The sequence below is a fragment of the Phaeodactylibacter sp. genome (genome assembly GCF_040219495.1).
In the GTDB taxonomy this organism is placed as follows: Bacteria; Bacteroidota; Bacteroidia; order Chitinophagales; family Saprospiraceae; genus Phaeodactylibacter.
This window is the reverse complement of sequence record NZ_JAVJSK010000048.1, coordinates 1-57,671: the sequence shown is the minus strand read 5'-3', so window position 1 is coordinate 57,671 and position 57,671 is coordinate 1. Positions and strand designations below refer to the sequence as shown.

General features: G+C 51.2%; 35 protein-coding genes (1 of these 35 running past the window's edge). 17 read left to right on the top strand and 18 right to left on the bottom strand.

Annotated elements, in window-relative coordinates; all coding sequences use genetic code 11:
- Positions 1-266, top strand: partial view of a tetratricopeptide repeat protein gene (locus tag RIC19_RS06950; RefSeq protein WP_350177576.1) — the 3' portion only. The gene continues 490 nt to the left of window position 1, outside the view; the window shows 266 of its 756 coding nt (coding positions 491-756); its start codon lies beyond the left edge, outside the window; the stop codon is at positions 264-266.
- A 79-nt stretch (positions 267-345) separates the two neighbouring features.
- Here the strand turns inward: RIC19_RS06950 and RIC19_RS06945 are convergent, their stop codons facing one another.
- Entirely contained in the window at positions 346-3,291 is a 2,946-nt protein-coding gene (locus tag RIC19_RS06945; protein ID WP_350177575.1) for a CHAT domain-containing protein, read from the bottom strand.
- Between the two features lie 171 nt (positions 3,292-3,462).
- Between RIC19_RS06945 and RIC19_RS06940 the strand changes: the two genes are divergently transcribed.
- The 4 genes from RIC19_RS06940 to xseB all read left to right on the top strand — a co-directional run bounded on the left by RIC19_RS06940 (position 3,463) and on the right by xseB (position 7,854).
- Positions 3,463-4,359 carry an alpha/beta hydrolase gene (locus RIC19_RS06940; RefSeq protein WP_350177574.1) on the top strand — a complete coding sequence of 299 codons (897 nt, stop codon included), beginning with the start codon at positions 3,463-3,465 and terminating at the stop codon, positions 4,357-4,359.
- A gap of 128 nt (positions 4,360-4,487) precedes the next feature.
- On the top strand, positions 4,488-6,413 hold the full coding sequence (ftsH, locus tag RIC19_RS06935) for an ATP-dependent zinc metalloprotease FtsH (RefSeq protein ID WP_350177573.1): 1,926 nt from the start codon (positions 4,488-4,490) through the stop codon (positions 6,411-6,413).
- A 35-nt stretch (positions 6,414-6,448) separates the two neighbouring features.
- Positions 6,449-7,675, top strand: coding sequence for an exodeoxyribonuclease VII large subunit (xseA, locus tag RIC19_RS06930; protein WP_350177572.1), 1,227 nt, complete (start codon positions 6,449-6,451; stop codon positions 7,673-7,675).
- A complete protein-coding gene (gene xseB, locus RIC19_RS06925; protein ID WP_350177571.1) occupies positions 7,672-7,854 on the top strand; it encodes an exodeoxyribonuclease VII small subunit in 183 nt (60 codons plus the stop codon). The genes xseA and xseB overlap by 4 nt, the downstream gene beginning before the upstream one ends.
- A 64-nt stretch (positions 7,855-7,918) precedes the next feature.
- On the opposite strand, the gene RIC19_RS06920 is transcribed toward xseB, so the two are convergent.
- Together RIC19_RS06920 and RIC19_RS06915 are read right to left on the bottom strand one after the other, a co-directional pair.
- A complete protein-coding gene (locus RIC19_RS06920) occupies positions 7,919-8,365 on the bottom strand; it encodes a hypothetical protein (protein ID WP_350177570.1) in 447 nt (148 codons plus the stop codon).
- 129 nt (positions 8,366-8,494) lie between these two features.
- Positions 8,495-9,829, bottom strand: a complete 1,335-nt coding sequence (locus RIC19_RS06915; protein ID WP_350177569.1) for a dihydroorotase — start codon at positions 9,827-9,829, stop codon at positions 8,495-8,497.
- 997 nt (positions 9,830-10,826) lie between these two features.
- Between RIC19_RS06915 and RIC19_RS06910 the strand changes: the two genes are divergently transcribed.
- The 4 genes from RIC19_RS06910 to RIC19_RS06895 all read left to right on the top strand — a co-directional run bounded on the left by RIC19_RS06910 (position 10,827) and on the right by RIC19_RS06895 (position 17,249).
- Entirely contained in the window at positions 10,827-13,868 is a 3,042-nt protein-coding gene (locus tag RIC19_RS06910) for a hypothetical protein (protein WP_350177568.1), read from the top strand.
- A 128-nt stretch (positions 13,869-13,996) separates the two neighbouring features.
- Positions 13,997-15,013: a dioxygenase family protein gene (locus RIC19_RS06905; RefSeq protein ID WP_350177567.1), complete on the top strand. Its 1,017-nt coding sequence runs from the start codon at positions 13,997-13,999 to the stop codon at positions 15,011-15,013.
- An 89-nt stretch (positions 15,014-15,102) separates the two neighbouring features.
- On the top strand, positions 15,103-15,897 hold the full coding sequence (locus RIC19_RS06900; RefSeq protein WP_350177566.1) for a hypothetical protein: 795 nt from the start codon (positions 15,103-15,105) through the stop codon (positions 15,895-15,897).
- 173 nt (positions 15,898-16,070) lie between these two features.
- Positions 16,071-17,249, top strand: a complete 1,179-nt coding sequence (locus tag RIC19_RS06895) for a 5-(carboxyamino)imidazole ribonucleotide synthase (protein ID WP_350177565.1) — start codon at positions 16,071-16,073, stop codon at positions 17,247-17,249.
- Positions 17,250-17,318: 69 nt separating this feature from the next.
- Here RIC19_RS06895 and RIC19_RS06890 read toward each other — a convergent pair whose 3' ends face one another.
- The 9 genes from RIC19_RS06890 to RIC19_RS06850 all read right to left on the bottom strand — a co-directional run bounded on the left by RIC19_RS06890 (position 17,319) and on the right by RIC19_RS06850 (position 37,983).
- The gene (locus RIC19_RS06890; protein WP_350177564.1) at positions 17,319-19,778 is read right to left on the bottom strand and encodes a T9SS type A sorting domain-containing protein; all 2,460 of its coding nucleotides are present in this window, start codon (positions 19,776-19,778) and stop codon (positions 17,319-17,321) included.
- A 3-nt stretch (positions 19,779-19,781) separates the two neighbouring features.
- Complete coding sequence (locus RIC19_RS06885) at positions 19,782-21,857, bottom strand: T9SS type A sorting domain-containing protein (RefSeq protein WP_350177563.1); 2,076 nt, start codon at positions 21,855-21,857, stop codon at positions 19,782-19,784.
- Positions 21,847-24,291, bottom strand: coding sequence for a glycoside hydrolase family 2 protein (locus RIC19_RS06880; RefSeq protein ID WP_350177562.1), 2,445 nt, complete (start codon positions 24,289-24,291; stop codon positions 21,847-21,849). The genes RIC19_RS06885 and RIC19_RS06880 overlap by 11 nt, the downstream gene beginning before the upstream one ends.
- Positions 24,288-25,487, bottom strand: coding sequence for a glycoside hydrolase family 88 protein (locus RIC19_RS06875; protein WP_350177561.1), 1,200 nt, complete (start codon positions 25,485-25,487; stop codon positions 24,288-24,290). The genes RIC19_RS06880 and RIC19_RS06875 overlap by 4 nt, the downstream gene beginning before the upstream one ends.
- A gap of 199 nt (positions 25,488-25,686) precedes the next feature.
- Entirely contained in the window at positions 25,687-27,273 is a 1,587-nt protein-coding gene (locus RIC19_RS06870; protein ID WP_350177560.1) for a T9SS type A sorting domain-containing protein, read from the bottom strand.
- A gap of 85 nt (positions 27,274-27,358) precedes the next feature.
- Positions 27,359-30,247 (bottom strand): TonB-dependent receptor, encoded by a 2,889-nt coding sequence (locus RIC19_RS06865; protein WP_350177559.1) that lies wholly within the window; start codon positions 30,245-30,247, stop codon positions 27,359-27,361.
- Between the two features lie 481 nt (positions 30,248-30,728).
- On the bottom strand, positions 30,729-34,811 hold the full coding sequence (locus tag RIC19_RS06860; protein ID WP_350177558.1) for a hybrid sensor histidine kinase/response regulator transcription factor: 4,083 nt from the start codon (positions 34,809-34,811) through the stop codon (positions 30,729-30,731).
- A 426-nt stretch (positions 34,812-35,237) separates the two neighbouring features.
- Entirely contained in the window at positions 35,238-36,578 is a 1,341-nt protein-coding gene (locus RIC19_RS06855; protein WP_350177557.1) for a sulfatase family protein, read from the bottom strand.
- A gap of 46 nt (positions 36,579-36,624) precedes the next feature.
- The gene (locus RIC19_RS06850; protein ID WP_350177556.1) at positions 36,625-37,983 is read right to left on the bottom strand and encodes a cryptochrome/photolyase family protein; all 1,359 of its coding nucleotides are present in this window, start codon (positions 37,981-37,983) and stop codon (positions 36,625-36,627) included.
- A gap of 108 nt (positions 37,984-38,091) precedes the next feature.
- Between RIC19_RS06850 and RIC19_RS06845 the strand changes: the two genes are divergently transcribed.
- The 6 genes from RIC19_RS06845 (at position 38,092) to RIC19_RS06820 (ending at position 46,769) form a co-directional block, all read left to right on the top strand.
- A complete protein-coding gene (locus RIC19_RS06845) occupies positions 38,092-39,024 on the top strand; it encodes a tetratricopeptide repeat protein (RefSeq protein ID WP_350177555.1) in 933 nt (310 codons plus the stop codon).
- A 19-nt stretch (positions 39,025-39,043) separates the two neighbouring features.
- Positions 39,044-39,313, top strand: a complete 270-nt coding sequence (locus tag RIC19_RS06840) for a hypothetical protein (RefSeq protein ID WP_350177554.1) — start codon at positions 39,044-39,046, stop codon at positions 39,311-39,313.
- A gap of 116 nt (positions 39,314-39,429) precedes the next feature.
- Positions 39,430-42,744, top strand: a complete 3,315-nt coding sequence (locus RIC19_RS06835) for a VCBS repeat-containing protein (protein ID WP_350177553.1) — start codon at positions 39,430-39,432, stop codon at positions 42,742-42,744.
- An 88-nt stretch (positions 42,745-42,832) separates the two neighbouring features.
- Positions 42,833-44,653 carry a sodium:solute symporter family protein gene (locus RIC19_RS06830; RefSeq protein WP_350177552.1) on the top strand — a complete coding sequence of 607 codons (1,821 nt, stop codon included), beginning with the start codon at positions 42,833-42,835 and terminating at the stop codon, positions 44,651-44,653.
- 5 nt (positions 44,654-44,658) lie between these two features.
- Positions 44,659-45,594 carry a DUF4434 domain-containing protein gene (locus RIC19_RS06825; RefSeq protein ID WP_350177551.1) on the top strand — a complete coding sequence of 312 codons (936 nt, stop codon included), beginning with the start codon at positions 44,659-44,661 and terminating at the stop codon, positions 45,592-45,594.
- Positions 45,595-45,596: 2 nt separating this feature from the next.
- A complete protein-coding gene (locus tag RIC19_RS06820; protein WP_350177550.1) occupies positions 45,597-46,769 on the top strand; it encodes a n-acyl-d-glucosamine 2-epimerase in 1,173 nt (390 codons plus the stop codon).
- A 530-nt stretch (positions 46,770-47,299) separates the two neighbouring features.
- Here RIC19_RS06820 and hutU read toward each other — a convergent pair.
- On the bottom strand, positions 47,300-49,342 hold the full coding sequence (gene hutU / locus RIC19_RS06815; RefSeq protein WP_350177549.1) for a urocanate hydratase: 2,043 nt from the start codon (positions 49,340-49,342) through the stop codon (positions 47,300-47,302).
- A 168-nt stretch (positions 49,343-49,510) separates the two neighbouring features.
- Between hutU and RIC19_RS06810 the strand changes: the two genes are divergently transcribed.
- Positions 49,511-51,034, top strand: coding sequence for a M48 family metalloprotease (locus RIC19_RS06810; RefSeq protein ID WP_350177548.1), 1,524 nt, complete (start codon positions 49,511-49,513; stop codon positions 51,032-51,034).
- Between the two features lie 178 nt (positions 51,035-51,212).
- On the opposite strand, the gene phaC is transcribed toward RIC19_RS06810, so the two are convergent.
- The 4 genes from phaC to RIC19_RS06790 form a co-directional block, all read right to left on the bottom strand.
- Entirely contained in the window at positions 51,213-52,271 is a 1,059-nt protein-coding gene (gene phaC / locus RIC19_RS06805) for a class III poly(R)-hydroxyalkanoic acid synthase subunit PhaC (protein ID WP_350177547.1), read from the bottom strand.
- A gap of 83 nt (positions 52,272-52,354) precedes the next feature.
- Positions 52,355-53,932, bottom strand: a complete 1,578-nt coding sequence (locus RIC19_RS06800; RefSeq protein ID WP_350177546.1) for a helix-hairpin-helix domain-containing protein — start codon at positions 53,930-53,932, stop codon at positions 52,355-52,357.
- Between the two features lie 238 nt (positions 53,933-54,170).
- The gene (locus RIC19_RS06795) at positions 54,171-54,617 is read right to left on the bottom strand and encodes a hypothetical protein (RefSeq protein ID WP_350177545.1); all 447 of its coding nucleotides are present in this window, start codon (positions 54,615-54,617) and stop codon (positions 54,171-54,173) included.
- 388 nt (positions 54,618-55,005) lie between these two features.
- Positions 55,006-56,184, bottom strand: a complete 1,179-nt coding sequence (locus tag RIC19_RS06790) for an acetyl-CoA C-acyltransferase (protein ID WP_350177544.1) — start codon at positions 56,182-56,184, stop codon at positions 55,006-55,008.
- A 268-nt stretch (positions 56,185-56,452) separates the two neighbouring features.
- On the opposite strand from RIC19_RS06790, the gene RIC19_RS06785 reads away from it, so the two are divergent.
- The gene (locus RIC19_RS06785) at positions 56,453-57,181 is read left to right on the top strand and encodes a beta-ketoacyl-ACP reductase (protein ID WP_350177543.1); all 729 of its coding nucleotides are present in this window, start codon (positions 56,453-56,455) and stop codon (positions 57,179-57,181) included.
- Between the two features lie 261 nt (positions 57,182-57,442).
- On the opposite strand, the gene RIC19_RS06780 is transcribed toward RIC19_RS06785, so the two are convergent.
- On the bottom strand, positions 57,443-57,671 hold a 229-nt coding region (locus RIC19_RS06780), incomplete at its 5' end, for a hypothetical protein (protein ID WP_350177542.1).

Here is a 57,671-nt window from a genome sequence, read left to right as displayed (position 1 = left end):
CTTCCGAAGACCGCATCGCCCGCTTTTTTTATGGCATTACTTTATTGGAGCAAGACAAGCTAAAGCCTGCTATTTCAATATTCCAGGACGCCCGGAACAACCCTCCGATACCTGCGTTGCAAAGGCCCGCCACTTATTACCTGGCGTTGGCTTATGTCCGGCAAAACCAGCATGATCAGGCTATGCCACTACTGCAATCCCTGACCGGGAAGCAGGACCGGTACGGACGAACAGCACAGGAGATGCTCACTGCTTACGGGCTTTAGTACTCCCTAAAGTATGAAAAGCAGAGTCCGGCACCAGACAAAATCAAGAACCAGGCCTGGGAGTAGCTTGAGGCAAGCATCAGGACCTCATTTTCCACCAGACGACTGCACCAATCAAAATAGCAAAGACTGCCCCCGCAATAACCCAAATGTAGTCGGTCAGCACAAAGGAGTAAAGCTGAACCGGTGAACGGTCACCAGTGTATACAAAACCGCTCCAATAATAAGGATGGGCAAAAAGCTCATCATTTTTCAGGCTGAATAGTTTGGCCTCCCGCAGTGCCTCGGCTTTGTCAAGCCCGTTTCTGAGCCCGTTGTAGTAAACCTTTACCAGCTCCGGCACCAAATCATCCTTTATAGGCCAGAGGGTCATCACGATATTCGGGCACCCCGCATAGGCAAAGGCATGGCCCAGGCTGATTGCCCCCTCTCCGGCTTTCAGCGTGCCAATCCCTGTATTGCACCCACTCAGAAAACCCAGCTGAGCCGGAATCGATTGCCCGTAAATTTCGTACACATTGAGCTTGCCGTCCTCTTTTTCGGTCTCCTTGAGCAACAAATGAGTCGCATTCGGGAATTGGTCATTGATGGCCGTATGCGTGGCTAAATGCAAAATACCAGATGCGGCACAGTTGTCCTTAAAGGCTTCCTCCGTAGCATCGGGGCCCCTGAGAAAGGTCCCCTGGAACAGCCCATCCAGAGCATCAACCTCTTTTTGGGCACCAGGCAACGGCCCAAACTGATCTGCCGCGCGTACGCTGCCCTGCCCCGAAGTAAACAATGGGGCCAACGCCATAATACCATGCCGGATACCGGCCTCTTCCTGTATATCTTCGTATTGTAAAGCCGTACTTCCGGAAAGCAACCGCCGGATACTGTATTCCTCCATGAGGTACTTACGCCTGTTGCCTTCCGCCTCCTCCATCACGAACTGATCGAATGGAATGTAAGAAAGGGGGCCATCAGGTATGAGTACCAGCTTTTCTCCTTCAATATACTTCCGCAGCGGCTCAAAGACCTGTTGATAGACCCGGTGGCTGACCCTGCTCACCTCCGGATCCTTATTTCGCAGGGCTTCGTACAGTTCCTTTACATTGCGCTCTAAACGGTCTGTATCTAAGCGTATAAACTGGGTAGTCGTAGTGCTAGCCATCAGGACATACAGGGCATCATCCGACTGAAAGTATTCGATCATAGTCTCTTCCGGCCCAATCACTGTTTGCTGTACTGTTTTCAGATCAGGCATTTCCATTCCAATGCGTGTTTTATAGTAGCGCGGGAATTGTTGTTTGATAATCCGAAACAGGCTATCCTGCGACTGCGTCAGGCGCGACAGCTCCGCCTTCCATATTTTTTCCTGCTCAGGGTATTCGCCCGGCCGCCCGGCGTTAAGGTTCAACTGATAGAAGGCGATGTCCTCTCTGAGGCCACGCTCTGCCTCAACGAGCCCCCCGGGGATATCGTGGAAGCGGGCAGCTTCCATGGCATTGAGGTTTTCCAATACCGACAAAGCTTTGTTTTTCTCCATATACAGGAAGGCTTGCTCATGATGCACCTTCTTTCCTGTATTTTGGTAGAGCCGGTAATGAATTGCAATCAGAGCGTTGTAAAGGTTTTTGGCATTAGCAGACATCAGCTCTTTAGACATCTGGCTTTGGTAAGAAAGCCGCGAAACAGTGACCGCAGAATCTGCAGCCTCAAGAGTATTCAGAGCAGCCTGCTGCAGGTCCGGCTCTTGTCTTTCCTTCGCCAGTTTTTCCAGCAAAGCCGCCTGTAACTGGAACAAGGTCAGGGTATAGGCGATTGCTTCCATGGCCCGCCAGTCGGGCAAATCGGTGACAGCTTTAGGCTGATACCCGGGCACAAGAATTTGATAAGACTCCTGAACCGCCCAGAGCGCCTCTTCGGTCCTGTTGCCGGCATCGAGCACCATGCTTTTCACCAACTTTGTACTGGCCCATACTTCGAGGCTCCATGAGCCTACCTGCTCTGCTTTTCGCACCCAGCTCATCGCTTCGCCCAGGCGGTCTGATTTTAGCGCATTCCTTGCCCGGTAATTGTAAGCGATTTGAAGGTTGAGCGAGTTGTCAAAAGCCGGCGATAAAGCAACGGCTTCTTTAATGACTTCATCCAGCAAGGCGTCGCTTTTCTCAGTTTGGTCGCTCGAACTGTATGCCCACACCAGATTAAGTTGGGTGGAAAAGATATTTTCGGTCAGGGTTTCGCTCAGCTGCCGTCGTATTTCCAGGGCTTCCTTCAGGTACCGGATCCCGGCATCCCATTCCTTGATCTCCGCATACAGTACGCCCAGGTTGTTTGCAGCACGGGCATAGTCTTTAGCTTCCGAGGCTGCTTCCAGCGCTGCTTCCTGAGTAAAGATGGCGCGCTCAAAATCCCCCATTTCGGCATAAGCATGGGCTTTGTTATTCTGTGCACTGAAAATCGCGGTTTGATTTCCCGTCTCCCGGGCAATAACTAGGGCCGTGTCCAGGTAATTCAGGGATTTTTTCCAGTTTCTGCGGGAACCGTATGTAAAGCCAAGGTTATTGTAGGCTATAGAGGTGTAGGTGCCGTATTGGCCCTGTACGCGCTGAGCGGCCTTTTTCCCTTTTTGATAAAAAGTCAGCTTTTGTTCGTAATCCCGGACTGTGCCATAATAAATCCCCATATTCATCAGGGTGATGGGATAAAAGGACAGTGTATCCGTAAGCAGATGAGCTTGGGCAATCCGGTAAGCTTCCTGCACGGCAGCATTACCTTTCTTGTAATAGCCGTCTCCCCATTCTTCGTAAGCCATTTCGCTCGACCAGGTCTTCAGGTAAGCCATCATATAGTAGTTGGAATCAGCAACGTAGTAAGGGTAGGCTCGTTCGTAGGCCCCAAAAGCTGCCGTGTAAGCATTGGCTTGCCGAAGCGCATCGCCTTCACAAACCAATACTTCGGGGGTTTCCTGCCCGATCAGGTCAAATGGTGTAGCTCCCCCACACCAAACCGCTATTAAAAGGCTTAGTCTCCATAGTTTCATAATCCCCCGAATTAGTCTGTCATGAAAGTACTCTATTGAGGGAATAAATGAAAATTATAGAGGTTTTTGGCAACATTTTATTCGATATGCGGTTATGCCCGCGTAATAGGTTTTAGTTAAAATAGTTGAGTTGCATGCAGGGCATTGACCTTGTGTGCAATTTTTTTGATTATGCTTATCTTTTTCCTGATTTCCGTACCATTGATTGTGCTGACTTACCAATTGATTCCGAGAGGCACACTCCTACACGAGGCAACCCGCTTACCGGCACTATGGCTGTATGCCCTCATTAGTGGAGCCCCCAAAGCTCCATCCACACGCCTTGATTATGGCAGCCACTCCCGGCAATATTACCTGTCTTGCCCTCCTGCAGCGGACACTTCCGGTCCACCCAAATGGATCATCTATTTTCACGGCGGGAGCTGGAGATGGGGGAAGCCGGACTTCTTTCGGGCGCATGCGCGGCAATTTACGGACCTGGGGTACCACGTCATCCTCCCCTCCTACCGCCCTTGTCCGAAGCATAACTATGCCCAAATTGCACAGGATCTGACGGCTTTACTGCGGCAGCTGCGCAAGGAACACCCGGAGTGGTCGCCGGGCTCAACCCTGGCCGGCGGCATGTCGGCAGGCGGGCACCTTGCTACCCTGCTCACTCTCGATACCAGCATCATCAATGCTGCCATTCCTGATGCCCGCCCACTCAGTGGCTTCTTCGCTCTGGGCGCCCCCTTAGATCTAAACCAGATGCCGCCGAGTTTTGTCCTAAGGGACCTTGCCGGACCGGCAGATGGTGATTTATTCCGGAAAGCCAACCCGGTACAGTTCCTGCCCCTCCGCCCTTTCCAACAAGCACTGGTCATCCACGGTGATCAGGATGGTATGGTCCCTGTTGCTGCGGCAGCCTCCTTTGCCGAGAAGGCACAGGAAACTACCGCGCGTCAGTTCCGGTTCTGCCGCATTGATGGAGGGACACACCTGAGTATTGCCGCCTGGCCTTTTCGCAACCACCGGGTTCGGCAACTACTCAAAGACTGGCTGATCAACACCGCTGAGCTCAATCATTAGAATAGCCCTGCCGAAGTCAGCCCTAAATTCCTCTTTGATTTTGCCCCCAGGGCGCTGTACAAAACATACCACTCTCCCAGCCGTTTCATTAAGGAAAGAAAGTACAAGATTGAAAATCAAACCAATACATGGATAACCAATCTAGCCCGAAACCCAAACCGTCAGGCAAAAAACCCAAACCGTCCTCCGGCAAATCTCCCTCTTGGCTGCTGTACCTGCTGCTTGCCCTGCTATTAGGACAGGCTGTTTTTTATTTTAACGGGCAGCAGGCAGAAGAAATCTCCTGGAGCCGTTTCAAACAGGAAATGCTGGGCAAAGGTGACGTTTATAAAATTGAGGTCATCAACCAGAAAACCGCTGAGGTATACATAAAGCCCGAAGCTTTGGCTACCGACCGGTATCCGGAGGTCGACTCCTCGGCGATAGGTCCCCACTACACTTTTAATATTGGCTCACTGGATAATTTCCAGGAAACCTTGGACGAGAGTGCATCACAAACGGGTAACAGTATCGACCTGGCCTTTAAGCAGCGTACAGACTGGATAGGGAGTATCCTGTCGTGGACCCTGCCGATCCTGATTATCATTGGGATATGGGTTTTCATTCTGCGCCGTATGCGCCCGGGCGGTGGCATGGGCGGCGGCGGTGGCAACATTTTTGACATGGGCAAATCCAAAGCCAAGCTTTTCGAGAAAGGCTCAAGCGATGTGACGTTCAAGGATGTAGCCGGGCTGGAAGAAGTAAAAGTGGAGGTTAAAGAAGTGGTTGATTTTCTAAAAAACCCCTCCCGATATACCAAACTGGGCGCTAAAATACCAAAAGGCGTCTTGCTAATCGGCCCTCCTGGTACGGGTAAAACCCTGCTTGCCAAGGCAGTAGCGGGTCAGGCCGAAGTCCCTTTTTACTCCATTTCAGGTTCGGAATTCGTGGAAATGTTTGTGGGTGTGGGGGCTTCCCGTGCCCGGGACCTATTCAAGAAAGCCAAGCAAAACTCTCCCAGCATCATTTTTATTGATGAAATTGATGCTATCGGCCGTTCAAGGGGTAAGAGTGCCGCTATGCAAGCCAACGATGAGCGCGAAAACACCCTCAACCAAATCCTGACCGAAATGGATGGCTTTGGTACCAATACCGGAGTGATCGTGATGGCGGCGACCAACCGTGGCGATGTCCTTGACCGTGCTCTCCTGCGCCCGGGCCGGTTTGACCGTCAGATTTACCTGGAGCTCCCCACCCGGTCGGAGCGCAAAGCCATTCTCGAGGTGCATACCCAACCCCTTGCCCTTTCCGATGATATCGATTTGGAAACCCTGGCTGCCCAAACACCGGGCTTCTCCGGTGCTGATATTGCCAACCTCTGCAATGAAGCGGCACTAATTGCCGCTCGCCGGAGCAAAGATCAGGTGGAAATGAAAGACTTCTATGATGCCACCGACCGCGTCATTGGTGGCATGGAGAAGAAAAGTAAAATCATCAGCGGATCAGAGAAAAAGGTCATTGCCCACCACGAGGCGGGGCACGCTACAGCAAGCTGGTTCCTGAAGCATGCCGACAACCTCCTGAAGGTATCCATAGTACCCCGGGGGCGCTCTCTTGGTGCCGCCTGGTACCTGCCACAGGAGCATGTGATTTACAATACCGACCAATTTATGGACCGCATCTGTACCGCGCTGGGAGGCCGGGCAGCCGAAGAAATCATCTTTGGCAAGGTTTCCTCCGGTGCGCTGGACGATCTAGAGAAGGTCACCAAACAGGCTTATACCATGGTGGCTTACTACGGCCTGAATAAAAAACTGGGCAACATCAGCTACTACGACAGTACCGGGCAGAGCGAGCAATCCCTCCACAAACCCTACAGTGAAGCCACTGCCCAAATCATTGACGAAGAAGTCCACAAACTGGTGGAAATCGCCTATCAGCGTACGCTTAACCTTCTCCGGGACCACCGTAGTCAGTTGGAAGAGCTGGCTCAGTTGCTGCTTGACAAGGAAGTGGCCTTCAAAGATGACTTGGTGGCGATTTTCGGAGAACGGACACAGGAAGTTGAAGCCTAAATCCCTACCTTTGAGCTCTGACTAAAGTAAGGGACTTGGAACAGCATACGCTCTACGAACTCAACGAATACGTGCGCCAGATCATCGCGCTGAATTTGCCTGCGCCGGTGTGGGTCAGTTGTGAGATTTACCAATTGAACCTCTCCCGCGGGCACCGCTATCTGAGCTTGGTGCAGAAAGCCGAAGGCAGGGACGACATTATCGCTCAGAGCGATGCGGTGCTGTGGCAGGGGAAATTCCGAAAGCTTGAGCGAAAACTGAGCCACAACCTGCGCCACCTGCTTTGTGAAGGCACCGCAGTGCTCCTCCAAGTCCGTGTGGACTTCAATGAGCGCTACGGTCTCAAACTGGTCGTAGAAGACATTGACCTCACCTACACGATGGGGCAACTGGAGCAACAACGCCGGGCTACACTCGAACGCCTGAAGCAGGAACAACTGCTTGCAAGAAACCGCAATACTTTGCTTCCGCTTGTGCCGCAGCGGCTGGCTGTAATCAGCTCCCCCACTGCTGCCGGTTTGGAAGACTTCGTACGGCAGCTCGAGCAAAATGAGTACGGGTACCGGTATCAGGTCAAAGTCTTTCCTGCGGCCATGCAGGGATCCAACGCGCCAGCCGAAATCGCCCGCCAAATTCAACATATTAGCAGCCTGACCCGGTCTTACGATGCCATCGTTATCGCCAGAGGGGGCGGTGCCCGGCTAGATCTCGCTGCCTTTGACGACTATGAGTTATGCGTAACCGCTGCCCGCTGCCCGCTGCCTGTCCTTACGGGGATCGGGCATGAAATAGATGAGGTCCTGCTCGACCTGGTCGCACATACCGCCCTAAAAACCCCTACTGCAGTTGCCGAATTCCTTATTGACCGGGCCGCCCGGTTGGAGAGTCAGCTGGTGGAAGCCGGACATGCCCTTTCGCGCCTGACGCAGCGTCAGTTCAGCCAGCAACGCCTGCAGCTCGAGCGCTGGGCAGAGGTATTGCCTCTGTTAGCTGCCCGCAAGCTGCAGCATCAGGCTCAGCAAATTGGTCAACTGCAACACATGATACCGCCGGCTGCCCGGCAACACCTGCGCTTACAGCAGCAGCAACTCCAGCAATTTGAGCAAATCTTACACCTTCTCAGTCCGGAAGCGACCCTGAAACGGGGCTATACCCTAACGACCGTAAACGGACAGCCGGCGACCTCTGCCAAAGCAGCCCAAACAGGGGCTACGCTGACTACACGCTTCAAGGATGGGACTGTAAAAAGCAAAGTGCAATGAAAATAACGTACGAAGAGGCCATCAAAGAGCTACAGGAAACTGTGGCACAACTACAGGAAGACGAAGTAAGTATCGACGAGCTTTCCGCCAAAGTAAAACGGGCGGCAGCGCTCATTACCTACTGCCGGGAAAAGCTGCGGGCTACAGAAGAAGAAATTGGCGGGCTGTTTGAGGGTTAACCAATGTTAACGGCCATCCCTGCATGAGGTATGCAAAGATGGCCGTTGCGCAATGGTGCGAAAATCAATTCCGCTTGAAAATATAACGCGTGATGAAGATGCCTTCACCGTCGTCTCCTCCGGCACTGCTTTCCACACCAGAGGTGATAAAAGCCAGTTCCCAGCCTTCAGATACCAGTTGGTTAATACGCGAACCCACAAGGGCATCATTGGAGGCAATATTCTGAAAATTAATTCCTACCAGGCTGTAAAAGTTAAGGAGTTTGGTTTCTGAGAACTCATCCACTTTTGCATCCCGCCGTTTAACCTCGCGTTGGTTACTGGTTTTGCCATCGGTGCGTTCAGTGGTGAAATCTTCCGCGTCCACTTCCGTTTTGTTTTCGATCATCCGGGAGCGGCCCAGCCCACCGGGCACGATAGATTCAACAGTAGTCAGGATTTTGTACTCTTGTGCCTGTGCAAAGACCAGGCATGCACTGAGCGCAAATAGGGTGAGAAGCATTTTCTTCATGTTAAGTCGGGTTTTATCTATGTTATTAAACCCTAAAAATACATCCGCCCGGAGTTTAGCGCCAGTGCCCCCGCACTATTTAGCAGAACCTTAATAGTACGGGGGGCTGAGCTTAAAAACCTTAACACTTTACCGGGTAAACCGCATGCGTTCCCCTTTCTTAGACTCGTCAAACTGCCCGTGGTGATAAGCCAGGTGGCCACTCACGATCGTACTTTGCACCTGCCCCCTGAAGGTATGCCCTTCAAATGGCGACCAGCCGCACTTGTACAGCAGATTGTCTTTACTCACCGTCCACTCCTTGTTGAGGTCAACCAATACAAGGTCCGCCCAGTTGCCCTCATCGATGTACCCGCGCCCTTCAATCAGAAAACAGTCGGCTACAGCGTGGCTCATCTTCTCGACGATACGCTCCAGTGAAATCTTCCCCTGATGATAATACTCAAGCATGACATTCAAAGAGTGCTGCACTAATGGCACGCCCGAGGGTGCGCCAAAGTAAGTGTTCTGCTTCTCTGCCCAGGTGTGGGGCGCGTGGTCCGTCGCAATGATATCCAGGCGGTTGTCTAACAAGGCTGGGAGCAACGCAGCCTGCTGCTCTGGCCCTTTGATAGCCGGGTTGCATTTAATCTGAGTGCCCAGGGTGGCATATTGCTCGCTGTTGAAGTACAAGTGGTGGACACAGAGTTCCGAGGTGATGCGCTTTTCGGCAAGTGGGATGTCATTCCGGAACAGGTCCAGCTCCTTTGCGGTGGAAATATGCAGGATATGGAGACGGGTGTTGTGCTTTTTCGCCAATTCCACGGCAAAGGAAGAGGATTTGTAACAGGCCTCCACATCCCGGATAATGGGATGGTACTCTACTGGGATATCCTCACCAAACTGTTCCCGGTACCTGGCTTCGTTGGCACGCACGGTGGCTTCGTCCTCACAATGGGTGGCAATCAGCATAGGCGTTTTGGCGAAAAGTGCTTCCAGGGTGCGGGCATCATCGACCAGCATATTGCCGGTACTGGAGCCCATGAAGATTTTCACGCCGCAAACCGTCTTGGGATCTGTCCTGAGCACTTCCTCCAGATTATCATTGGCTGCCCCCATGAAGAAGGAATAATTGCCCACCGACACGGCTGCCGCCCGGTCGTACTTTTCCTGTAGCTTCCCTTGTGAAATAGCCGGTGGCTTGGTATTCGGCATTTCCATGAAGGAAGTCACACCACCGGCTACTGCCGCCTTAGCCTCCGTATATATTTCTGCCTTGTGCGTCAGACCAGGCTCCCGGAAATGCACCTGATCGTCGATGATACCAGGCAGGAGATGCAAGCCTTCAGCGTTAATTTCCTGATCTGCAGGTGCATCAATGGTACCTGCAATTTTTTCAATCCGCCCGTTTTTCACGAGTACGTCAGCCGCCCGTATCTGGCCTCTGTTGACCACCTGCGCATTTTTGATGAGTAGGGTTTTCATTTTGCTTATAGTTTGAATTGACGTGAAAATAGGACAAGTAGGTTAAGCGGACAAATTTTTCTGGTTGTACGGTCAATAACCTATGCCAAATGATTACAAAAGAGCTTGTTGGGATTTTGCTTTTGGTGCGAACGCCGCCAATTTTTTTTCTAATCGAGGCGTGATCCATTTAAGAATGGGATTAAAGGGATCCATCCTTGAATCACATAGCCTTAGCTACGTGACCGAAGGGATGAGGGTATACTCCCCTCGGTCATGAGAGGTGAAATTTTGACGACTTTATTTTTGTGCCCTGCAAGGCAAAACCACGATGGCACTCGCTGTGCAGAGCAAAGTAGACGCGAAGCGAACCGCAGGCATAGCCACACGAAGAAAGGGGATTAAGGGGCCCTTTTCTGAAGTCGGCGTCCCTGTGAACCGGGATTAACGCCGCAGGGTGCAAAAAGAAAAAGTCAAAAATCACTTATTGTGCCCGAGGGGCGTATAACATGCGACTTCTCCGAAGTCGGCTTCCTGTGGTGTTGCCAAGGTTTAAAAAGGTGTAACTTCTCCGAAGTCTTGCAGTGCTTACTGGCTTGGCCCTAGTTTTCATTTCATAAGACTTGATGCGTCGGGGATCATTGCAGGGTTAAAATGACTCTTTCCTTCCCACGCTCTTAGTTTCAGCAGCAGATACCAGGTTCAGGCCCGGAACAACTGATGCCCTCTGCCTTTCTTTTTGCGAAACCAGCGACCAACTGCAGCTTTGTCTGTACATCAATATAGAACAAAGTCCGATCAAAATACAAATCATTGATTTCCAAACTCTTACACCTTAAATTCTTTTCATTTCGCAAAATAAGTGCGATTTATTCTTAGGCCGATGTGGAATACGTGAAGAGATTTGTGGAATAAGTGAAGATGAAAACGACCTCCGGAGCAGACTTTTGCATTGTAGCACACGAATAAGAGGTTGCTCATTCAAAAAACCAAATACACCATCAAAACCAAACCTGTAATGGACTTCACCAAACACCTAAAACCCATCAATTCGAATGCAGGAGTTACGGGCAGAACTATGCTCAAGCGCCCGGTATCCGACTTAGTAGATGTTGATGAAAAAGCCAGTAAAACGCTGGTTCAGCTTGGTATTCATACCATCTTCGACCTGGCAACTTCTCCCATATTTATCAGTGCCAATAACCTGGTCGCAGAAGATGGCGCTTACACTCGCTTCCTGGAAAAAGGCTTCCTCCCACCACAGGTTCTTGACCAATCCGTTGGACAGGTGTGGCCGGAGGACATACCCGGGATGGACATCGAAAAGTTGGCCATAATTGGCGAAAAGACCGGGCAAGGCATCCGGAGAAACCTGGGGGTGAACAACATCTGTGAACTGGCTAACTGGGAACCCTTTGTCGTGGCCTCCAGAATATTATCGTCTACTTTTCCGGCAACCACCCTTGAAGCCGACCCTGAAATGCCGGAAGACCTGTTGCCATCGGTAGGCGATTACCCCACAGAAAAAGTATTTTACCGGCGCTATTTTCTCGACGAAATTATTGACTCCGGTTCCTCGAACGAAACAGAGGAATTAACCGATCTGCTTGCCGAGGGGCAGTTAGACATCATGAAGAACTATCAGGAAAAAGACACCATTGGCTTTACCCATCCCATGGTGGGTGTCGAAGTATACGCCTCTCAATCCTGGTACGCCAAAGGGGTAGCCCTGGGGCAGCTGCTGCATAGTATGGCCCTGGCGCCGGGGGAAAGCACCCGTATTGCCGTGATGGACTGGAGCCGGCGCACCGGTGCAAGAGTCGCGGAATCTATGACCGAAGCCGAGCAACTGGCTGCCAATACTGACCAAAATAGGTCGATATCCGAAGTAACGAATGGTGTGGCAAATGAGTCCCAACATGGGGAGTCTGCTGTTGCCAATACATCACTTGGCTTTCAGGTAGGGTCTTCCGAATCGGGCTCCGCATTGGGTTTCTACAATGCTTCGGGATCTCAGGGAATGAGCGTCAATACATCGATAGCCAGCAACGTCAATCGCACCTCCGTAAGCCGGGATGTCGCCGCCCGTACCCAACAGGCTATCAACGATACTACCCATCAGCAGTCTATGGCCGCCCGTACCCGCCGGGCTACGGTGGTGCAGGAAACCTATGAAAAGGAATCCGAAACCGCCACTACCCGGGTAGTAACCAATTACAACCATATGCATGCCATGTCAGTGCAGTATTATGAAGTTGTCCAAATCTACGAAGTCAAAACCGAGATCGAACGCATGGAACGGATGCTGTATGTGCCGATGAAAGCCTTTAATTTTTCGGATAGCAGGGTCATCTCAAGGTTTAAGAATAGCCTCTATCCAGCTATTAAGGAAGCTAGGTTTCGAAAGATCATGTCTACCTGGAATGGCGATTATCAAGTCGTGTTCAACCAAATGAGCTCTGTTAGAAAGCAGACAGAAGCGGATTTCGTCAAAGTCACAAAGGAAATACAAAAGCTGGCTCAAGATTTAAATAAAAAGATAGCGGCTACTAGAGATGAAGGACGTTCGGCTGAAATCCAACGATTAACAAAGGAATTTGAGGAAAACGAGGCAGTAATAGAGTTAAGGCAAAAGTATGGGCCTCTGAGTTACTTACTTTTGGTCTTTGGCAGCATCAACAAAGCAACCATTGATCGTCTTCAGCAAAGTTTACTCTTGCCCAAAGCCATTGATCCGGAGCAAGAAGCCATACCCTTCTCACTGGATGTTTCACTAACGGAAGTTTGGGTATATGTATTGGAGCAAAAAAAAGCTGAGGGAAGAATCGCGCAGGATATTGAGCTTATTTTCAGCCACCCGCCGGGAGGTCAGGCTGAGGCCAGCCTATCTCTTCGTTCATCGGAACCGTCCAATATTATAGAAGATGAATCAACGGTTTATGTATGGAATGAACTTAATATCAACCTCTCGGATTATGGGTCAGTAAGAATAAATTCGGGTTTTGATTTACAAAGTAGTGAAGCGATTATTATCCATTTCAAATTCCGACGAGGGGATGAGGAGTTTTCAATACCCTGGCTTTGCCGACCTATGCAGGGGCAACCGTTGGAAATCTTAAGCCTAAAAACGAACCCTGAAGAAGCCCCCCTAATCGATCACCTCAACGATAACCGGCTCCACTACAGCCAGGCCATCTGGAGCTCCATGGACCGGCAAACCCTTTCTCAGATGCTGGCCAACTATAAGATCAATGGCCGTTCGATTGGCAACTATATTGACCCCCAACCCGTAGCAGTTACCGGCAACCTTATGGGCTTCCGCTGGCACTTTGCGAACGAAGATGAAGAACAGGAATTTGAGAAGAATTACAAACACAACGTTGACGACAACAAACCCATCACCATCCCCCTCCCTAGCGGTGGGGTATTCGCAGAGGCCGTCCTTGGTCGTTACAACTGCGCCGAGAAGCTCGACCTGACCCGCTTCTGGAACTGGCAGGATTCGCCCATTCCGATCGTCGCGCCGGAGATCGCTCCCATACAGACTGGCCAGCGCCAGGGCATGGAAGCACCCACCACCGGGTATTTCGGTCAGCCTATGGCCCAACTTCAGCAGCTCAACCAGTTACCAGACCCATCCGGTATAGCAGAAGTGCTTAAAGCCCTATCCACTCCAAACCTGTTCAAAGACCTCAGCGGGCTGCAAGCTACCGTTGACCTCGCAAAAACCGGAGCAACTCAGGCCGGAGAAGGCGCCCAATCGGCCAGCGAACAGGCTAATGAGGCGATGAAAATCGGCACTGAACACCAGCGCGCCATGGTGCAGTCCTACCTGCAGCACCAGCAAAAAATGGCAGAAACGATCATGCCCCTGGTAGCAGGCGCCGTAACCGGTGGTGCAGGCGCAGTAGCCGGCTCCATCTCCAAAGCAGGAGCAGTCGTCAATATGGCTGGCAAAATGGATAAGCAGGGCAACAACCAGGCCTCAGGTGGTTCCAGCAATCTACTCAGCACTTTTGCTTCCTTATTTGGAGGCTTGATTGGCAAGCTGAAAAAATAACCCTTTAGCTCAGCGAATTTCTAACGCCGGGAGGGCGGGGCTGCAAGTCACGCCCTCACCCCGACAGCTTCGCAATGGAAGCACAAGCTGGAATTATTTTTGAATGCCTTATAAAACAGACAAATATCATGAAAAAACAACCCTCACCCCTCCCCCGCCGCCGCATGCTCCAACTCAGCCTGGGCGCTACAGCGGGCATCCTCACCACCGCTGCCGGGTGCAATACATCCACTGGTGAAACCGCCCAATCCGGCGGCACCTCTGCTTCCTGCGACGTCACGCCCGACCAGACGCTCGGCCCGTTTTACCCGCACGTCAAGAACGGCGATGGCGATGTAGACCTCACCACCATACAAGGAAAAGAAGGACAGGCTCAGGGGCAGGTCATCCGTATCCGGGGACGTATTCTGGACGAAAACTGCCAGCCCGTTGAAAAAGCCCTCGTCGAAGTCTGGCAGGCCAACCACGCTGGCCGCTATTCCCACGAAGGGGATACCGAAAACCCCATTCCGCTCGACCCCCATTTTGAAGGTTGGGGCGAAATGGCTACCGACGCCAATGGCGACTATGCCTTCAAAACCATTAAGCCCGGTGCTTATTCCTTCGGCGACCCCTCCATAATCGAAAACTGGCGCACGCCGCACATCCACTTCAAAGTATCACGAAGGGGCTATCATGAGATCGTGACCCAGATGTACTTTGAAGGCGAAGCGCTCAACGCCACCGATACCGTCATTCAGGAACTCCCGGAAGGAGAACGGGCTCCGTTCATCCTGGCCTCCGGGCAGCAGGAAGACAACATCCCGGTGTTCAACTTCAACCTCACCCTCAAAAAAGTGGCCACTTCAAAAGAGCGCCTGGCAGCGATCGATGCCTGTACCGGCAAGTACGAAATGAGCCTGCCCTTACGGCCGCCCAACGAGGAGGTAGTCATCCACCGCGAAGCACAAAGGCTTTTCCTGGACTTGCCAGGGTACGCCACCGTAGAGCTGAAACCGCAGGGCCAGGACGATTTCTTAGCAACCTCGGTCAACTGCCGTTTGGTCTTCAACCGGAATGAAGAAGGCTCGGTCAACAGCGTGACAATTCACAGTATTTTAAAATCGGATAAAAAGGCGCCGGTTGTAGCACCAAAAACAGCCTGATTAGCGGGTGTTATTCTACCCGTAAGCCTGCTTTCAAGCTTACCGGTAAAGTCCTTTTTCCATCACTCCATTTACCAAATATTCTAATTATGAAAATGTACATTTCAATCTTAACGCTGGCATGGGCTTGTCTCTTTTCCAGCCAGAACCTCCATGCCCAGGAAGACGAACAGGGTTATGCCTTTATCGAATACATGAAAGTCAAGCCCGGCATGATGGACGAGTACCTGGAATGCGAAGCGGTCTGGAAACTCATCCATCAATACCGCATAAAAGCAGGCCTGATCGAAGGCTGGGAACTTGAGCAGGTGATGTTGCCCAGGGGCACAGGCACGGAATACGATTTCCTGACGGTTACTCACTACAAGAGCTGGGACGATATGGGACAGGAAGCCACCTGGTACGATGCAGCGCTAAAAACCCTGCCTGCTGACAAGAGAAAGATAGCCGAAAATGCTGAAATCTACCGGGACATCGTGAAAACAGAAATCTGGGCGGCCGGCGATATGGCTTTCGAAGAAAACGGCACCTCCCGCCCCAGGTTTATCGTCGATAATTACATGAAAATCCCAGCTGGTGGTTGGGAAGACTGGATAGAGATGGAGACCGGCCTGGTGAAGCCCGTACATAAAAAAAACATCGCCGCTGGCAACCGGGCTGGCTGGGTGATGGCATTCCTGGTCCTGCCGCGTGGCGACGGCTTGCCTTATCAGGCCAGCACCATGGATTTCTACCATTCCTGGGAAGATATGAACAATGACGAAGGTGCGGCCTGGGAGACCGTCTATCCGGAAATGAGCGAAGCGTACGCCGGCCGCCGTATTGAGTCTACGCGGACGTTGGTCAGAACCGAAGTACGAATGCTGGTGGATTTTGCTGAGTAGGACTGGCTCCTGTCAGCCTATCGCAAAGGTAGCTTTGACCTTTTCAGCGACCTCCATCATGCGCGGGCTCCTATAGCCCCTGGGGTAAATTTTGCCGGCTCCATGCCCATAGCAACCGGTATGGAGTCCGCAAAATTGCCTAGTTTTGCAGCCCAAACTTACGCGAAACGACAATGGCATATCAAGACTCCATACTACACCCCGATTTCAAAGTCGGCGTCCTGGGCGGCGGTCAGCTCGGCAAAATGATGGCTCAGGCCGCCAACAACTGGCACCTGCCGCTTTATCTGCTCGACAACGATACCTCCTTCCCGGCCGGCCGGGTCTCTCCCTTTTTCACAGCGGGCAATTTCAAAGACTATGACGATGTCTATAACTTTGGTAAGGACAAAGATGTGCTCACCATTGAAATCGAGCACGTCAACACCGAAGCCCTCCACCAACTGGAAAAAGAAGGTGTAAAGATACACCCGGCTCCGGCACAATTGGACATCATCAAAGACAAGGGTGTGCAGAAGCAGTTTTACGCCGGGCACAACATCCCAACGTCCCCTTTTGCACTGTATGAGAATGAAGAAGCCGTCAGAAAAGCCGTGAAAAGCGGAGAACGCTCCCTGCCTTTCGTACAGAAATCCCGTACCGCCGGTTACGACGGGCGTGGGGTTAGCATTATCCGTACCACCGCAGACCTGGAAGGCAAACTACTGCCCGGCCCTTGTATGATCGAAGACCTGGTGGAGATGGACAAAGAAATTGCCGTTATCGTGGCACGGAACGAAAGCGGGCACACCCAAGCCTTCCCCGCAGTAGAAATGGCTTTCAACCCGGAGGCTAATCTGGTGGAATTCCTCTTTTGCCCGGCCGACATCAGCAAAGAAGTGGCCGCAAAAGCCGAAGCACTGGCCACACAGGTCATCAATGCGTATGGCATTTGCGGGCTGCTGGCGGTAGAGCTTTTCCTCGACAAAACAGGCAAGCTGCTGGTTAATGAAGTGGCTCCCCGCCCCCACAACAGCGGGCATCATACCATCGATAGCTGCTACACCTCCCAATTTGAGCAGCACTTGCGCGCCATTCTCAACCTGCCACTAGGCAGCACCAAGATGAAGTCGCCCTCCGTCATGGTCAATCTACTTGGCGCACCTGCCCATACGGGCCCCACTTACTACAAAAATCTGGAGGAATGCCTGAAAATTGAAGGTGCACACTTCCACCTCTACGGTAAAAGTACCACCAAGCCCTTCCGAAAAATGGGCCATGCGACTATCGTGGATGAATCTTTGGAGCGGGCCGTAGGTAAGGCGCGCTGGATTCAGGAAAAGCTGGAGATTGTGAGCGGGGCATCAAGTTAGAGCGTGTTTTTATCGCCCCCTCCATGAAAATCGCTCTGGATTTTACTTTCCGGAGGGGGCGATGACAAATTATAGTTTTACTACTTTTCGAATCACCCGATGGGTTCCGGTATCAATCTCCAGATAGTAAATTCCTCCGGCAAGCCCTTCCATACTTAGGCTGCCCGACTGAAGCGACTGGGTATCCGTAGACCGGATGACCTGCCCATGGCTATTCATTAACCGGACTTTAGCAAGTTCAGCAGCATGACCTGCCCATTGCCAGTGCAAGACATGCTCAACTGGATTGGGAAAGACCCTGCATTGCTCCGAAGAAGGTGCTTCAGCAGTTGACACTATGATATCCGGCAAGCCACATGGCGAATCAAGCGTGGTATCTGGCTCAGGGCCTATTGCGATATAATCCAGGTAAAGCTCATTGCCTGGGAAGTTCTCATTTTCGCGATCCAGGAACAACCAAAGATCCAGGAAGTCAGCTGCCACGAAGCTGTTCAGGTCATCCCCTTCGAAGGTGTAAGTCAATACCGTAAAGGCATCAAGTTGCCCCTCTACGATTTGCGTTTGCAAAGCCGTCCGAAAATCAGCCGACCCATCGCCCGAACGCAACTGTACGCCAAGCGGCAGAGGCGCTGCACTTCTGGCACGGACAACGACCTGAACATTACCTGTAATATTGGTAATTTCCACGCCGTTTTCATCCGCCGGATTGATCACGACCGGCCGGAAAGCCTGATGAGCCGCATTGACCGGGTCTGCCACTTCAATAAACACCTCTTCACATTCCGTCACAGAAACATTCAGTTTTTCAGTTTCTGATCCGCCTAAAGTCACTGTTTCACCTTCCTGCCAATGTGCAGCCCAGGTTTGAGGCTCAACGGTTGTACTACAGTCGGTTTGTCGGGTTGAATCTGGTAATGTTCCAATAGCGATATGGTCTATATAGAGTTCGTTGCCGGGGAAGTTTTCAGAGCCCCGATCCAGATAAAACCACATATCACGTATGTCTGAAGGGTCAAGACCTGCGTATTCACTTTCTTCAAAGGTAATGGTGAATGTTGTCCAATCCTCCAGACCTGCGGGTACGGCAAAGGCTTTTCGGTCACTACGCTCGCTGGAGGTCCCCTCCCCGGATCGGAAGAGTACATCAATGGCAACAGCTTCAGCAGACCGGACTCGCATAGTAACATTCACCCCTGCCGACAAATCTGTAATATCGTCCCCAAGGCTGTCTACTGGGTCAACCTGATAGGCATTAAATGCGGGTAAGGGGCTATTGACAGGATCTCCAACTCTCAACAGCAACGTTTCACAGAGTGTATCTAAGATAAAGTCGGTCACCAAACCAGCTGTACTGGAAGTGTTGATTGAGGTTAGGCTATCTCCCTCAAAATAATCTACAAAAACTCCAGGATTCCCGGGCTGTAAGTCGCAGGGCGATTCCAGGCCAGCCGTGGGAGGACCACCAAGGCTCACATAATCAATATAAAGCTCATTGCCCGAAAAATTCTCTTCGCCGCGGTCCAGGAACAGCCACACATCTCGTAAATCGGTAGCATCAAAACCGCCCAGGGCATCTGTAAAATCAAGGGTTATTTCTGTCCAGGATTCCAGCCCCGCAGGCACATCGGCATATAGGATGTCCGTACGGAAATCGCTGCTGCCATCACCCGAGCGGAACAGCCCGCCAATCTCTACGGCTTCCAGGCTCCGGACACGCAACGTAATGCTCACCGGGCCATCGCTGATATCTATCACATCAGAACCGTCCGGGCCTTGCGGATTTATGATGATAGGATTGAAAGCACCAAGTGGGGTATTTTCAGGATCTGTCACCTCCACCAGCCCTTCCTCGCAGGCCGTTTGCGTAATGGTTAATGCATCACCTCCCGAGCCGCTGAATACATAATTGGAATCTATCCAGTGCTGTTCCCAGAATGCACCTGCACCACCGTCTAAAGTGCAGGGCGATTCCAGGCCGGGCATTGGCGCTCCAACAAGGCTCAAATAGTCGATGTAGAGCTCATTGCCCGAAAAATTCTCTTCCCCGCGGTCCAGAAACAGCCACACGTCTCGTAAGTCGGTGGCATCAAAACCGCCCAGGGCATCTGTAAAATCAAGGGTTATTTCTGTCCAGGCCTCCAGCCCGGCTGGCACGTCGGCATAAATGATGTCTGTACGGAAATCGCTGCTGCCATCGCCGGAGCGGAACAGGCCGCCAATTTCTACAGCTTCTATGCTCCGGACACGCAACGTAATGCTTACCGGAACACCGCTGATATCTACTAAATCTGTACCATCCGGATTTTTTGGATTTGCGATAATGGGACTGAAGGCACCCAGTGGGGCATTAACGGCATCCGTCACCTGAACCAGCCCTTCCTCGCAGGCTGTTTGCGTAACGGTTAATGCGTCGCCACCCGAGCCGCTGAATACGTAATTGGAGTCTATCCAGTGCTGCTCCCAAACCTGTGCGAAACTAACCGTCCAGATGAAAAAGGAAACCAGCATTAAAATTCTTGGCTTTGTCATAATTTAGTTTTTTAGAAGTTTCTGCCAATACATGGTCCCGTCTGAAAGGATGATTTCAATCAGGAATAAACCCGGACTCCAGGTTGAACAGTCAATCGTACTATTGCTCACCCCGGTTGGCTGTTGTTGCATGGCTGAGTTAAAGGCCCTCACAGAACAGACAAGCCCTTTTGTACTATGTATGGTAGCGATATTATTAACCGGATTGGGAAAAACGGACACCACTGCCACCGACTTTGATTCCCTGGTACTGGTAACCGTAGCCGCTTTTGCAATATTGGAATAAGGCGAGGGGCAATCGCCAGTAGCGAAAACCCGATAAGACAAGATGCCTCCAAAGTCAGCTGTATTCGTATCCGTAAAGCTGTCCGCATCTGCAGGCAGTGTACCGATTACCTCAAAAGTCTCTTCATCATCATAGGACACTTCCACAACGTAGCCCGTCTCCCGGGCGGCGATATCCAGCCAGGACAACGTTACTTCCCCTCCGGTAAAGGCTGCTTCAAGCCGGGCTGGAGCATCAGGAGGTAACCCTCTCGTTGTTCGTTGCTCCAACTGTGCTGCATAAAGGGATGGAATAGCCAGGACTTCACCCGTGCCTTCTTCATAACCCTTTGGATGTACAAACTGATGATTTTCTGTCACAATCGCCTGGCAACCAATAGCGTAATTTTGCCGCTTGGGAGGGCGCTGCAGTAACAGCCGGTTCCCGGCAGGCATCTGTACATTCCAGGCTACGCTATAAACGGCTGACCAGCCATGGCCTGTACCAAAACTCCCCCGGTTGTACAACCCAAGTACATTTGTGGTATTCGGCTGTGTAATTACCAGATTATCATATAAAAGCCCCTGACTCCAACGACGGTGACCTTCGATAGTGTTGTAATCTTCCGCAGAGGAACAGTTATGGAACACGATATTAGATACCGAGCTCGTCCCGTTAGATACATAAGCGTGCCGCCCCTGAGTCGCGTGGCAATCCAGGAAGAGAATGTTGTTTGAAAAAGCGCTAACTGCAAAATTATACCGCCACCCGCCATCTATCGGTGAATGGGGTTGCAGACCCGAGCATCCCTGTACCGTTACCCGGTCTGCGTAGGTCATATCTACCGCAGCGTAGCTGAAATGCAGGGCAGTCACCTCCTTTACCCAGCAATCCTCCACACCAATAAACCGGATTGCATTCCGGGCGTGGTTCGTGCTCAGCGGGCTATTGGTTTCGATTTCTATACGCAACTGTTCAATCCCTATACCCCATCGAAGTCCGGGTTCATCCAGGGTGTAAACCTCTGTCTCCGCCAGAACCCGTTCCAAACGGTCAAAAACGGGGACATCCAGTGTTATTTTGCGCTCCTGAAAATCTACTCCGGTAATCGTTCTTTTGAAGTAGAGGTCAATCTCTCCCGGAGCCCACGGCTGATCAGCAGCAGTATCCCCAAAATTGATATCAGCCAGCCATTCGGAAGTACTGGGTTGATAAACGATCACCACATCGCCCTCGCTGTATAACTCAGGAGCTGCCACTTCCAATGATCGGGAACCCGCAGGTACCATTGTGCTTGTTACAACAGAGCGGGTGCCAGGTACCTCCGTATTCCAATTTGTACCTGGGACTGCCCCAGCCTGAATGACATCTCTGTCAGCAGGACTGTTGCCGGTGGCGAACAGCACCGTATTTTGAGCAGGGTCTTCCCCCTGCCCTACGCCTCTCAGGATGACTCCACTGTGGTTGATAACAATGATGCCAGCTATCGGATACAGTCCAGCCTCCAGCAGAAGCGTGCCGCGGAAACCATCGGCCCCAAGCGGCATTGCACCAACCTGATCCAGTGCCGCTTGAATATGCGCAGTATTATCCCCTGCAACTGGTCCGATGGCCATTGCTACCGGTACTTCAGGCAAAGGCTGCTCACCATTTTTATAGCCTGCCTGGCTAAAGTCAGGAATATAGTTATTACGGGGATCCGAGCGATACCGCAGGAACCCCTCTTCATCCTGAAAAAGGATATTCAGGGATTGCTGTGCGGCTACAACCTGGGATAGAGCTATAAAAAACACCAGTATTGTTTTACTCCTCATTGCTGAATATTTTAGGCTGTTGGGATAAATCCGTTGTTGAAAAACTCAGCAAAAGATAAGCTCCTTTGAAATCCTGATTGCGCGCTTCGATGACGGTTTTCCCGGGATAGGGTTGCAACTCTATTGCTGCATAGCCGTTCGCCATTTCCAGTACCTGACTGCGCGTTGGGGTGCCATAATTAACTAATAACCGGGAAGGGCCGTCCGCGGAGAAGTACATTCGCTCCTCGTAGTTGAGGACCCGGCGCCCTTTTTGATCAGTCATATGGGCTTCCACGAGCCAATTGCCATTGGGCAAAGGCTTTGAAGTCAACTCCACTTTGGCAGGCGCCCCTGGTTGTTCATAGTAATAATTGACCGACATAGAGTCACGGGCGACTACCTGCCCCTCCCGGTAGGCTACAGCTTTAAGCACATTCTTTCCTTCATGGAACAGCACGGGCCAACGAAGATTGTTGGCAGGGAAGTTACCAACTTGACGCTCCCGCTGCCCGAGAGAAACTCCATTTAGCCAAAGCTCTACGATTCCTCCATTGCTAAATACGCAGATTTCCCGAGGCTGGCCTTCCGGCCCTATCCGGTTCGTCCAGCTTTTGGATTCAATGTAAGCAAAGGGCTTTTCTGCCCAGTAACTTTTAAATACATAATAGGCATCCTTGGGGTGGCCAGCGCGGTCTGTCAATCCCTTTTGGTTGAGGTAAGGAATGGCATTTTCCGGACGGAGCGGAGTACCAAAATCCTTGAACGCCCACTGCGCATTGCCGCCAAACCAATCGGTAGACTCGCTGACACTCAGGTGCCAGTCGAAAAGATCAACGATGTAGTTCTCGGTCCAGTCACCCTGTTGAGCAATATTTTTGATATTGACCTGATTCGGCGTTTCCGCCCAGGCATCTGCCCTCAGCATCCCGTCTCCGGTAACCGGAGTTTCTGTATGTCGCCCCACATGGCTCGAGCCACCGTATTCCATATGCAAAAACTGTGGATAGCGCTTGCGTTCCTTTATCAGGGAAGCTTCATAATTGGTATAAACACCAGCGTACCAACCTGACCAAATAGACGGAGAAAAAACGTCTACCAAACCCGCTCCGGCGTAATACTTGCGGATGGCCGTCATTCGCCCGGGGTCCAGATCATGCGCAAGGGCGTGTAATTCTGACAAAAAGGTATTTAGCCGGGTGGTATCCCCACCATCGGGAAAATCCGGTAGCCAATAGATTTCATTGCCGAGCGACCAGAAAAAGATACTGGGGTGATTATAATTTTGAAGGATTTGTTCCCGGAGTAGATTTCGGGTATTGACTTGCCAGGCCTCAGGGCCGATGCCTCCACGGCACCACGGCAGTTCATCCCATACAATCAGCCCCAGCTCATCACAAGCCTTATAGACTTCGGGATCCTGTGGATAATGCCCCAGGCGGACAAAATTGCCCCCCATTTCTTTTATAGCTTCCATATCCCTGCGGTGCAGGGCATTCGGCATGGCGGCACCATAACCTGCGTGCTCTTCATGGCGGTGAGTACCGCGTAAAAGTAAGCGCTCCCCGTTGAGGTAAAATGCGCCGTACGGCTCGAAACGATACCAGCGGTAGCCTACACTTGCCTCCAAGGTGTCTGCCTGCCCGCTGTCTGGCTCATAAGCCATCTGTAAGCGATACAGATAGGGCTGCCCCGGCGACCAAAGTTTGGGTGACTTCAGCGTGCTCAGCCTGAGTTCCAGGTGTTCGGCGGATAGCTCCTGATCAATAGCCAACGTAGCTTCTGCTACTCGTTGGCCAGCAGTATCTTCCAGCCAGCAATGCAACCTCCCCTTCACTTTTTCGGGAGTCAATGCCTTTAATTGTACACGGGCTACCGTCTCAGCAAACTGCGAGTTCACCACCGGGGTTTGCACCATTAGCTGATGTAAATGTACCTTCGGGCGCTGCACCAGCCAAACATCACGGGTGAGGCCACCATAGATAAAGAAGTCGGCTTTTTGTGAAGGGATGAGCTCCGGGTCGTAGCTATTGTCTACCCGGACGGCTATACTATTTTCTCCGGGAGCCAGAAAAGGGGTAATATCCACCTCAAAGCCCAGATACCCCCCAATATGCAAGCCTGCAAGCTGTTGGTTGACATAAACCCAGGCTTTAGTATTGGCCGCTTCAAAACGGAGCAAGCATTGGCCCTTCGGTATTTGGCTGAGAACGAGGGTTCGTTTGTACCAACTTGCGTTCCTTCGATATCCCGGCAGTATATCCGTTGCGTCCCACTGATTCCAGGTATGCGGAAGGGTGACAGGCCTCCAGCCATCGTTTGGCAGTTGCTCTGGAAGCTCTACCTGTCCGTTTTCCAGGTAGGCCCAGGCATCGTTAAAAGGGCACATCTGCCTCTGTGCCAGTCCTAAACTGGACAGAAGCAGAAGCCCGGTAAAGAAACCAAAACACTTCATTTATTCGCTTTTTCTGCAAAGGCCAGCCGGCGCAATAAAGCCTCTACATAGTAATAATCTGCATAAATAATAGGTACATCCACCTCAAAATTCCCGGGTATACTACCAACGCTGTGCTTCAATAAAAAAGGCGGTGTTTCGGATTGATACCGTTCCTGAGCTAGTGAAGCCAGGGTCGCATCTGCCCATTTGAGATACTGGCTTGCGTATTCAGGGTTTTGTTCTGCGAGGATAAGCAAACCACAGGCATTGATAGCTGCCGCTGATACGTCTCTGGGCTCATTTGGAATATGTGGGGCTTCAAAATCCCAGTAAGGCACCTGGTCTTTCGGCATATTAGGGTGTTCGTAAATATAAGCCGCCACACCCCGGGCTTGTTCCAAAAATTGTGGAGCCTGGGTTTCCCGGTAAGCCATAGCAAAGCCGTAGAGGTTCCAGGCCTGCCCTCTTGCCCAGCTCGACTCCTTCGCTGCTCCCTGATGGGTATCTTTCAGGCGCTGCTGGCCCGTTTCAGGATCAAAGTCAATAACATGGTAGGAACTGTGGTCTGCCCGGATGTGATTGACCAGAGTGGTTTGGGCGTGGCTGTTGGCAATATTAAAAAACGAAGAATCACCGGTGAGCCTGCTGGAGGCAAACAACATCTCCAGGTTCATCAGATTGTCGACGATAACAGGGAAATGCCAAATATCCGAGTTAAAATCCCAGGACCGGATACAGCCAACTTTGGGGTCGAACCGCTTGATAAGGGTACGGGAAGCATTGACTATCACCTCTTTATAAGCTTCGTCTGCCGTAATTTGGTACCCATGCCCAAAGCTGCAATAAATTTTGAAGCCCAGATCATGAGTATGCGTATCCCATTGTTCCTTAGCATTAAAAGCGGTCCACGCTTGTGCTGCCTCTTTTAAAAGCCCTTTGCCACTGTAATCATAAAGCATCCAAAGCTCCCCTGCATAAAATCCGCTCGTCCAGTCTCTTGAAGTTGTTTTGTGCAGAGTACCATCCGGGCTTAGTGCTCTTGGGATGGCAGTAGAATCCGCAGGCATCACCTCTAGATAGCTGATCGCCTTTTCTGTCAGTTGATCCAGCGTCTTTCGGTATATTGCGGCCTCCTGCCCTTTGTTTACAGGCACGGTAGCCGAGCAAGCATACAACGCTCCCAAGAGGCCGGCAACCAGCCATGATTTAAACATCTTCATCTGACTTGAATTATAGCGGCAAGAGGCTACCCATTGCTGCCACTACGGTAGCAGTATAGTGTATGGTTACTTGCAACTTGTTAGACAATCCTGCCCCACTTCCACCAGCAGGGCAGGAAATTGCCTTTTTATACAATGCTACTAAAGATATAAACCGATTAGTACGGTAGACTATTTCTCCTTTTTATCGCCTCTACCGTACAATCATTTTAAGTGCCATGACACCTTCTTCAGTTTGGAGGCGCGCAATGTAAAGACCAGCCGGCATTGCCTGAACGGGGCCCCATTCCACATATTGCTCTCCGGCAACCTGATACCCACTGAAAACAGTAGCCACTTTTTGCCCACTCAGGCTATGCAGCGAGAGTGCCACCTGACTGCTCTGATCAAGCGTATAACGGAAAGTCGTTGCACCGGCAGTCGGGTTAGGCTGTGCGGTGAGCTGCAGGCTTGAATTCAATACTTCTGTGGTGCTGTTGATCAGCTCTTCGCATCCGCCTACTGCACCTACTGCGCCACCGTTTGTACTGGCAGTAGCCGACTCCGTATTCGGACTGTAGCAGGGGGCGAATTCTGAGAAATCAAAAAGGTTACCGGAATCAAATGGAGTACCTGCTACAGCTACATCTTCTACGATGAAGTCATACATATTTATTGAGCTCGGGTCATTGTAGAGGTCAATGACGTACTGCAGGATACGCTCCGGTACGTTGTTTAGTTCCAGTTGCTCTTGGAAAAAGGCATTCCCCACCTCGCTGCCGAGGTGCTCTTCAATTAGTTGGGAGAGGACACCTGGTGCAGAAACCGTATCGTTGCTCGCCCAGTAGTCGGTTACATCCTCTGTCCAGAAGATATTATTCGCAGAAATCTCAAGGTCAGTGCCTTCATAAAGCGTATCAACAGTAATGACTTTATGCAGGTCCCCGTCTGGCTGCGTCTGCTCATCCGTATAGATTGGGCTTGAGCCAAGCATAATAGGATTTATGAACAGGTTATTCGTAATTTTGGCTGTCAATATGCGGCCCAGCTGAATGTGGCCGTGCCGACCAATAGTATTGAAAGACGTACAGTGGTCAATCTCAATGTAGTTGTGTGGCTGCGATCCACCCTGCGAGCGGAAGAAGCGGTCCTGAATATTGTGGACAATAGTATTACGCACCACTAGGGTATCAAAGTAAAAGTCACGTGCATCAATTCCCCGCCCGTTGCCTTGTAAGACGCGGCGGTTGCCACCATTGCGGAGAATAGAATTTTCGACATAGCACTTTACGTTATTGGCACGCATTTGCAGGAACCCACCCCGTTCTTTTTCAATAATGCAATCCCGGACAATTACACGACTGCCTTCGCCAAGGATTCGCATACGGCCCCAGTCATGCAGCTCAAGTGGGCCAACCTCTCCCGCAATAATCCATAAGTTTAGGAAAGTAACATCCCCTTCCGCTCGCATAATATCCTGGTAATCTCCACTGGCATTGGGGATCCGGGTTATGATCGCTTTGTTTTCCGTATCTTGTAAATCGACGGCTTGTATCTGCAGAGGCCATTCCGGTTTGTTAACCAGGCGACCGGAGGAAACATAAACCTGACCGTTTTCCAGTTGATAAACAGTGTTGTTGTCTACTCGATCGCCGTTAGCGGTGGTATCGCCCATGATGACCGGGAAAATATTAGCGGGGTTGGCGGGGTCAGCACTGGCTTCAATGAGCACAAAACGTTGTGCGTTGGAGATAAATCCGAGACCTAAAAATAGGATACTTAGTAAGTAGATTTTTTTCATGACACTAATGAATTTTGAAAGATTAAAAATTGGTCTGTTCAGAAAGGGCAAGGGGGGATTTTGAATTACCCACCCGGCTTTTTGATTAAATACGGAACTGTAAGCCCAGCGTAGCGGTAAACCCATAGGTTTCTACGGTATTACGGAAGGCCTCCACCCGTGTAAAGGTGATATCCTGTTGATTCGTAAAGTTGTTGAGGTTCAGGAAAGCGCTCCAGCCATTACCGAAGCGTTGTTTTATGGATGCATCCCAGCGCCAGAAGCCCAAGGTGAACGTATCGAAGTCTTTATTAATCGAATAGCCATTAGCCTTGGTACCCTGATAAGCACCGGAGACCCGGGCTGAGAATTTTCTATAATCATAGCCCACCGATAGCCGCAAAATGTGCGGGGCCTGGCTAGGCATGTTCACTTCCCGGGAGGAGTTGGTGAATGTCGTTTCAAAAACCGGCGGCACAGGGATGACCAGCCGTGTCTCAGAAGTTAGGAAGAATACATCCGTCTGCGAGTAAAGCCTGGAATAATTGGCATTCAGCACGATACCGTTGAATGGCTCAGGCAGGAAGCCCAGATAGCTCTGCAGGTCAATCTCGTAGCCATATACACTCGACTGCTCAGAATTGATGAAAGAGCTGAATTCGTACCCTCTGTATTCCGGGTAACCAAAAGCATCAGCTGTTTCCTGATCAACCAGATTAGTACGCCATGGGAAGAAGATATTGTCAACGTTTTTATAGAATACCCCAAAGGTAAACAGGCCAAGTCCACCTTTGTAGGCGCTAAAGAACAGGTCGTAATTGGTGGCTTTCGCATACTGTAAATCCGGATTACCTGCCGTGATAACGGCGCTATTGTCATCAATCTGCACTCGTGGAGTAATATAAATAAAGTCAGGCCGGGCAAGGGTCTGCGCTACCGAAGCCCGGATGTCCAGCCACTTCGCAGCCTGGTATTTCAGGTGCAGGTGCGGCAGGAATTCATCATACTGTTGAAAGGTAGTGGTGTCCCGGAAAAAACCATTGACCCCATACCAACCATTGATCGAGGAAATACCGCCTCTGTATTCGTTATCCGAGCGCTCATAGCGGAACCCGGGTATAACCGAAAGATTACCAATATTAAGCTTTAGCATCACATAGCCTGCTGCTACCGTCTCGTCTACACCGTAGTTATCCACCAGTACTGTGCGGTCGTTATTCAGCAGTGGAGCTTGTGTGTTATACCAGTCGCGCATCAGATCAGGGCTAAGGCTGGCGTTGAGCCCTATCTCACGGCCATCAGCATCTTCAAAGTTTATGTCATTGGTCTCTTCCGCAAAGCTTAGTAAGCTAATAAGGTTTTGGTTGCCAGGCAAAAAGGTCAGGTTGCCATCATAAGCGGCCACAGCTTGCTTAGCCGACTCTGCGCCCAGGTAGTAAAAGTCCTCTGCCTGACGGCTGACATCCCGCTCCCGGCTGATGGCTTTATACTTACCTCCCACCTTCAGGTAGCCATCAAGGCGTTCGTTGAGTTTGAAAGGTAGTTTGAGGTTTACAACTGCGGTTCGGGTACCCTCATAGGTGCTGCTGGCTTCCTGCCCATTGCTACGCAGTAGCGTCCGGGAGAGATCATGCTGTGCACTTCCCAGGTAAGTTGGGGGTGGGCCGGTCGCATCCAGGCCACTGTCAAATACCTGGCTGTAATTCACAAAACGCATACTGAAATCCAGCGGGGTCTCGCCCTGTGTTTCAGAATTGGAAACCGTCCAGTCCAGGATAAATGGACCAAGGCTGTGCTCACCATTTAGCTGCAGCGAATACAAATCCAGCGCATTTTCAATATTGCGCCCCCAGTATTCAATAGCGGGCTCCGAAGGCACATACCGTTCTTGCATATAAAAGCGGTCTCTTTCAGTACGACTGTACAAGCCAAAGAAAGAAAAGGTGCTTTTTCCCAAATCATAGTCCATGCTCAGGCTTCCGTTGTACCGGCGCCGGATTTCCTGCCGGTTCTCGAGCCGCAGCGTATTACCCAAAATTTCTGTGATACCCGTAGAGTCATCTGTTTGGCCCCGTGACCATGTGTTGGTCAGAATATCCCCACCCCGGTTAAAGCGCTCCACGCCCCCCTGTACGACAAACCCCAGTTTGTTTTTGAGAACCCGCCGGCTTAGCTGCAGCACGCCCTTGTAGTCCCGGGGGTCATTATTGAGCTCATTATATCCGCCCAGTGCTTTTGCAAGCATACGGAATTCCTTAGGGGCTTTTCGCAACTTAAGGTTGACTGTACCTCCTATCGCCTCGGCATCCATATCCGGCAGAGGGGATTTAAATACCTCAATACCATCGAGCAACTCCGGAGAAATCAGCGAGAGATCAACAGAACGGTCCGTACCCGAATTCGATGGCAGGCTCACGCCATTGACTGTGATTGCAGCAAACTTCGGCTCCATACCCCGGATTACGATCTTTTGCCCCTCGCCCCCGCTACGGTTGATGCCGATACCCGGGAGGCGGGCAATAGCCTCTGCTGCATTTACATCAGGAAGCTCCTGAATGCGGTCCGCGGAAACAATATTCGCAATAGACTCGGAGGACAACTGCTGATTGATGGCTTTCACCTGCCCTCGTGCCTGAGCGGTCACCACGATTTCTTCGCCCAAAAAGGCTTCTGGTTTCATCTCTACCTTGATATCTCTAACTTCTCCCGCTGTTACCACAATATCCTGATGTACCGTACTGTAGCTAATAAATGATACAACCAGCACCTGAGGCCCGGCAGGAACGTTGTTGAGCAGGAACCTGCCGTCAATATCTGTAACCGTACCTGTACCAGAACCCTCTATATAGACATTAGCTCCAGGGAGCCCGGTACCTTCCTGTAAGTCCAAAACTGTACCGGTGATGACTCCAGACTGTGCCTGAAGGCTTGGAATTGCACAACAGAACACGCCCAGAAAGAATAGAACCCAGAAAGCATTTAATAGGTGTTTCATGCAGTAAACAGTTTAAAAAGGCAAAACCTTTCCTAATGATTTTTTGCTCATTGAACGGCTTCTAAGTTACTGCAAGGGATCTCAATAAAAATCTAAAACTAGGGGGTCAAAAATCTAACGCTCTCATTTACAATACATTAAATTGATTACAATTTCGCTTTGTCTCTAGTCTTCTATTCAGAGCGTTTTAGGATTTTGGTCTTCTAGCCGAAAACCAGCAATTTTCTGATTAGACGGGGCACGGAAATCCTTCCCGCTTTTTGAGTTCAAAAAGCGGGAAGGATTTCCGGAACGAAGTACAAGCAAACCTGCCTGCGTGTCGAGCACTTCAGTCTCCGGTGGCCAAAGCCCACAGGCGACGAGACACAGGCAGTAAAGTGTCCCCTTTCAGGAAGCGGGACAGACCGGTCACGAAAATCCCAACATGCTCTAAATTGCCCAGGCACCTTAGATTCGAAACGTAAAAGTTGCTCTTACTACCTCAGTTTCCCGGAGGCGAAAAGTTTTCCGTAAAGGCGGTTGGGGTTTGCCCGAAAGACTTTTGAAAACATTTGCTAAAGTAGCGGGGATCTCGAAAGCCAACCTGATAGGCCACTTCGGATATGTTTAACTTTTGCTGTTTTAGGAGCTGTGCAGCACGCTTTAGCCGGATTTCCTTAAGGAAGTTGTTGGGAGTCAGGTTGGTCAGTGCCTTGATTTTGATAAATAACAAAGGGCGGCTTACATTTAATGCCCGGGCAAAGTCCTCGACAGTAAAATCTGCATTGCCCATTTGTTCCTCTGAAACCTGAAGGGCCAGGTCGAGGAACTGCTCATCCGCTGAAGTCACAGCTATTTCTTTTGGGGACAGGTTACTAATCCGCTCAAACTTTTCCCTCAGTTTTTGTCGCACTGACAGGAGGTTTCGAACCCTCAGTTTGAGTTCTTTAGGGCTAAAAGGTTTAGTCAGGTAATCATCGGCTCCTGTCTCCAGTCCTTCCAATTTAAAAATCAGGCCTGTGCGGGCGGTAAGCAGCAATACAGGGATATGGCTGGTACTCAGGTCCGTTTTCAGTTTCCGGCAAAGAGTGATACCATCCATTTTTGGCATCATTACATCACTGATCACTAAATCAGGGGCTGTTTTGGCCGCCTTGACTAAGCCCTCTTCGCCGTTGACTGCGCTCAGTAACCGGTACTCCGTTTTGAATATCCCTTCGATAAATGAGCGGACCTCTTCGTTGTCCTCCACGATGAGCAAAAGTGGCGCAGCACTGGAAAGCCCGGCGTTGCCAGGTGACAAAGGCTTAGATTGGCTGGGCACCGGCTTTTCTGAAATAGCAGTGTATTGCCGGATATCCTCACTGTCCTGAAACCCCCTGATTAGTTCCTTCTCTTCAAGATGCTCCATCCCTAAGGGTAACCGAACTTTAAAAACAGCCCCCTGACCTTCTTCACTTTCAAGGCTGATCGTACCATGATGCATTTTCACTAATTGCCGCGAGACGGCGAGCCCGATGCCCGTACCCTTGAAGGAGTGCCTGAATGTCGCTTCTTTCTCATAAAATCGCTTAAAGATCTGTTCGTGTAGTTCAGCAGGTACCCCTTTGCCACTATCTTCTACAATAACCACAACGGCGCCCGCCTCCTTCTCCAACCGCAGCGCAATACGCCCCCCCTCGGGTGTAAACTTGAATGCATTGGACAGGAGGTTAAAAATCACCTTCTCCATCTTATCACGGTCGTAATACAAATACACAGGGTCAGCTTCGGTATGAAAATCATAGGTAATGCGCCTGCTTCGGGCATGCTCCTGAAAGGACAAATAAATTTCCTGCAAAAACCGAACAATATTACCCTCTGCAGCCTGCATGTGCTCATGGTCAGTTTCCAGTTTTCGGAAGTTGAGCAGTTGATTGACCAGGTACAGCAACCGCTTTGCATTGTACTCCACGGAGACCAGTTTGCGGTGAATAGGCACTGCAAGCTGCTCCCGGACCAAATCCTCTAGTGGGCCGATAATCAAAGTGAGCGGTGTCCTGAATTCGTGAGCAATATTGGTGAAAAAGCGTAATTTTGCCTGGTGCAACTCTTCCTGTTGACGTTTTTCCAGTGCTTCCATATCAAGCTGATGCCGCAGCCGCAGAAAACGAAACATCCCCAAAAGAATCAATGCAAAGACCAGTAAATAGCCCAGATAAGCCCAGTTTGTGCGCCAGGGCGGGGGGAGCACCTCAATGCTAATATGCCGCTCCATGGGGTTCCAGACCCCGTCGTTATTAGCGCCCCGCAGGCGAAACAGATAAGTTCCCGGGCGCTGAAGGGTATAAGTGGCTTCTGTTTCACCTTTAGCAAAGGTCCATTCGTCATCTACCCCATCCAGCTTGTACACATAATTGTTATTGCTGGGGTTGAGATAATCTAATGCCGAAAAATTCAAAGAAAAATTAGCCCGGTTGTAGGCGAATGCAAGGGAAGCGGTATGATTGATTGCCTGATCTAAAAGCCCTTGTTCACCGCCTACCTTTACGGGCTGATTAAAAGACTTCAGCCCTGTAAACACCAATGGGGGCACGAAAGTATTCAGGCGTATATCCTCTGGCTTGAATAAAGTCGCACCTTTGGTCCCTCCGAACAACAACTCCCCGGTACTGGTTTTATAATAAGCATTAAAATTGAACTCCAGGTTTCGGATGCCATCAGAATAATTATAAGCAGTAAAGGTATTATCCCGTCGGTCTAATTTAGCAAGGCCATTGTTGGTGCTCAGCCAGATATGACCGTCTCCTCCCTCCAGAATGCCAAAAATGGTATGCCCGGGCAAGCCGAGTTCTTCGGTAAACTGCTGAATGATGGCTCCATCTTCACCCATTTGAAAAAGCCCGTCAGAATAGGTGCCTACCCAAATGTGGCCATTTTTGCTTTGACATAATGCATATATCTCACTGCCAGAGAGGAAATGACGGAATTTCTGCGTCGGCGCCAACGAGTCTGGCACAAAACAATCGAGCCCCTCGTCTGTCCCCACCCAGTATTGCCCTGCCTTGTCCCGGAAAAGCACCCTCGTGAGGTCAGAGCAAAGGCTCTCGGAATCCTCAGGGTCATGCTGGAAGGTCTGGAACTGTTCCGTCTCCATATGCATTCGGGATACTCCTCCGCCATAAGAGGCTATCCAAAGCTCATTGCCAGCAGACAAAAGCCCGTAAACATTATCACTGGGCAAACCGTTAGACTGACTTGGCTGGAAATGGTAGTTCTTGATTTCACCTGTTTCTAAATCCAACCGGTCCAATCCTTCTGAAAAGAATCCAATCCACAAATCCCCCCGGGCTTCCAGCAAAGTTTTTACATTGTTCCCACTCAGCTTAGTATCAGTAGTCAGGTAAGTGACGCGCCCCGTTTCTCGGTTGAACAGATTAAGCCCTCCTCCCTCAGTCCCAATCCATAAACTACCGTCATCATTCTCCCAAAAAGAACTCACCACTCCATGGCTCAACCCTTTGCCATCGGGATGCTGTTCCAAATTCCGAAAACGGTTGATTTGCTGGTCGTAGTAATCTACCCCTCCATAATACGTACCCACCCACATGCTACCGCGATGATCAAAAAAAACAGAACGTACCGAACTGTTGCTCAGACTGTTCTGCTCCTGACTATCATTAAGGACAACTTCAAAATCGTCTGTCTCCGGGCGATAACGATTAAGCCCCACAAAAGTCCCAACCAAGATATTGCCGTCCGGGCTCAATTGCACCGTTCGAACATTATCATGGCTTAACGAGTGAGCTTCCCCTTTTTGATGGCGGTACTGTTTGAGCTTGTTAGCCTTTGCATCCCACCTGAAAAGCCCCTGACTATGGGTGCCGATCCAGTACGTACGATCTATGCCTTGTGTAATCGTTTTGATATGCTGCCCGGAAAGTTTTACCGGGGTACTATCCAAGACCCGTTCAAATATGAAGAGACTATCTTGATGACGGACGAGCCGATTCAACCCATTCTCCGTCCCAATCCAAATCTGCCCTTCAAGATCTTCATAAATGACCTTAATGTTATTGGAAGAAATCGCACCTGTAGCACCTGCCTCACTTCTGATCACCTGAAAGCGCTCTTGCTCATCGTCAAATAAGTGCAAACCCCGATTGGTACCAACCCACAAACGCCCCTGACGATCCCTAATTACAGACCGGATTGAGCCTCCCAAAAGTTGCCCGGACGAACTCCCGGCAACATAGCTGACAAAATCGTCTTTATTGGACCGGTACCAGCTCAACCCGTTCGAAGTCCCTACCCAAAGCACCTGATGTTGCTTGTCGAAATAGAGACAACGAATATCATTACCAGCCACTGAAGTGGAATCTCCATCCTGATGACGGTAAACCACCATCTTGTAGCCATCATAACGATTAAGGCCATCCCGGGTACCCAACCATATAAACCCGTGATTATCCTGTTCAATACAGAATACTGAATTTTGAGAGAGGCCATCTCTCTTGTTGATATGGCGAAAAGCATACTGCCCAACTACATCCGTTTGCAGCAACAGTAGTAAAACCAATGAAAAAATATAATTCCCGGTTCTCAAGAATGCTATTTTAGAAGGTTTTTTACCTTTTTTAGAGCATGTTTGGAGCGGTTTCGCCATGAAAATCAAGGATTTATGGTTCTGGCAAAGTCACTAAATTTGAGTTTAGCGGGCTAAATGAAAATTTAGTGAGAAAGTCAGAGCTTGCCCCACATTTCTGCGGGGTTCATAAAGCGTTGATTTGCAATAGCAACGAGCTCTAAACATACTCTTAGTCTTTTCCTACAAGCTCCAAGTCTTGACAATATTCAAACGGTAATCCTCCGTAAAACTTCACTCAATTAGGAGTAGAGCAACGGGTCAACGTAACCACTAATTTTTCGACCATTACCCGCACCGGGCTATGAAAAAGCCAATGCTCCCTTTTCATACCCTCATAAAAAGAAGCATACGAAACCTACATCCATAAACTCTAATATATCCATGTTAATCCCAATAGGTACCTTCCTTTTCAGTAGCGGCAGCCTGAGCCTTCAGCAATAGTTGCAGCTCGGCCACCACCTCCGGATACTCCACCGCCCGGTCAAAACGCTCGCCCGGGTCCTCATCCAGGTTGAACAGCAACGGTAATTGCCCATCGAAATAGTCAATGCCCGTCTGACTGGAAGTGATTTGGTGTAATTTCCAGGGCCCTTTTCGTACCGACTGAAGCTGATTGCCCGGCCCGTAGTAGAAAAACGGACGGTCGGCCAAGGTATCCCCTCTCAAAAGTGGTAACAGGTTTTGACCGTCTACTAACCGGTCTTCGGGTAAATCCTGCCCCGCCAATTGCAGCAACGTGGTATAGCAGTCCATTGTATTGACCGGTGCGCGCTGTACCTGCCCGGGCGCTATCGTTCCTGGCCAGCAGGCAATGCCGGGCACCCGCATGCCGCCTTCCCAGGTGCTCCCTTTACCATCCCGCAGATGACCGGCAGAGCCCCCGTCGGCGCCTTTGATAATCCAGGGGCCGTTGTCACTGGTGAACAGAATTAATGTATTTTCCGCAAGGCCGGCTTGATCCAATGCTGAACGTATCTGCCCTACTGCATCATCAATTTCTTCTACCACATCGCCGTAGGTGCCTGCACGGGAATGACCCTCAAACGCTTCCCCGGGGTACAGCGGCACGTGCGGCATAGCGAAGGGCAGATAAACAAAAAAAGGTGCTGCATCATCCTGTTGCATAAAGTCGAGAGCCACCTGTGTATACAACCCGGTAAGCAGAGACTGATCAGGGTTCATCCCTAAGGTGTCGTTACCGGAAAGCAGGGCAATATCGGGCCACTTCGGTGGGATCATATCATTACTGTAAGGTAGCCCGACGTAGGCATCAAAGCCATTTTGCAGCGGCAGGTATTCAGGTTTTGTGGAGCCCAGGTGCCATTTACCGAAGCAACCGGTCCGGTACCCGGCTGTTTTCAGCCCTTCTGCCAGCGTATGCTCTTTGGGGTGTAGCCCGCGCTCCGATTTGGGGTACAGCACCCAGTCAAAGCCCGAACGGACCGGATACCGCCCGGTGAGCAACGCATACCGGCTCGCAGTACAGGCCGGTGAAGCACTGTAAAATTGGGTAAACAACATGCCTTCCCGGGCCATTTGGTCCAGGTGGGGCGTTGCAATGGTGGGGTGGCCGTAGCTCCTCAGGTCGCCGTAGCCCAGATCATCACAAAAAATAACAATAAGGTTAGGCGGACGGTGATCATCCGAAGTATAGGTGAGGCTACCGCAGCAGAGGACTGCTAAAACAGCGGCAGCCGTGACAAGGAGGTTCCTGAGTCGGAGCATAAGCAATGATTATGCCCTAAAGCTAAAGAATCTCTGTTTAATGGGCTCAATCCTCAGCCCGGGCCAGGCCAGACTTGTAGGCTTCCAGGCAGCGTTCCCGTGCCATTTTGTGGTCCACTACAGGCTCAGGGTACCGGTCTGTGCCAAACTCCGGCACCCACTTTTTGATGTACTTGAAGTCCTTGTCAAATTTCTTTTGCTGGGAATAGGGGTTGAAGACCCGAAAGTAGGGTGCCGCGTCGGTACCGCTTCCAGCCGCCCATTGCCAACCACCATTATTACTGGACAAATCAAAGTCCAGGAGCTTTTTAGCGAAATAAGCCTCGCCCCAGCGCCAGTCGATAAGCAGGTGCTTGGTGAGGAAACTGGCGGTGATCATCCGCACCCGGTTGTGCATGTAGCCGGTCTGATTGAGCTCGCGCATACCGGCATCCACGATGGGGTAACCGGTCTTCCCTTCGCACCATTTTTTGAAATCCGTCTCGTCGTTGCGCCACTCAATATAATCGTACTTCGGGCGGAAAGAACGCTCCGCCACATGCGGGTATTCGTCCAGAATTTGTGCGTAAAAATCCCGCCAGATCAGCTCATTCAGGAAGGTCTCATTGAGCTGCTTCGCCCGCCAGGCCTTTTCGCGTATACTTATGGTACCAAAGCGGAAATGGATACCCAGGCGGGAAGTCCCGTCGATGGAGGGGATATCCCGGGTCTCGTCATACTTCCGGATCAGCCCCCGGCTGACCTTTTTGGAGGGTAATTCAATTTCAGTGCGTTCAAATCCCATATCTTCCAGGGAGGGCATAGGCAGAGGGGCTGTTTCCAGGAAGTGGTCTGCGTAATCCTCTATCGGATACGGTTTCAGGTAGTAAGAAATGTCCTGCCGCTCACCGTCCGGATTGGTGAACGTATCCGTACGGCTGCCCAATACTTCCTTCCAGGTGCGGCTGTAGGGGGTGAAAACGGTGTAAGTGCCGCCGGTCTTTTTCTGCACTTCTTCGGCCTCAAACACAACATGGTCCTTGAAATCATGGAAGGGGATACCGGCATCATCCAGCATTTCCCGGACCATCTGATCCCGCTCTTTAGCGTAAGGCTCGTAATCCCGGTTGGTGTATACCGCTCCCACGTCATATTCCTTCAGCAGGGCAGGCCAAACTGCTTTGGGAAAGCCGTATTTCACGATCAGGGTATGCCCTTCTTGTTCCAGTTCATCCTTCATCGAATGCAGGGTGTCGTGCAGAAATTCCACCCGTGCATCTTTAGGCTCCTCCAGGTCATCCAGGATTTCACGATCAAAAATAAAAAGCGGCAAAACCGGGTACGCTCCCTTTAGTGCATGGTACAGCCCCGCATTATCATGCAGCCGCAGGTCGCGGCGGAACCAAAAGATACTTACCTTTGACATAAATCGGATTAATTTTCGGATGAGAAACAGCAAAAACAGCTGTTTGTTTAGCTCGTATAATCCCTTGAATATTTTGTATTTTTGAGCAGTCAAGAACACCAACCACTTATGAAAAACGCCCTGATACTGCTGCTCGCCAGCATCCTCTTCACCGGTTTTTGGAGCTGTACCAGCGAACAGCAAAAGCGGCAGTCTGCTATTGCAACACTCGAAGCCGAAGCCGAGGGGGATACAGATGCTTCCACAGCTAAAATCCTGATTGAAGCCTACGAAGACTACACCACCGCCTACCCTGATGATGATACCTTCACCCCACGCTATCTGTACCGTGAGGCGGGTCTGCAGTACCGCCAGGGGGACTTCTCCAAAGCGGCTGAGCTGCTCAAAGGGCTGCTCAAAAACCATGGGGGATCGGAGGTCACACCACAGGCTATGCTGATGCTTGGCGATGTTTACAATGCCGAACTAAAACAACCTAAAGCAGGGCAAATGGCACTACAGGCCCTCACCCTACGCTTTCCCGAGAGTGCTTCCGCCAAAACGGCAGCCGGGCAGTTGGGCGACACCATGATCGCTTTAGAAGATGAGCTGGAAGCTCTGCGTATGTCTATTTATGATGACTCCCTGGCCCGCATCGACTTCCGCAAAGCAGACCTCTATATTCAGCAATCCGAACTATACAGCTTACTGCTGCCAGATGCGGAGTCCACCCCGGTCATTTTATTCCGCGCCGGGGAAATCGCCCGTTCGGCCCGCAACTACGAGAAAGCCCTCGATCTGTACGATAAGCTCTGCAAGGTTTATCCGGAGTACGAAAAAGCACCACAGGCACTGTTCATGCAAGCCTTCATTCTTGACAACGACTTGAAGCGTTTTGATGAAGCCGGCCAGCTTTATCAAAGCTTTATTGACCAATATCCCGACGATGACTTCGCTTCTTCCGCTCAGGTCTTACTGGAAAACCTGGGTAAGGACGAGGAGGAAATCATCCGCAACCTTAATTCCAAAGCAGCCACCCAACCGGCAAATACTAATCAGTAACCCATAATCAGTAACCACTATGTCCAGAAATTACGACCTCTCCGACCCTACCGATCTTGATGTACTAAAATCTGACTTCGAAATGTACAATGCGGACGAATGGCAGAAAATGATTGACTACACGCTTCAGGACGGCAACAAAGGATTGCTCACCTACGATGAGCGGGGAGTGCTGATGCAGGCCCGCAAAAAGGCACTCTACAACAGCCATCCCTCCTCCAAACAAATGGTGTGGGCCCTAAAAGTCGCTGATAAGATCGAAGAACACCAAAAAGAAGCCAAGCTCTAACCTGCCTTTTTTGTGTGCTGTTGCCAGCCCCTATCGAAGGGGTAATAACTGTGTGCGCACACAACTTTACCGTTAATTGCTAGGCGCTTCTGGCAGATTTACTTATTTTTCGTTCCATGAAACAGTTCTTTTGCCTTTTGATCACCACAGGCTTGCTACTCACAAGCTGCCAGAACACTAACCAACAGGGCACTGACCCAACGCAGGGCACTTTTGTGCCCCGTACGGAAAAGGAAACAGGGATCGGGTTTGCGAATACCCTCACCGAGACCGAAGCCCTCAATGTCCTTTCTTATGAGTATTTCTACAATGGCGGAGGGGTCGCCGTCGGGGACTTCAATCAGGACAGCCTGCCGGACCTCTATTTTACGGGCAATATGGTACCGAATGCCCTCTACCTGAACCGGGGTGGCCTGGCCTTTGAAGACCTCACAGACAAGGCAGGGGTAGCCGGGCGGCCGGAGGGTTGGAATACCGGCACCACAATTGTCGACATCAATGATGACGGGCGGCTGGACATTTACCTCTGCTACTCCGGCGATAAAAGCCCGGAGCTGCGCCGCAATCAGCTGTTTGTTAATCAGGGCAATGACAAAAACGGAGTCCCTGCCTTTCGCGAAGAAGCTGCGAAATACGGACTGGACATCCCCGCTTATTCCACTCAGGCGCTCTTTTTTGACTACGACCGGGACGGCGACTTGGACTGCTATCTGCTCAACCACTCAATCGATGACTTCCAAAGTTTTGACGCCACTTACGTAAAAGGGCTGACCGATGAATGGGCCGGTGACAAACTACTACGCAACGACAACGGCCGTTTTACCGAAGTCACTGCCGATGCCGGCATCAAAAGTACGCCCCTGGGCTTTGGGCTCGGCGTTGCTGCTGCCGATGTCAATAATGATGGATGGCCGGACCTCTACGTTTCCAATGACTACATCGAAGAAGACTATCTCTACATCAATCAAAAAGACGGCACCTTCAAAGATGAGCTCAAGCAACAGCTGGGGCATATTTCCCACTTTTCCATGGGATCGGATATCGCCGACTTCAATAATGACGCCCTGCCGGATATCTTCAGCCTGGATATGCTGCCGGAAGACAACCGCCGCCAAAAACTACTCTACGGGCCAGACACCTACGAAAAATACCAGTCCATGCTGCGCAATGGCTTTTACCATCAGATCATGCGCAATATGCTGCAGCTCAACAACGGAGATGGCACCTTTAGCGAGATCGGGCAGCTGGCCGGCGTTTCCAATACCGACTGGAGCTGGTCCCCTCTCCTGGCCGACTTCGACAACGATGGCTGGAAGGACCTCTTTGTCTCCAATGGCTATCTACGTGATTACACCAACCGCGACTTTGTGTCTTACTATGCCGACCAGCGAATTAAAGAAAAACAAGGCCAACAATCGGATGCCCTCCTGGATATCATCGCCAAAATGGAGTCCACCAAAACGCCCAACTACATTTTCCGGAATAACGGCGACCTGACTTTCACCAAAAAATCTACGGAATGGGGCTTCGGCGAGCGGGTCCTGACCAATGGCGCAGTATACGCAGACCTGGACCGGGATGGCGACCTGGACCTCGTCCTCAACAACGTCAATGCCCCCGCCCGTATCTATGAGAACCAGGTTGCCAACGGGCATTACCTCAAAGTAGCCCTGAGCGGCACCCCCGGCAACCGTTTTGCCATTGGTGCAAAAGTTACCCTTAAAGCCAATGGGCAGACCCAAATGCAGGAGTTTATGCCCAGCCGCGGCTTCCAATCGGCTATGCATGTCCCCTTTCACTTTGGCCTGGGCCAGACCGCAACAGTGGCCGAACTTACGGTGCAGTGGCCAGACGGCAGCTCGACTACGCTATCCAATATCCCCGCCGACCAAACCCTGACGATCAGCAGTAACGGTGCACAACCCGCTACGGCGGCGCCCCAACGCCCCGGACTGTACCGCCCCGCTGAAAACGGTCTGCCGTTCGTGCATCAGGAGAATCAGGGCGTAGACTTCAAACAGCAATCCCTGCTGCCTTATGCCCTATCCTACATGGGCCCGGCAGTTGCCGTTGCCGACTTCAACGGCGACGGCCTGGAAGACCTCTTTGCCGGAGGTGCAAAAATGCAGGCCGGGCAGTTGTTCCTGCAACAGCCGAACGGGCAATGGTCACCAAAGCTTCAGCCCGCACTCACCAACGACCTGATAATGGAAGATGTCGATGCCGTTGCATTTGATGCCGATGGGGACGGGGACCAAGACCTTTACGTCTGCAGCGGCGGCTATCATTACCTGCCTGAAGACCTTGCCCTGCAAGACCGGCTGTATTTGAACGATGGTGCCGGCAACTTCGAAAAAGCAGCCCGTGCCCTGCCACTGATGCGGAGCAGCAGTGGAGCCGTAGCCGTAGCCGATTTTGATGGAGATGGAGACGAAGACCTCTTCGTTGGCGGACGGTTGGTACCCGGGCAGTACCCCCTGCCTGCCCGCAGCTACCTGCTGGAAAACGATGGCAGCGGGCAGTTCACAGAGGTTACCGCAGCCCGTGCCCCCGGACTGGAACAGCCCGGCATGGTCACCTCCGCTCTTTGGGAAGACCTCAATGCCGACGGGCAGCCCGACTTGGTGATTGCCGGGGAATGGATGCCCCTCACGGCTTTCCTCAATCAGAATGGGCAGCTGCGCCGTGCTGATCACTTCTTCGGTAAGAACACGGAAGGATGGTGGTGGTCATTGGCTCAAGCCGATATGGACGGAGACGGGGACACGGACCTGATTGCCGGCAACCTGGGGCAGAATACCAACCTTAAAGTATCCGCTGAGGAACCCGCAACGCTTTATTACGGTGATTTTGATGAGAACGGCGCTGTAGACCCCATCCTCACGCACTACATTCAAGGCGCCCCCTACCCTTTTGTGAGCCGGGACAACCTATTTGGGCAGTTATCCGCAATGCGCAAAAAATTCTACGATTACGCCACCTACTCTAACGCAAAGATTGGAGACATCCTTTCGCAGGAGCAGCTGGAACAAGCCGAACAACTCACTGCCCAAACGGGCCAAACCGTATGGATGGAAAATCAGGGAGATGGGCAGTGGGCAATGCACGAGCTGCCCGTAACGGCCCAAATGGCACCGGTGTTTTCCATTCTGCCCCTTGATGTCAACGGAGACGGACTTCAGGACCTCATCCTGGCTGGCAACCTGAGTGAAGCCCGGCCAACGATGGGCCCCTGGGACGCCAACTACGGTCAGCTCTTCCTCAACCGGGGAGATGGCAACCTGGAGTATATCCCACAGTATGAATCCGGCCTAAGCCTGGTTGGGGATGTCCGAGCAGCTATTGCCCTGCATGAAGGCCAAACGCTGCTGTTCTTTCGGAATAATCAGCCAGTGGCCACCTATCGGAAAAACGGAAAAACGATCAACTGATCCTGGAAAAAGCCAGGTCGGCAGCATGGGCCTCCATCGAACCCGAGGCAGGTACCCAAAGCCAAAACGACTTTAAACACCTAACAAAATGAACTTAACCTTACTGGATACCGGGATTATTCTCGGCTATATTGTGCTGACTGTGCTCTTCGGGTTTTGGGTTTCACGGCGAGCCTCCAAAGACATGCAGTCCTACTTTTTGGGTGGCAATAAAATCCCCTGGTACCTGTTGGGCCTATCGAATGCTTCGGGCATGTTTGACATCTCGGGCACGATGTGGACGGTCACCATCCTGTTTGTGTACGGGCTGAAGAGCGCCTGGATCCCCTGGCTTTGGCCAGTTTGGAACCAGGTCTTTGTAATGGTTTTCCTGGCCGTATGGCTGAGGCGCTCGGGCGTGCTCACCGGTGCACAGTGGATTACTTTCCGGTTTGGGGACAAAAGTGGCGGCCGGCTGTCACACATCATCATTACTGTTTTTGCGGTGGTCAGTGTATTTGGGTTCATTGCTTACTTTTTCGAAGGGATTGGTAAGTTTGCGATTATCTTTTTCCCCTGGGACCTCTCCGTTGATCAGGGGCTCATACAACTTACCTCTGCGCAATCCTACGCGCTGATCATCATCGCAGTGACCACCCTTTACACCATCAAAGGCGGTATGTACAGCGTGGTCGGCACGGAGGTCCTTCAGTTTGTCATCATGACCATCTCCTGTTTTGTGGTAGGTGTCATCGCCTACACCAACGTAAGCGGAGAGCAGGTGCTGGCGGCTGTACCACCGGGCTGGACGGAGCTCTTCTTCAGCTGGGAGATGGACCTGGACTGGACCGGCTATCTGGACAGTGTGAATAAGCGGATTGAAGAAGATGGCTTTGGAGCGATCGGGCTGCTGCTCATTGCGATGATTTTCAAAGGTATTTTTGCCAGTCTGGCCGGGCCGGTGCCCAGTTACGATATGCAGCGGGTGCTTTCCACCCCCACCGCCTCCCAAGCCGCGAAAATGAGCGGCCTGACGATCCTGGTCCTTTACTTCCCCCGCTACCTGATGATAGCCGGCTTTGCGGTCCTTTCCCTCGTCTACCTGACCCCGGAATTTCAGGCTATGGGCGCTGATATTGACTTTGAGACGGTCTTGCCTTTAGCCATTGAGCGTTTTGTACCCCCTGGCTTTCAGGGGCTGCTGCTGGCCGGCTTACTGGCCGCCTTCATGGGCACCTTTGCTGCCTTTATCAACGCTGCACCCGCCTATCTGGTCAATGATTTATACAAAAAATATATTAACCCGGACGCCAGCAACAAAACGTACATCCGGTACAGCTATCTGGCCTCCTTTGCCCTGGTCGCCATTGGTTTGATCGGCGGTTTCTATGCGCACAGTATCAACTCCCTGACCCTTTGGATCACCTCCGCCCTCTATGGAGGTTATGCTGCCGCCAACGCCCTCAAGTGGATTTGGTGGCGCTTCAACGGGTACGGGTACTTCTGGGGCATGATCGGCGGGCTGATTGCCGCCACCTTTATCCCGCCTCTGTTCCCGGAGGTGTCAGCCATTTATCTGTTCCCGGTTATCTTCGCCATCTCGCTGGCCGGTTGCCTCATTGGCACCTTTGCCACACCTGCCGAAGATGATGAAACCCTCATGGCGTTTTACAAAAAAACCAACCCCTGGGGCTTTTGGAGGCCCATACGGGAAAAAGTGCTGGCTGCTGACCCTGGCTTTCAACCCAACCGTGATTTTGGCAGAGATGCCTTCAATATCCTGGTCGGCATTGTCTGGCAGATGTCCCTAGTGGTCATGCCGATTTACCTGCTCATCCGGCAGTCGACCGAACTGGCTGTTAGTTTTTTAATTTTCCTCATCACCACCTGGCTATTGAAAAAATACTGGTGGGACAAACTTGAAGACTGACCTTTATGAAAATAACAGGAACTTTCCTGGACGAAATCTCACACGATATTCCTCACCAAAATTGGGGTGCCAAGGAATGGGATACGGATTTCCAGCATATGAAACACATGGGGATCGATACCGTAATCCTGATCCGCTGCGGGTATAAAAACTGGCTGACCTACCCCTCTGCAGTGCTGCAGCAGGAAGAAGAGGCCTATACGCCGCCGGTTGACCTGGTGCGCCTGTTTTTAGACCTTTCCGAAAAGCACGGTATTGCCTTCTATTTCGGGCTGTACGACTCCGGCAAATACTGGTGGGAAAAAGGCGATTTCCAGCGGGAAGTCGACCTGAACCTCAAAGCCATTGATGAGGTCTGGGAACGCTACGGCAGTTCGCCCGCTTTTCAAGGCTGGTACATCTGCCAGGAAGTCAGCCGCAAGACCGCCGGGATCATTGATCTTTACCGGCAACTCGGGCTGCACTGCAAGGAGGTAAGCGGAGGCCTCCCCACACTGATTTCGCCCTACATCGACGGTCAAAAAGCCATTATGGCCAGCGAAGCCGAGCTCACCAAAGCCGCTGCCGTCAGCCTGGAGGAGCACGAAGCCGAATGGAACGAGATCTTCGCCGGTATCCGGGAAGCAGTAGACATCGTGGCCTTTCAGGACGGGCATGTGGACTACCATCAGCTGGCAGATTACTTTGCAGTCAATAAGCAGCTGGCCGACCGCCACGGGCTACGCTGCTGGACCAATGCAGAGTCCTTCGACCGGGATATGCCCATCAAGTTTTTGCCCATCAAATGGGAAAAGTTGCGGCTTAAGCTGGAAGCCGCCCGGGCAGCCGGCCTCGAAAAAGCCATTACCTTTGAGTTTTCCCATTTCATGAGCCCCCAATCGGCCTATCCGCAGGCCGGGCATTTGTACAATCGATACCAGGAATACAGAAACGAACGCTAACCATGTTGAATGCCGGGACCTATACGCCGATTTTTGCAAAAGAGCTTGCCCAACACGTTATCCCCTTTTGGGAGCGCCATTCTCCGGACCGTGCGTTCGGGGGGTACTTCACCTGTCTGTTGCGCGACGGGCAGGTCTACGATACCGATAAATTCGTCTGGCTGCAGGCCCGGCAGGTGTGGACTTTTGCCATGCTGTACAACCGGATGGAGGAGCGGGAATCCTGGCTGAATCTAGCTATGCTGGGTGCTGACTTTCTGGAAAAGCACGGGAGAGACAAGACAGGTAACTGGTACTTTTCCCTCCGGCGGGATGGCCAGCCACTGGTTCAGGCCTACAATATTTTCTCTGACTGCTTTGCCGCGATGGCATTCGGGCAACTCTATCAGGCAACCGGTACCGACCGCTACGCCGAGCTGGCCCGCACCACCTTCAGCCGCATACTCGAACGGCAGGACAATCCGAAGGGGATTTACAACAAGCAAGTCCCCGGCACCCGCCCGCTCATGGGTTTTTCCCTGCCGATGATCCTGTGCAACCTCTGCCTGGAGCTAGAGCCTCTGCTTGAGCCAGGTCTGGTGGAGACGACAATCGATCACTGCATACACACGGTGATGGATACCTTCTACGATCAGGAATCCGGTTTGGTCCTTGAAAATGTGCAGCCTGACGGGCAACTCAGCGACACCTTTGAAGGCCGGCTGCTCAATCCCGGGCATGCACTGGAAGCCATGTGGTTTATTATGGACCTGGGCGAACGGCGGGCAGACCCAAAGCTCGTACAACAAGCTACGGAGCGGGCGCTCTTCATGCTCGACTATGGCTGGGACGAGGAAGCCGGAGGGTTATTTTACTTCATGGACCGCAAAGGCTATCCGCCTCAGCAGCTGGAATGGGACCAAAAACTATGGTGGGTCCACCTGGAAGCGATGGAAGCCTGCCTGAAAGGCTACTACCATACCCGCGATGAACGCTGCGCCAACTGGTTTGAGAAACTGTACGGCTATGCCTGGCCCCGGTTTTCTGACCCGGAATATGGCGAATGGTACGGCTATCTGAAGCGGGACGGTACGCCCCTGCATACGGGCAAAGGCGGCAAATGGAAAGGCTGCTTTCATGTGCCCCGGGCGCTATGGGGCTGCTGGAAAATCCTGGAAGCACTGGAGCAGCAGTAACGCTCTGTCAGGTATCAAATGAAGGGTAAGCCAGTGAGTCCGGTCAAGGTTGAGCGCCTGCGCGATGGCTTCCTGGCGGGAATAGCAAGACCCAGGGTGGACTCAACCTGAACCTGCTCCGGTCGACGTAGCGAAGCATAGTTGACAAACTTTAGAGCGTGTTGGGACTTTTGTCTTCTAGTCGAAAACTAACAATTTTTTGGTTAGACGAGGTACGAAAACCGGAGTTTAGCCTTAGCTAAATAGCCTGTCCCGCAGTTTGCGGGAAGGATTTTCGGGACGAAGTATAAGCAAAAAAGTGTAGTTTGCAGACCGATTACTAAAGTCCCAACACGCTCTTAATGCTGCCCCTTTCTTAACCAACTTTTCATACCTGACCAAGTACTAGTGCTTGGTCAGGTATGAAAAAAGAGTGGAGCCAAACCAGTAAACATTGCAAGGCTTCGGAGAAGTCGCATGTGATCCCCAGCCAGAAGAGATGCCCCTTCTGCTCATCTCTAGCCACCCGTTTTTCCCTACTTTACAAACTACTACTCTTCCAGCTTCGCGACACGGCCCAGTGCAGCCTCCACGACGTTGTCATCGGCGATATACGGCAGGGTTACCTTCAGGCCAGGGTGCGCCTGCATAGTACGCTGAATGGTAGACATAGCCCCCCGGTTGCGTGCCCAGGAACGCCGGGCAATACCATTGTTTACATCCCAAAAAAGCATGCTTTCCAAACGGCGGTCAGATGCCGGCGTACCATCTATGACCATTCCAAAGCCGCCATTGATGACTTCACCCCAGCCAACTCCACCTCCATTGTGGAGTGAAATCCAGGTCGCACCCCGAAAGGCATCCCCAATAACGTTGTGCACAGCCATGTCGGCGGTAAACTGAGAGCCATCGTAAATATTGGCCGTTTCCCGGTAAGGCGAGTCCGTACCAGATACATCATGGTGGTCGCGCCCCAGCACAACGGGTGCAGTCAGTTCCCCCCGGGCAATTGCGTTATTAAAGGCGCGGGCAATCCGGATCCGGCCCTCAGCATCCGCGTAGAGGATACGGGACTTGGAGCCCACCACCGGCAGGTTCTCTTCTGCCCCTTCGATCCAGTTGAGGTTATCCTGAAGCTGAGGGCGGATATCTTCCGGGGCTTCTGCCAGCATTTCCCGGAGCACCTCTGCCGCAATTTTATCGGTTTTTTGCAAATCTTCCATCGTGCCTGAGGTACATACCCAGCGGAAAGGGCCAAAGCCGTAGTCAAAACACATCGGCCCCATAATGTCTTCTACGTAAGAAGGATAGCGGAAGTGCCCCTCGGCTTCATCCAGCCAGATATCTGCACCCGAATTCCCCGCTTCTTTCAGGAAAGCATTGCCATAATCCCAAAAGTACATCCCCCGCTCTGCAAGGGTGTTGAGGGCCTTTACATGACGCCGGAGGGTGTCCCTGACTTCTGACATAAACTGAATGGGGTCTTTGTCCAGCAGTGCTTTAGCCTCCTCAAAGGTGTAGCCTGCCGGTGTATAGCCCATGCCTTCTATATTGTGGAGAGAGGTTTGATCAGACCCCAACTCGATCTTCACACTATCGCGGGCAAAGCGCTCCCAAAGGTCGACCACATTCCCCTGATAGACCAGTGCCACAGCTTCCTTTGCCTGCCGTGCCTGTTCGATGCGGGGCAACAGCGCATCGAGGTCAGTGAATACATTTTCTGCTTTGATATAGCCGTCCGTCAGGCGTTGCGCAACAGCATCCGGGTCTATTTCGGCCACAACCCCGACCGCGCCGGTTACTTCTGAGGCAATAGTCTGTGCGCCGGACATGCCCCCAAGCCCGGAGGTCACAAACACTTTACCGCGCAGGTTCTTATCGCCCAGCCCCATTTTCCGGCCCGCGTTGAGCAGGGTGATGGTGGTGCCGTGTACGATACCCTGCGGGCCAATATACATGAACGAACCGGCTGTCATCTGGCCGTAAGAAGTTACGCCCAGGGCATTATATTTGTTCCAGTCTTCTTTTTTAGAATAGTTGGGGACCATCATGCCATTGGTCACGACTACTCTTGGTGCTTCCGGGTGAGCAGGAAACAGCCCAAGCGGATGCCCGGAGTAGAGCACCAGGGTTTGATCGTCTGTCATTTCCGCCAGGTACTGCATTACCAGCCGGTATTGCGCCCAGTTTTGGAAGACGGCCCCGTTGCCACCGTAGGTGATGAGCTCATGCGGGTGCTTAGCTACCTTGGGGTCGAGGTTATTCTGGATCATAAGCATGATTGCCGCTGCCTGCCGCGACCGGTGTGGGTAGGCATCAATTGGGCGGGCGTACATATCGTAATCGGGGCGGAAACGGTGCATATAAATGCGGCCGTAGCGCTCCAGCTCATTGGCGAACTCAGGTGCCAGGACCTCATGCTGATGCACCGGGAAATAACGCAGTGCATTTTTGAGGGCCAGCGCACGGTCTTTTTCTGAAAGTACGCCGTCAATGCCGCGCTTGGGCGCATGGCTCACGTTGGGGTCATAAGGTTGGGGCGTGGGCAGCTGATCGGGAATGCCCTCCAGTATCATTTTTTGGAATTCGGTCATATTTGGCGTTTTATGCTAAGGTCGGACTTTTTTTAACAAAAGGTTAAACGTATTAACGGTCTTTAACGGACAAGCGGTAGTGAAATTAACATTGATTTTTTGCCCCGATCGATTTCCGGTTGTATTTTAACTTCGCAAAAGTAAAACCGTAAAAAAACCCTACACAATATGAAGTACCCCATTTACACGCTAATCGCGCTGCTCACCTGTACTTTTCCGGCTAAAAGTCTGGCTCAGGGTTACACCATCAAAGGCGTAGTCAACGAAAAATTCCGTACCGCTGATGCCTCCTATGACAGATTAGATGCAGGCACAATTGTAGAACTAAGCACCTACCGCATCATTGCAGGAGCGCCCATGATCCGGGCTAACGTCAACGGGCAAAAACGTATGATTTCCGCCTTCGACTTAGAACACCTCGACTTTCAGGTCAATGACCTCTCTACCGATGGGGTCTGGTACCTGCAGTTTCTGACGTCCAGCGCCCTCGACGAGTTATCCAAAAGAGGTTGGGACTCGGGCGTACGACGGGCGTTGCAGGAAGAATACCTTAGCTTTAACGAAACCATCACGTTGTTTGATGACCCCTATCTGGAGGACTACCTCAACCAGATCCGCCTGAAGCTGTTCCCGAAGCAACCTATCGATAAACACCCTGCCGTTATGCGTATCCGGGTGTATGCCTCCTCAGAGCCCGGCACTTTTGCCTGTGCGAACGGTGATCTGTTTATCTCGACCGGCCTGCTTTCGACCCTTCAGTCAGAGGATGAGCTCATTGCCTTGCTTGCGCAGGATTTTGCCCATATTCAGTTCAATCATTCTGTTGAAAACTACCGGCGAAATTTATCGCGTGAAGCCCGGGCCGTTTTTTGGAGCCAGGTGTTGACCGCTGCCGCTGCCCTAACCGAAGTGGCAGTAGCCAATCAATCTATCCAGAATGGCACCTTCAGCCCGGTTGACTTATATGCTTTCGGTGCATTCACAGAGAGCATATCTCTGCTATCTACCTCCATTGCATTCAAAATTGCCAACCGCCTCGGTATGGAGTATACCCCGGAGCAGGAGGAGGAAGCCGACCGGGCAGCAAAGATGCTTTTACAAAACCTCCAAGCTGATGAGCAGGCCCTGCTGAGTGCTTACACCCGAATCTACGAAGCTCAGAAAAACAGCCGGACCTTTGAACTGCAAACACAGGAAGAGCACCTCTATCCTCACCTGTATCGCCAAATGATTAACCTGGGCTACGAAAACAATTATAAGTTACCCGCTGCGAATTCCGCCTACATCAATGCGACGGCCATGGCACGGCGCAATACCGCCTGGCAGACCTTCCTGAATGGCAACTACGAGCGTACACAGCAGCTCCTGACCACACAGCTTGATGCTGATGCCGCTGTACTTGAGGACTACATGCTGCAATCCGTGCTGTTGCGGCAGACCTCCAATAGTGCCGGAGATATGCAAAGAGCCATGCTCCTGCTGCGAAAAGCAGAACAGGAAGCCTATGCCCTCTCCCCGGAAATCCACCTGGAAAAAGCAATGGTGCTACTCCGGCTGGATGAGAAAGAAGGTGCCCGCCGGGAACTGGAGAACTACCGCAATGCGTTAAAGGAAACCGGTGAGGGGGACAATCAGGGTAACCGGATGACCTGGGTTACCCAAATGCTGGAGAAGCTGTCGCGGGAGAAATAAAAAACGAACTGGCTGCAGTTGCCTGCAGCCAGCTCAGCCCTAACCAAATTAAAACCAGGTATTACCAAATTGCAGTTAAACGTGGGGGGGTGAAGATGATATTGGACTTCGCTCCTGATCTTACCCAAGCCAAAAGTAGTGTGTGATCAATGAGCTTGATGCGTCGGGGGCCTTGCTTTTAATCCCGCTCTGCCAGCCAGCTGGCAACTGCAGGTGTCAGCAGTTTTTGAGAACGCCCGCCAACGAATACGCCAATATGCCCACCCGGAAACTCCATCAACTCCTTGTCCTTTGAGCCTATTTCATCGTTGATGGGCTTTGTCGTGGCCGGTGGTACGATGTGGTCATGCTTGGCATAAATCGTCAACACCGGCATTGTAATATTTTTTAATACTACCAGGTGGCCGCCCAGTTCAAATTCGCCGTTGATGAGCTTGTTGTGCTGGTACATATCCTTAATGAAGCGGCGGTAGGTTTCTCCGGCCTGTGCTGGGCTGTCGGCCACCCAGTGCTCCATGCGCAGGAAGTTCATCATCCGCCCTTTGTTGGCCATGGTTTGGGGCAATGCCATGTACTTGCGGGCTTTGTTCATAGGCTTGAGCAAATCGAAACCGGTATTGAGGAAATCACCAGGGATAATGCCGCCAAACCCATCTACAATCGCGTCCACATCCATGTCTTTGGCCCATTTGAACAATAACCCTTCTTCGTTATCGAAGTCAACGGGCGTCACCAGTGTGACCAGATTTCTGATCTTTTCAGGGAACAAGGCGGAGTAAATCAGGCTAAACGTACCGCCCTGGCAAACGCCTAGCAGATTGACTGTAGCGATATCATGGGCGCCCCGGATGTAGTCCACACAGTCATTAATATTGCCGAGGATGTAATCTTCCATCGTCTTATAGCGGTCTACCTTGGTGGGGTAGCCCCAGTCAATGAGATAAACATCAAGGCCTTCGCTCAACAGCTTGCGGATGAAGCTGCGGTCTGGCTGCAAGTCCATCATCTCCCAGCGGTTCACCAAAGCATAAGCCACCAGGACCGGTGTTTTTGTGGCAGGCTTGCCCTCTCGTAAAAAGTGGTAAAGTTTGACTTTGCCGTCTTCCCAGACCACTTCGCGCGGTGCAGTGGCCACGTCAACATCGTGTACGCTGTTGATATTCCTGAGGGCATCGGAAGCCGTATTGACCTGTTCGATGAGTTGATCGCTGATATTATTGGATGCAGTTGTGCTCATGGGTTGATTTTTTACCGGATTGAAAACTAATCAGGCGGCTGTCGGCAACAACAGCCCCAATTACCTCTGTTTTATTCATGATGTTACTTCAGTAAAGCCTTGGCTTGCCGGGCCCAGTGGTCGCGCTTGGCCCGCCCCTGAAAAGTGCCGAGGAGCTCATCAATTTTATCGTACTCAGCTGTCCCCATTTTGGCCACTTGCTTAAGGGTATAAACCCCGAGATCATTAAGCATACTTTCCAGCTTGGGCCCTACGCCCTTGATGCGCTTGAGGTCATCGGCATCGGAAGCAGATGCGGTCCCGATTTTATCCATCAATGCTTTAATAGCAGTGACCGGCGCAGCGGTGGCTTTTTTCTCCGCATCTGACTCCCCGCTGGGTGGCATGGCTTTCTCAAGAGCTGCCAGACGGTGTTCCAGAGCGCGTACTTTGGTACGCAGTGCTGCCGCCTCCATAGCGATATCGTCCCCTTCGGTATGAGTCAGAAAGGGCAGGTCGGCATACATCAATTCCATCAGGCGGCCATGGTCCCGCTTGATGCCCACAGCTAAAGCTGACACTTCGCTCTGCAATTTGGAATATTCATCCGTGTGTAAAACCTTGAGCACAGCGTCTTCCAACTTATTGAGATAAGCCTGCAAGAACGTTTGTAAATCAGGCATTTGCGACTCCTTCTGGTATTGTTCGGCAAATCCCCGCAGGGTGTCTGGCATAGCAAACTGCCCCGACTCATAGACCTTGGCCTGCATTTCGGCAGATTTCAGTACAAAGGCAATATAATGAAACTGAATATCCTGCAGCGTTTTGGAAATCTCTGTTTCCCGCCCCTGAGCAGCGATGTTGTTGAACGGGGCCAACTGATCGCGCAGACGGTTATTCAATTCCGCTGCCATCTCAAAGAAAGGCAGCTGGCCGGTATTCGTCATAGAGTCCATTTGCGCCTTCCAACTTTCGCTGACCGTCTTCCAGTCACCGGATGGGGTGCCCATGTAGGACATCATATTCGAAAACCACTTATTGACCTGTTCGACTACATCGCTGGCATTGCCCACCGGGCGGAAGCCCATCATCTGGTTGACCAGTTTCTGGTAGGGCTCCATGCCAAAATATTTGCCCGCTATTTCACTGTCGTAGAGTCCGTTTTTGATCAGGCGCTGCAGCGGTTCCCAATACTTCGACATAAATTTGTAGCTGTCGAGAAAGCCCGTGTAGTGAGGCCGCATGTTGAAAGGCATTTTATCCAGCACCTGAGCACTGAACCAATCCTGTTCTCCCCCCATCCACTGTTTCCAATTCGACATATTATCCTGGAAGTACTGAGCAGCGTCCCCTAAGCTGTCTGTGCCAGGGATTTTGAAGCCCATTTTATCAGCATGGGACTTGAAGAAGTCCGCCCACTTTTGGGTAAACTCCGTTTGAATCTGCATGTATTTGCGCAGGTGCTCCGGTGTTTGCTGCAGCATATCCTGAGGGTTGCCCTTCATAGCTTCCTGGAAAAAAGCTTGTTGCTTGGTGTACCACTCCTGAAAGAGCGCCTCTCCGGCTTTGGCAGGATCAGCCTGCTCCGGCTGAAAAGGTTTAGTCATCTGGTCAGACAATTTTGACCAAAACTCCATTGCTTTTTTCTGGCCCTCTAGTAAGGTATCGAATTGATTACTCATGGTTGGTTGGTTTTAAAAGTGGAGGAATGGGCTTGAGCAGCCTTAGAGCTTGTTTGGACTTTTGTCTTCTAGTCGAAAACTAACAATTTTTTGGTTAGACGAGGCACGAAAACCGGAGTTTAGCCTTAGCTAAATAGCCTGTCCCGCAGTTTGCGGGAAGGATTTTCGGGACGAAGTATAAGCAAAAAAGTGTCCCGGTGCACCGGGACAGACCGATTACTAAAGTCCCAACACGCTCTTAGTTAGCGCTCATGTACTCCTGCATCACCTCACCGTTAGCTTTGGTGGTATCGTAGAAGGTCTTCATAGAGTGCTGATACAGCTCGCTGAGCTTCCTGGTGCGCTCCTGCGTGCTTTCCATCATATTGCCGGACCACATATCCTTGAAGTACGCAGCAGACTTCTTGTATAATTCCATGCTGACCTCCATGTTCTTGGTATAGTCTGCCGTAAAGGTTGCCCAGAAGTCTTTCTGATAAGCTTCCATCTTTTCTTTAGAAGCCATTGCTTCCATCATTTCGGAAGTTTTGGTATAGTAGTCATTCATCAATTCACCGGCTTTATCGGAGACCTCGGAAGAGGGCGTCATCATTTCCATCCAGGCGTTGGTGAATCCTGCCATCGTTTTGAATAACTTCGCCTGATTGTCCATCAGCTGATCGTAATAAGATTTTGTTGAAGCCATGATGCTAGTCTTTTTAATGGATGAGAAAGTATAGTTTGTTTCGATTAGTATAAAGATAGGTACACGCCGACCGGCAATCAATAGGTCTTTTTATATGTTTTGCATTGACTTAACAATACATTTAGCTTACTTTTTATTTAAAAAACTCATTATCAATTACTTATTAATATTTTTATACACCTTGACCATACTTATTTTGCCCTTGATTATTAATGGCCTCAATGATTGGGGCGGCGCATTAGGCCGGTAGAGCTTGTTGGGGTTTTACACTTCGGTTGGCTGCGTTCGCTCCAAAAGCAAAATCCCAACACGCTCATAGTAATACGGCAAAAAAAAAAGCCCGGGGCAACACCGTGCCTCAGGCTTGCAACTATGTTGCTAAAAGCGTTTAAACCTTCTCGATGATAATCGAGGAAGCACCGCCGCCGCCATTGCAGATCGCTGCCAGGCCACGCTTTGCATTTTTTTGGTGAAGGACATTATTGAGGGTCGTCACGATACGCGCCCCACTTGCACCAAGGGGGTGCCCCAGAGAAACCGCGCCACCGAATACATTGGTCTTTTCAACCGGTACATCGAGCATCTTATTAAAAGCCAGGGTGACTACCGCAAAGGCCTCATTCACTTCAAAATAATCAATGTCGCTCAGGCTCAGCCCGGCCCGCTTCAGGGCGATCGGTGCTGCTTTAGTTGGAGCAGTGGTAAACCATTCCGGTTCGTGGGCTGCGTCTGCGAAGCTGAGGATCTTCGCCAGTGGTTTGAGGTTAAGTGCTTTTAGCTTTTCCTCGCTCACCAGCACCAGTGCCGTAGCTCCGTCATTAATGGTAGAAGCATTGGCTGCAGTCACCGTTCCGTCTTTGGTGAAAACCGGGCGCAGCGTAGGGACTTTCTCAAACTTGACCCGCTTGTATTCTTCATCTTCGGTCACGGCAATGGGGTCGCCTTTGCGTTGGGGCACATGTACCGGCACTATTTCATCGGCGAACGCACCGGAGCTTGTAGACTCTGCAGAGCGCTTGTAAGAAAGCATTGCAAATTCATCCTGCTGCTCACGGGAAATCTCGTATTTTTTAGCTGTCGCATCAGCACAAACGCCCATAGCCATTTGCTGATAGGCATCCGTGAGGCCATCTTTGACCAGGCCGTCCACCATTTGCCCATGCCCGTATTTGTAGCCGTAACGCGCTTTGGGCACGTAGTACGGAATGGCGCTCATGTTCTCCATTCCGCCAACGACCACCAGGTCCTGAAAACCCAGCATAATAGCCTGTGCGCCAAACATGATCGCTTTAGCTCCGGAAGAGCACACCTTATTTATCGTGGTGCAGGGGACCGTATTGGGAATACCCGCCCCCAGGGCCGCCTGCCGTGCCGGTGCCTGCCCGAGGTTGGCGGAACAAACGTTGCCCATGAAAACTTCTTCGACATGCACGGCTTCAACACCGGCTTTTTCCAATGCGCCTTTGATGGCGGCTGCACCAAGATCCGTAGCGGAAACGTTAGCAAATACGCCCCCGAAACTCCCGAGCGGTGTGCGGACTGCTGATGCGATATAAACTTCTTTCATTTTCGGTTAGGATTTGATAAACTAAATTATTTAGATATTTATATGTAAAGGTCGCAAAATATAAAGACTGCTGCAAGCACAAAAAGCTTGTCCATGCCTTTAATTATCAACCTAACATAATGCTTATCAGGTTTTTACAAAAAAATAGCCCCTAAAAAAAAGTAAAGTCAACCCTACTGGCCCTGATCGCGAAATCTAGAATAGGCTGGCTTTACCTATTTTTGAACAACTCAGAATCCAATTTAGACAGACCATTTAACACTAAATTATGAATAAGCTTAAGGATAAGGTTGCTATTGTTACCGGTGGGGCAATGGGCATAGGCAAGGCCACTGCTATCCGCTTTGCAGCAGAAGGCGCGAAAGTAGTCATCTGGGACATTAACGAGGAAAAAGGCAAAGCCTTGGCGGATGAGCTCGATGGGCTTTTCTTTAAGGTCAATACGACGGACCTCTCTGCCTGTGAATCTGCTGCTAAAGCGGCTGTCGATGCATACGGCCAAATCGACGTCCTGATCAATAATGCCGGGATCACCCGGGATGCGACCATGAAAAAAATGACTGCCGACCAATGGCAGCAGGTCATCGATGTGAATCTAACGGGGGTCTTCAACTCCACTAAAGCCATACTGCCCTACATGCTGGAGCGGGAATACGGCAGAATTATCAGTGCTGCCTCAGTGGTCGCCCACAACGGCAACTTCGGACAGACCAACTACGTTGCGACCAAAGCAGGAGTGATCGGCATGACCAAAGTGTGGGCGAAAGAGTTTGGCCGCAAAGGGATCACCGCCAACGCTGTTGCCCCTGGCTTTATCGGCACCGAAATGGTGCTGACTATACCCGAAAAGGTGATCAATATGCTGAAAGAGAAAACACCGGTGCCCCGGCTGGGCGAGCCCTCAGAAATCGCAGCAGCGTATGCTTTCCTGGCTTCAGACGATGCCGCTTTCATCAACGGTGCTGTACTGAATGTAGATGGTGGGGCTACGCTGTAGTATGCTCACAATGAGGTTGTCGACAACACCGAAGTTAGAGCCTGTTGGCCGCAGCAGGTTGAGGTTGAACGCCTTCGCGATTGACGTAGTGAAGCATAGTCGACAACCTCAACCTTTCTAAGGGGTTAAGACTATGTTTGCTAAACGTTCACGCTCAGGCACTTCCGAGGCGACCCACTGGTGCCCTGATGGCGTTTTTTTTATTGTCACGGGATCGCCGCTTTCATTTTATGACTATACTCCCGGAAAAACTCGGCGATCTCAGGCAACTGCTGGTAGGAAAAGAAAAAAATCAGGCCCAAAATCCCGTAGATCACGAAAACCTGAATATTTAGAATAGCTTTGGGGGTAAGAGCATGTTTGGAGCTCGTTGCTATTGCAAATCAACGCTTTATGAACCCCGCAGAAATGCGGGGCAAGCTCTGACTTCCTCACTAAATTTTCATTTAGCCCGCTAAACTCAAATTTAGTGACTTTGCCAGAACCATAA

Excerpts from the sequence above, each read along its gene's own strand:
- hutU (WP_350177549.1), bottom strand. The coding sequence starts at position 49,342 with ATGACCGAATTCCAAAAAATGATACTGGAGGGCATTCCCGATCAGCTG.
- RIC19_RS06875 (WP_350177561.1), bottom strand. The coding sequence starts at position 25,487 with ATGTTTAAATCATGGCTGGTTGCCGGCCTCTTGGGAGCGTTGTATGCT.
- RIC19_RS06945 (WP_350177575.1), bottom strand. The coding sequence starts at position 3,291 with ATGAAACTATGGAGACTAAGCCTTTTAATAGCGGTTTGGTGTGGGGGA.
- RIC19_RS06895 (WP_350177565.1), top strand. The coding sequence starts at position 16,071 with ATGGCATATCAAGACTCCATACTACACCCCGATTTCAAAGTCGGCGTC.
- RIC19_RS06915 (WP_350177569.1), bottom strand. The coding sequence starts at position 9,829 with ATGAAAACCCTACTCATCAAAAATGCGCAGGTGGTCAACAGAGGCCAG.
- RIC19_RS06840 (WP_350177554.1), top strand. The coding sequence starts at position 39,044 with ATGTCCAGAAATTACGACCTCTCCGACCCTACCGATCTTGATGTACTA.
- RIC19_RS06785 (WP_350177543.1), top strand. The coding sequence starts at position 56,453 with ATGAATAAGCTTAAGGATAAGGTTGCTATTGTTACCGGTGGGGCAATG.
- RIC19_RS06880 (WP_350177562.1), bottom strand. The coding sequence starts at position 24,291 with ATGAAGTGTTTTGGTTTCTTTACCGGGCTTCTGCTTCTGTCCAGTTTA.
- RIC19_RS06820 (WP_350177550.1), top strand. The coding sequence starts at position 45,597 with ATGTTGAATGCCGGGACCTATACGCCGATTTTTGCAAAAGAGCTTGCC.
- RIC19_RS06845 (WP_350177555.1), top strand. The coding sequence starts at position 38,092 with ATGAAAAACGCCCTGATACTGCTGCTCGCCAGCATCCTCTTCACCGGT.
- RIC19_RS06905 (WP_350177567.1), top strand. The coding sequence starts at position 13,997 with ATGAAAAAACAACCCTCACCCCTCCCCCGCCGCCGCATGCTCCAACTC.
- RIC19_RS06885 (WP_350177563.1), bottom strand. The coding sequence starts at position 21,857 with ATGAGGAGTAAAACAATACTGGTGTTTTTTATAGCTCTATCCCAGGTT.
- RIC19_RS06900 (WP_350177566.1), top strand. The coding sequence starts at position 15,103 with ATGAAAATGTACATTTCAATCTTAACGCTGGCATGGGCTTGTCTCTTT.
- RIC19_RS06790 (WP_350177544.1), bottom strand. The coding sequence starts at position 56,184 with ATGAAAGAAGTTTATATCGCATCAGCAGTCCGCACACCGCTCGGGAGT.
- phaC (WP_350177547.1), bottom strand. The coding sequence starts at position 52,271 with ATGAGCACAACTGCATCCAATAATATCAGCGATCAACTCATCGAACAG.
- xseB (WP_350177571.1), top strand. The coding sequence starts at position 7,672 with ATGAAAATAACGTACGAAGAGGCCATCAAAGAGCTACAGGAAACTGTG.
- RIC19_RS06910 (WP_350177568.1), top strand. The coding sequence starts at position 10,827 with ATGGACTTCACCAAACACCTAAAACCCATCAATTCGAATGCAGGAGTT.
- RIC19_RS06865 (WP_350177559.1), bottom strand. The coding sequence starts at position 30,247 with ATGAAACACCTATTAAATGCTTTCTGGGTTCTATTCTTTCTGGGCGTG.
- RIC19_RS06810 (WP_350177548.1), top strand. The coding sequence starts at position 49,511 with ATGAAGTACCCCATTTACACGCTAATCGCGCTGCTCACCTGTACTTTT.
- RIC19_RS06850 (WP_350177556.1), bottom strand. The coding sequence starts at position 37,983 with ATGTCAAAGGTAAGTATCTTTTGGTTCCGCCGCGACCTGCGGCTGCAT.
- RIC19_RS06830 (WP_350177552.1), top strand. The coding sequence starts at position 42,833 with ATGAACTTAACCTTACTGGATACCGGGATTATTCTCGGCTATATTGTG.
- RIC19_RS06835 (WP_350177553.1), top strand. The coding sequence starts at position 39,430 with ATGAAACAGTTCTTTTGCCTTTTGATCACCACAGGCTTGCTACTCACA.
- RIC19_RS06940 (WP_350177574.1), top strand. The coding sequence starts at position 3,463 with ATGCTTATCTTTTTCCTGATTTCCGTACCATTGATTGTGCTGACTTAC.
- RIC19_RS06890 (WP_350177564.1), bottom strand. The coding sequence starts at position 19,778 with ATGACAAAGCCAAGAATTTTAATGCTGGTTTCCTTTTTCATCTGGACG.
- RIC19_RS06920 (WP_350177570.1), bottom strand. The coding sequence starts at position 8,365 with ATGAAGAAAATGCTTCTCACCCTATTTGCGCTCAGTGCATGCCTGGTC.
- ftsH (WP_350177573.1), top strand. The coding sequence starts at position 4,488 with ATGGATAACCAATCTAGCCCGAAACCCAAACCGTCAGGCAAAAAACCC.
- RIC19_RS06825 (WP_350177551.1), top strand. The coding sequence starts at position 44,659 with ATGAAAATAACAGGAACTTTCCTGGACGAAATCTCACACGATATTCCT.
- RIC19_RS06870 (WP_350177560.1), bottom strand. The coding sequence starts at position 27,273 with ATGAAAAAAATCTACTTACTAAGTATCCTATTTTTAGGTCTCGGATTT.
- RIC19_RS06855 (WP_350177557.1), bottom strand. The coding sequence starts at position 36,578 with ATGCTCCGACTCAGGAACCTCCTTGTCACGGCTGCCGCTGTTTTAGCA.
- RIC19_RS06800 (WP_350177546.1), bottom strand. The coding sequence starts at position 53,932 with ATGAGTAATCAATTCGATACCTTACTAGAGGGCCAGAAAAAAGCAATG.
- RIC19_RS06795 (WP_350177545.1), bottom strand. The coding sequence starts at position 54,617 with ATGGCTTCAACAAAATCTTATTACGATCAGCTGATGGACAATCAGGCG.